Here is a 50,115-nt window from a genome sequence, read left to right as displayed (position 1 = left end):
GCGTCGCAGGCAGTACGAGTAGTACGACAAGACGCAGCAACGACGCCAGAAGAGTTTTGTTAGGCGCTCTTAGTTGCTGAAGGCGGCGATACCCGTTTGCGCGCGGCCCAGGATCAGCGCATGCACATCGTGCGTGCCTTCATAGGTGTTCACCACTTCCAGGTTCACCAGGTGGCGGGCCACGCCGAACTCGTCGCTGATGCCGTTGCCACCCATCATGTCGCGGGCCAGGCGGGCGATGTCCAGTGCCTTGCCGCAGCTGTTGCGCTTGATCAGCGAGGTGGCTTCCACCGCAGCCGTGCCTTCGTCCTTCATGCGGCCCAGGCGCAGGCAGGCCTGCAGGCCGATGGCGATCTCGGTCTGCATGTCGGCCAGCTTCTTCTGGATCAGCTGGTTGGCAGCCAGGGGGCGGCCAAACTGCTTGCGGTCCAGCGTGTACTGGCGCGAGGTGTGCCAGCAGAACTCGGCCGCGCCCAGCGCACCCCAGGCAATGCCGTAGCGCGCGCTATTCAGGCAGGTGAAGGGGCCCTTCAAGCCCTGCACTTCGGGGAAGGCGTTTTCTTCAGGCACGAACACATCGTCCATCACGATCTCGCCCGTCACGCTGGCGCGCAGGCCCACCTTGCCGTGGATGGCCGGGGCCGTCAGGCCCTTCATGCCCTTTTCCAGCACAAAGCCGCGGATGGGGCCCACGGCGCCGCCTTCGGAGACTTCCTTGGCCCAGACCACGAACACGTCGGCCACGGGGCTGTTGGTGATCCACATCTTGCTGCCCTTGAGCTTGTAGCCGCCGTCCACCTTGTAGGCGCGCGTGGCCATGCTGCCGGGGTCCGAGCCATGGTCGGGCTCGGTCAGGCCGAAGCAGCCGATCCACTCGCCACTGGCCAGCTTGGGCAAATACTTCTGGCGCTGGGCTTCGGTGCCGAATTCATAGATCGGCACCATCACCAGTGAGCTCTGCACGCTGGCCATCGAGCGGTAGCCCGAGTCCACGCGCTCCACCTCGCGGGCGATCAGGCCGTAGGCCACATAGTTCAGGCCCGGGCCGCCGTACTGCTCGGGGATGGTGGGGCCCAGCAGGCCCACTTCGCCCATCTCGCGGAAGATGGTGGTGTCCATCTTCTCGTGGCGGAAGGCGTCGAGCACGCGCGGAGCCAGCTTGTCCTGGCAGTAGGCTGCTGCGGCATCGCGCACCATGCGCTCGTCGTCGCTCAGTTGCTGGTCGAGAAGAAAGGGGTCGTCCCAATGGAAGGCGGCGTTTTTGGCCATGGTGCGTGTCTCCGTGAAGAAGCAGATGAAAGAGGGAGGCACGGTACGGGGCCGTGCTGCGAATGGGTGCCATCGTAGGCCTGTCGCTGCCTGCCAGCAAGCGAGTTCTTTTCATCCAGAAATGCGTTTTTGGAATGTATGGAATACTGGTAGCTCAATTTGAGCTGATAATTTGCAGGTTCAAAGTGTTTCCAAGTTCCTGTTCAGCATGCGCCGCAATATTCCCTCTACCCAGGCACTGGCCTGTTTTGAAGTCGCCGCCCGGCACGAGAGCTACACCCGCGCCGCGCAGGAGCTGTCGCTCACCCAAAGCGCCGTGTCGCGCCAGATCCAGGCGCTCGAAGAGTTTCTGGGCGTGGCGCTGTTCCGGCGCACACGCCATGGCGTGGTGCTCACGCCCGCTGGGGCGCACTATGGCCGCCAGGTCGCGCGCTGGCTGCAGGGGCTCGAGCGCGACACGCTCGACGTGATGGCCCACCAGGGCCAGGGCGGCACCTTGTCGCTGGCGGCCGTGCCCACCTTTGCCACCCGCTGGCTGATACCGCGCCTGCCGCTGCTGGCGCAGCAGCACCCCGACATCGTGGTGCATATCGAGACGCAGACCCGGCCCTTTCTGTTTGCCGACGCCCCGTTCGACGCCGCCCTGTACGCCGGCACGGCCGAGCAGGTGGCCAACTGGCCTGGTATCACCGCGCAGTTGCTCATGACCGAGGACGTGGTGCCCGTGTGCAGCCCGCGCCTGCTCGAAGCCGCCGCGCAGCGCGGCCTGGGCCGCGCCTACCAGCCGGTGGCCCCTGCGGTGCTGACCGAGCTGCCGCTGCTGCAGCAAAGCACGCGCCCCTATGGCTGGCGCCAATGGTTCGAGGCCATGGGGGTCGATGCGCCGCATGCGCTCGACGGCCCGCGCTACGAGCTGTTTTCCATGCTGGCCGTGGCCGCCACCTGCGGCCTGGGCGTGGCGCTGATCCCGCCCCTGCTCATCGAAGCCGAGCTGGCGCGCGGCGAACTGGTGGTGGCCTGCAACCAGCCGCTGCAGGGCGAGCGCGGCTACTACCTCGTCAGCCCCGCGCATGTGCAGTCGCCCGTGCTGGCGGCGTTTTCGCAATGGCTGCAGCAGTCCGCTCGGGGCAGTGCCTGATCAAGGAGCTCCCCCGCTTGCGCCCCGCAGCGGACAGGTCTACGCTGGTGGCGCGGGCAATGGTGGGGTGAGGGCCGCGTCCTCCCTGGTCCTACAGCCCGAGTGGAAAGATGGACGGAACGTATGCGGTGCGCGTGGGTCACACCGGGTGTATGGCCTTTGGGGCAACGCCCCGGGCCATGCAGGCACCTCATACCTTCACTATTTCATCAAGGAGCCGTCATGACATTGAACGCGAACTACAGCCCCGTCTACCATGCCCCCCATTTCGAGCCCACGGTGGACGAAATCGCCACCCTCAAGCACCTGGAGATGGAGAACATCAGCGTCACTTCGGCGCTGAAGGAGCATATGTCCGGGCGTTTGTACGAGCACGGCTTCATCACCAAGAACGCATCGGGCCAACTGGCCATCACCGACACCGGCCGCCACCTGGTGCGCAGGCAGAACAACTGACCCACACGGCGCTCGCGGCCTGCCGGTTTGGGCAGGCCCTGCGCGCTGCGCCTACACACCGGGGCTGCAGGTCATCGCACAATGGCAGGTACAAGGAGGCCATGATGCAAGACCCGCAGGAAGAGAACGTTTTCGGTGAGTACGACGGATCGACCTACTCGGCCACGCTGCGCGAGCAGGCGGGCCGGTACTACTGCAGCAACCTGGTGGTGGACGGCCACAACACGCTGGTCACCAACGATGGCTGGGCCAGCCGCGAAGAGGCCATGCAGGCGCTGGACGAGATTGCGTCGGGGGCTCGCAAGCCTTAGGGCCTGTTCACACTAATTTCGGGGTCGCGAAGGCCCTTGCCGGCCTGACAGTCTAGGCGCGTGACGCAGCGTGTGCATTTGCACACGCAAGGAGCGCAACAACGAGTGGCGCGCCGGCAAGGGCCTTCCCTTCGGGTTGGCCGGCCTGGGGGCCGTCTGCGGCGTTGCCCGCGCTTGCAAGGTGCACACCTTGCTGCACGCGGGCGCTTTGCATCCAGCCCCCAGGCCGCGCAACGCGATCCCCGAAATTAGTGTGAACAGGCCCTAGCCCATCCGCCCCTCAGGGTCGGTTGCAGGGCCCGTGGGCGCAAGGCGCCACACCCCGGTGTGGTGCCTTGGTTCGTCTCCGTTACTTGTCCATTTCTTTGAAGACCTCCGCCGCCACGCGGAAGGAGTCGATCGCTGCGGGCACGCCGCAGTAGATCGCGGTTTGCAGGAACACTTCCTTCACCTCGTCACGCGTCAGCCCGTTGTTGATCGCCCCACGCACATGCAGCTTGAGTTCGTGCGGGCGGTTCAACGCCGTGAGCATGGCCAGATTCAGGAACGAGCGCGTCTTGCGGTCCAGCCCGGGCCGGTTCCACACATCGCCCCAGCAGTACTGGGTCACCATCTCCTGCATGTCGATGTTGAAGTCCGTCGCATTCTGGATCGCGGCGTCGACGTAGGCGGCACCCAGTACCTCGCGGCGGGTGGACAAGCCCTGGTCGAACAGGGCGGGGTTCTTGGGGGCGAGGGCTCGGGTCATGAAAACTCCTGGAGGGCAAAGGAATGAAAAAACAGCGCAAACCTGCGCCGCAATTTAAAGACAATAAGATTGTCTGACAATCATATGATAAAGCTGTACCAGAAGGCAAGAATCGTATGTTGTCGGACAATCTGTTTGCAGGAAGATCCGCTAGGATGCCGCGATGACCGCCATGCTCCCTGTGCCCCGTGAAGAAACCTCGCTGCGCGAGCGCGCCACCAGCGCGCTGCGCCAGGCCATCCTCGACGGGGTCTTTTCGCCCGGCCAGAAGCTCTCGGAGCGCGAGCTGTGCGAAAGCCTGGAGGTCAGCCGCTCCTGCGTGCGCGAATCACTGCAGCACCTGCAGGCCGAAGGGCTCATCACCATCGTCCCGCACCGCGGGCCCGAAGTGAGCACCATCTCACCCAGTGAGGTGCGCGACATCTACGAAGTGCGCGCCCACCTCGAAAGCCTGGCCGCCAGGGGATTCGCGCTCAAAGCCCCGCCCGAGCAGGTGCGCGCCCTGCGCGCCAAGCTCAACGAACTGGCCAAACCCGCCCTGGCGCAGGACCGGGCCCGGCTGCTCCAGGCCAAGAACCAGTTCTACGAAATCCTCGTCGACGGCTGCGGCAACCTCGTCGCCGGCCAGATGCTGCGCCAGCTCAACAACCGCGTGACGGTGCTGCGCCGCATCTCCATGGCCCAGCCCGAGCGGCTGCCTTATACGCTGCAGGAGTTGAACGCCATCGTGTCCGCCATCGAGCGCGGCGACGGCGAGGCAGCCGCCCGGCTGTCGGCCGCGCATGTGCAGAAGGCCGGGGAGAACGTGCTCCGCAGCATGGAGCACAAGCCGTAGCGGGGCAGGGGTTGGCTTATTCCTTGATGAACCGCAGCAGCAGTGCACTGGTCGCAGGGGCGATCACCAGCTCGCCCTCGATGAAGCCGTAGAGGCGCCCTTCGGGACCCGCGGAGTAGAGTTCATTGCCGTCGATGCGGTAGAGCAGGTGTTCGCCATCGCGCACGTACTCGTCGCCATCGACCACGCCAACGTGTCGCCCAGACGCGTCGGTCACATTCCATCGGCCTGTATTGAACATTGAGAACCTCCCGGTTGCCGGTATTTGGGCGTCGCAGCAGCATTCGAGTCACAAGTGAAACTGTATTTGGCGATAGGCCTTACACCAATGCCAGCACCGACAAGGCGCCTATTGCCATCAAACCAAAGCAAGTCATGGTGTCGGGGTCGGAATTGAACCGGCACGCCTTGCGGCGGGGGTGAGTCGCTGTGTGACGTGCTCTGTCTGGGTAAACGGTACGAAGCTGAGCGAAAGTTGGAGAAGGGAACGGTAATTCCACGTCAGTAGGCTAGCGAAATTTCCTAAATCGGATTTGTGTACCTGTACTGTACTGCGGACGCTGCCACTCCTCATCATCGCACCTACCGTACTTTTACGGCGGCCATAGGAGTAGCGTCAAAAATGGGCATGGCTACTGGAAAAACCAAAATATTGAAACCAAAAGTGTCTTATGCACTTAACATGAAGCGGATCGATGCAATTAAGAATTCGTCTCCGAAATTTCAAGCATGCACGCTTCGTTTTCCCCTCGAAACCTCTCGATTCAGCGCTGCTTGTTGCACGCTTTGAATCCAAGCCGCCACTCAACTTTGATCTGTGGCCGACCGGTTGCTTTCCAGTGTTTGTCCCTGAGAGGCGTACATGGCTAACTTCCCGGTTTTGGAGCGCGTGCGCGTCACGGAATATGGCCTTTACGTCGGGACCGCCGATAAGCCAGGCCTCGACCACCATTTCGTGGACGGCGTGAACATCATCGTCGGCATCAACGGCCTCGGCAAGACGACGCTACTCAACATCCTGCTCCGCTCGCTGTCTGGAGCCTCTGACGTACCTGGCGACGACGCCCTGGGCGACAAAAAGCGCCGCCTGATTCCTGTCGAGCGGAACTGGTTTCGCAAGAGGGTTCCCGATGACGCCGTAAACGCGAAGGTGACGATCTGGTTCAAGCTCGGCGAGCGGCATTTCGAAGTTACGCGCTCGCTGGCCAATCTGGATGTGACGGAACTGTGGGTGGACCAGCAGCAAGTGCCGCACGGGCGAGCTGCCGAGTTGGAAGCCGCCTACCGCGACACGGTGCAGGTCGCCGCTGGACTGTCGTCGTTCGATGACTTCGTGTTCTTGCTGCGCTATGTTATTTTTTACTTGGAAGATCGCCGCAGCTTGGTATGGGACCCGGCCGCGCAGGGCGACATCTTGGGCATCCTCTTCGGGGCTATAGGTGAGCGCACGCACTACGTTGAACTCTTCAACGACCTTCTCAGCAAGGACAGCGAGTATCGAAACATGCACGCGGTGGTGCACGGACGCAAGCGCAAGCTTGACAAGCAGAACAGCACGATTGAGGGTGGTCAGATCGAAATGCTGGTCAAGACGCTCGACGAGCGCCGTAGTCAGCTGAAGGATCTCGCCGCTCGTAAAAACGAACTGAGTCGGACGCGCGACGATCTCCGCGAGCAGATGGAGAACCGTCGGCAGGAGATACACGAGAAGCGTGCATCGTTGGCGGCCCAGCTCAACTCCTTCTACGAGTCGTTCTTCCCGTCACTGGACGGCCCGGCTCGATACATTTTGGCGCACTTCGAGGCGGGTGTGGGATGCTTGGTATGCGGCAACAGTGGCAAGGAGGCGACGCAGCGCGTCGCCGCTAAGCTCATGATGAACATCTGCCCGGTATGTGACAGCCTGCTGGAGGACGCTCACAGCCCGGCAACAGATCCTTTTGCTGGCGAAGACATCGAAGCGCAGCGCCTGGAGATTGCAGCAGCTGAGTTCAATCTCGCCGCTATGGCGGCGCCGCTGCAGTCTGCTGAAGAGGATTACTCGACAACGTCTGCCGAGCTCGTCTCGGTAACCGGCTCCATCGTCGATCTCGAGCTTCAGCTCAAGAAACTTGGGCAGAGTATCCCGGCTGTGATGGCCCAGCGGGACGAACTCCACCAGCAAATGCTGAGCTTCGAAGCGGTTCTCAACCAACTGGACGTCGAGCGAGTCGAGTTGGCCAAGCAGTTCGGAGAGTTGGCTGAAATCATCCATCAGGAAGTTCAGGCAGTCTCTGCGGAAATCGAGCAGACCTTCGCGAGATACATCAGTGGATTCCTAGCCGAGCAATGCGAGATCAAGTATTCGCCGCGCTATCGGCAACTGGGGCAGCGGGCCAACACTGAGCAGTTTCCGTTTCCTCATTTCATCCCTGCGCTTACTTCAGGTGTTCATCGCGGCGGCGCGACCGTGCGCGAGGCAGGGCAATCGGTATCGGAGTCACAGAAGGAGTTCATCGACTTGGCCTTTAGGATGGCCTTGCTGGCATTGGCTGCGCCGGGAGCCCCGACCATGCTGATTTTGGAGACGCCGGAGGCCAGCCTCGATTCGGTCTTCGTGCCGCGTGCCGCTGACCTGCTGCGTCGATTCGCCACCAAGACTGGCCCTGCCCACGGTACGCGACTGATCGCCTCGTCCAACGTCAACCGTGAGGAAATGATCCCAGCGCTCTTCGGTGCCTATCCGGACAAGCAGTTTTACGGCCAAGTAGTTGATGAGCAAGTGAGTGAGATGCCGGAGACGATCCCGCCCGAAGCTCGGGATTCCCACGTGCTGGACTTGATCAGGATTGCCGCGCCCACCCGCGCGTTGGATAGGTTTCGCGCCGCCTACGAGGAGGAACGAGATCTGGCGATCTATCCCGAGCGCCGTGACGGCGCGAGGGCACCATGAGTCAGGGCGGCCTCAAGCCGGGCGAGTCCGACGGGAAGTCGGCGAGCCTGGAAAGCGCTGGCATGTGGAAGGCGTGGGTGGTGCTTTGCATTTCCGAATCCCAGCGCATGGGACTAACGCCTGTATCCACGGCACAATTGCACGTCATCCTGTATTTGGCCAATACGTTGGCCGATCTTTACGGCGTCACGCGAGTTCGCGGTCGGGTGCTAAAGCGCGGAGCGTATCCGTTCTTTCCTGACGTTCAGCGTGAGGTCGATCGTCTGGCCTTCGCTGGCGTGCTCACGATCGAACATGTGGAGTTTGGTGTGAAAGGGCACCTCGCCGCGCACTACGCCCTGGGCGAGCGCGGCGCGCAGATCAGCCAGGCCATCGTCGCTCATTCGATGGAAGCACAAAGAACCGCTCAGCTGCTTTGCGAACTTGTTTGCGCCTGCTTTGGTCGTTTTTTATATGAGCGCGCTGACATCGGCGCGATCGATGCAAACTACGGTGATGCCCTTGTCCTCGACGGTGAGGTGGTGGACTTTTCCGAATGGAGTTCTGACAACAAGAACATGGGCTTGGCACGCTTGCTCATCGAAAAACTTCGCGCTTTGCGCCCAGACGCCCAGCGGGACGGCGTGAGGTTGTATTGCGACTACTTGGATAAGGCGTTGGCCCCAGCATGAATGGAAGCTCCACCACTCTCCCTGGCTTGGGGGGGGCGAACCAGCAGGCTGTTGCTGCTGTTGTAAGTGACGGTGCGGCCGTCGTGTCTGTCGCTGATGTGGGAACGAAGGAATCATTTCTGGATGCCTGGACACGCAGGCTCGCAGACCATGCGAGACTGCTGCGGACCAAAGGAGAGGCACTCGCGCATCCTGTCGTGCTGGTCTATGTGCCTGATTGGGCAACGATCGGCAAGGAGCTTGGCTGGGTGCGTCGCCCTATGCTCGGATCCCGTGTCGCCGACGCGCTGTCTGGAACCTTCGGCGTCGGCGCGTTGAACGCCGGCGCTTTCACGAAGCCCCAGCAGGTCTTGGACGTCAATGACGTGGAACAGACCATAGTGCAAGCTGGCTTGGGCGACTGCCTCACGATCGCATTGATGAGCACGACGGAGTTGTGGATCTGGATGCAAGGGATGGACGCGGGCACGCAGCCATTTCAGAAGCTGCTGGACGATGCGCCGGTGGCCTTGAACCTCAACACGTTGGATGACAAGCTCAGTGAGTTTTATGAGAAGGTGGCGCGACAAACCGTAACCTGGTGGAAGGACGCGAAAGAGCGCGTCACGGTTAGCCCGCCTGAGGCGATCGTGCAACACGATCTGTGGTTGTACCTATTGGGCGCGTACGCCGACCGCGCAAAAGTGAAGCAGGAAGTCAAGATCGGCAATGGGCGCGCGGACCTCATATTTACTCCGGACCATAATTCAGATAGTAGCGCGGTGTTCGAGTTGAAGGTAACGCGCGACTGTCATACGCCTCAGCCTGGCACCACGACTCCCACCAAGATCGGACTGAACGATAACGTCAAATGGGCTGTGTCGGGCGTTCAGCAGACGCACGCCTATCGCGACCAAGAGAAGCTCGATGGGGCTTTTCTTTGCGTTTACGACTTCTGCGCCGGCAATCGCCCGGAGATAGAGAAAGCCGTGCAAAACGCCGCCATTCAACTCAACGTTATAGGGCGCAGGTACTGGATCACTGCGTCGAACGAAGAGCATCGGAAGGACCGTTTCCCGCTACTCGCGCCGGCCACAAGCGCACCTCCCGCAGTAAACGGCGATGGGACGGCCACCGCATTGCCCGGCTCAATCGTACAGCCAACTACTCCTTCAGCGCCTTCGTCAAACAAGCCTTGACGATGGCGACTAAATGCTGAGCTCGACGATACTTTCAGCAAGCTGGTAGCTGCCACCTTGCTGTGCGCTGGCGCGCATCTGGCGGACCTCCTTGGTAGCCACGCGACCGAAACCCATACTTCGAGCCAGCTCGGCTAGCACGGTGGCGACCTCGATGCGTGTATTGGCGTAGCGGGAGTCGCCTACGACCATCATGACGCGGCCGTCATTTGCAAGCAGCCGTTTGGATTGCTCAAGCACTAGTTCCAAATCTCGGAAGTACGCGCCGATCATTTCCGGGATGTTCTTGTCCCACAGTGAGTGGCGCTGTTCATCTAGGGCTTTCAGTGTGCGCTCCAGCGTGCTGGATTCGCCGACGGGGCCTTCGTAGTTACGCCTAATCTGCACATGAGACCGTAAGGTTTCGTTACGCAGGCGGGTGTTATCGGCAGCGCAACCGAAGTACCCCAGCATCCAAAGCTCCACGTTGTAGATGTCGGTGTAGTCGAAAGAATTGGGATACGGAGGAGAGAATACGATCAGGTCGGCGGGCTCTTGAACCTGCTGTAGCGCCGCTCGTGAATCGCCATTGATCACTGTGACCCGCGACCGCGGACGACCCTCGAAACGTAGTACGTCTTCGAAAGATGTGTTGAATTGACGGCCAAAGTACTCGTCAAGCTTTTCGATCGTGGGCTGGTTAAGCTTCCAGGCACGGCGGTAGCGACGGCCTTTGCCATTCACATAGACGTTACTGCAGTCCACCAGCACAGCGCCTAGCACCACGCGGAAGAAACGTTGTATGTCAGCGTCCTTTATGAATTCAATACAGGTGAGGTACTGTGCTAGGCGCCCTGCCACGTCACGCGGGAATATCCAGCGATCTTTCTCGTCTGATTCGATGAACGTCGATGGCAGGTGAGCCAGACGGCTCAGGTCTGCGGGAGTATCTTGCAACTGTGCTTGAAAGTCAGCCGCGGCCGAGCGCAACTTCTCGGCGGTCAGTGGACTCACCTTGGCTTTGATGACATCAGCAAGGAACGGATTGACCTCCACCGTGGTTGCATCAATGGAGAGCAGCTGCGATGTGATAGCGCTGGTGCCTGACCCCCCAAACGGGTCGATCAAGTGTTGAGGGCGGTACCCGAGCGATCCAATGGCCGCAGCGACGAACTCCGGTGAGAACGCCTCCTTGAAGTGAAACCAGCGCTGGAACGCCGTCTCATGCCCGTGCATATGGGTCGTGAGTGCGGCACCGGTTGCGCTGGGGCGGTCGTGCTTTTTCGAGTCGGACCTTGTGTCGAACCAATCGGGGGCCGACGTGAAATGATCGCGCAAGGTTTGAAGGTAGCGCTCGGGTGGGCTTCGCATAGTTGACTTGGATTGTGACAGACGTGTCACTTGAGGCGGCACTGGAAGCCCTAACACTGCTGGCACCTGCGCGACGGGATCGCAAGCTTTTTGTGCCCAGCAGTGCTGGAGCACTAACGCAGTACGGATCGCTTCGAAATCACCGAAGGGTGTCAAACTTGAAGTGCAACACAGCTGATTGAGATTCGGTCAGTGCCAGTGAATGGTCGAGGCTGTGTGAAAACGTCGATGCAGGACTTTCGCGGGGGTACTTCAACCGTTGCTCGCATCGAGATCGTACGTTGTAGGCCGTTTTGAGCGGTCGATTTCTGAGCGGATCGTCAGATCGAGGGAGCAATGCGCGTTTTCAAACAGCCTCAGTCGTGTCCTGACACTGCAAAATCGACTGCATGAGCTGCTGGAGCGCTTAACAAGGTGACTTCCAGCCCAGTGTCTCGGGGGGCCTGTTGTTTGTCAGATTGGCAATGGAGTCCAGGGCAACCTGATCGTGGACGCCCAGGCGCGAACCTTTGGGCAGAAACTCAACCCCTTGGTATTCTCGCCACTGCCCCTCTGTCAAGGGCTGTGCGGATCACAGAAGTACACCTGTGGCCTGTGCGAACTCCCAATGGCGGGACATCTCCTTGCCCTGGTCGTAGATGAGCGTCTGGCGCATGGACTGGGCAACTTGGTTGAGCTTGACCGCGAAGGCCGCTAACGCCGACTGGGCAGGGACGTCGGGCATTCAGCATCAGGCGCTTTGCGGAACACATTCCTGAACCATGGCCGGAAGCCATGGTGCCCGGGGCCGGAATCGAACCGGCACGCCTTGCGGCGGGGGATTTTGAGTCCCCTGCGTCTACCAATTTCACCACCCGGGCAGGGAATTCGTGAAGACTCAAATTATGGCACAGTAGGGCGCATGAAATATCCGACGATTGAAGACGCGATTGGCAAGACGCCGCTGGTGGCGCTGCAGCGCATTGGGGCGGCAGACAGCACCGCGCGGGGCAACGTGATCCTGGGCAAGCTCGAAGGCAACAACCCGGCGGGCTCGGTGAAAGACCGGCCGGCGCTGTCGATGATCCGCCGCGCCGAAGAGCGCGGCGACATCCGCCCCGGCGATACGCTGATCGAGGCGACCTCGGGCAACACCGGCATTGCGCTGGCCATGGCGGCGGCGATCAAGGGCTACCGCATGGTGCTGGTGATGCCCGAAGACCTGTCGGTGGAGCGCGCCCAGACCATGAAGGCCTTTGGCGCCGACCTGGTGCTCACGCCCAAGAGCGGCGGCATGGAGCATGCGCGCGACCTGGCCGAGGCCATGCAAAAGCGCGGCGAGGGCAAGGTGCTCGACCAGTTCGCCAATGCCGACAACCCGCGCATCCACTACGAGACCACGGGCCCCGAGCTGTGGGAGCAGACCAGTGGGCGCATCACCCACTTCGTGAGCGCCATGGGCACCACGGGCACCATCACGGGCGTGTCGCGCTTCTTGAAGGAAAAGAACGCCGGCATCCAGATCATCGGCGCGCAGCCGCAGGAGGGCTCGCGCATCCCGGGTATCCGCAAGTGGCCGCAGGAATACCTGCCCAAGATCTTCGATCCGAGTGCTGTGGACGAAACCGTGAATGTGAGCCAGGATGATGCCGAGGACATGGCCCGGCGCCTGGCGCGCGAGGAGGGCATCTTCGGCGGCATTTCGGCGGCAGGGGCCTGCTGGGCGGCGCTGCAGCTGTCGCAGCGCGTGAGCAACGCGACCATCGTCTTCGTGGTCTGCGACCGGGGTGACCGCTACCTTTCCACCGGGGTGTTCCCCGCGTGATGGCGCTGGCCGGCCACCGCTGCTACGCTGTGGTGGCGCGGCCCGCCGGCCCCGCACGATGAACCAATCCATGCAACAGCCCGCCCCCATCCGGGAAGGCTGATGCTATAAAATCAAGAGCAACATGCAGTACGAACCCCGCCATTGCACCCATTGCGGCACACCGCTGGCCCTCATCACCGTGGCAGAGGATGGTGGCGACAAGCAGCGCCTGCGCTGCCCGGCCTGCGGCTGGACGCACTGGAACAACCCCACGCCGGTGCTCGCCGCCATCGTGGAGGTCAACGGCCAGGTGCTGCTGGCGCGCAATGCGGCCTGGCCAGGCAAGATGTTCGCGCTGATCACCGGCTTCATGGAGGCGGGCGAATCACCGCAGGAAGGCATCGCGCGCGAGGTGAAGGAAGAGACGAACCTCGACGTGACCGCCACCACCCTGGTGGGGGCGTACGAATTCATGCGCATGAACCAGGTCATCATTGCCTACCATGTGGTGGCCCATGGCGAGGTGAAGCTCTCGCCCGAGCTGGTGGACTACCGGATGTACGATCTGGCTGACCTCAAGTGCTGGCCCGCCGGCACCGGCTATGCGCTGGCCGACTGGCTGCGCACGCGCGGGCACGAGCCGGTGTTCTTCACCGCCGAAGAAAATGCAGAGCGACGCCGCGGCCTGGACCTGCCGCCAAAGGACTGACGACCATGGACATCCACAAAGAAATCGACACGCGCGGACTGAACTGCCCGCTGCCCATCCTCAAGGCCAAGAAGGCGCTGGCTGACCTGGCCAGCGGCCAGTTGCTCAAGGTCGTGTCCACCGACGTGGGCTCGGTGCGCGACTTTCAGGCGTTTGCCAAGCAGACGGGCAATGAGCTGGTGGAGCAGACGACCGAAGGGGCCGACGAGGCGAAAGAGTTCATCCACGTCCTGCGCCGCAGGTAACAGCGATGGTCTGAATGGAGCGAGGAAAGTCCTCGCTCCACAGCAAAAAGTCCTCCTGCTGCAAGCAGCAGCTGGAGGACTTTTTTGTGGGCGTGCCGCAACCGGTGCGGCATGAAGGCGTACCTTACAGGCTCAACCCCTTGAGGTATTCACGGAAGTGGGCGCCCACCTGAGGGTGCTCCAGGGCCAACTCCACGGTGGCTTCAAGGAAGCCCTCCTTGCTGCCGCAGTCGTAGCGCTTGCCTTCGTACTGGAAGGCGTAGACGGCCTCGTGCTGCATCAGGCGGGCGATGCCGTCGGTCAGCTGGATCTCGCCGCCCACGCCGCGCGGCTGGTTGCGGATCTCGTCGAACACGCCGGGCGTGAGGATGTAGCGCCCGGCCACGCCCATGCGCGAGGGGGCCACGTCGGCCTTGGGCTTCTCGACGATGCGGTCGATGCGGATCAGCGGGCCCCCGGCGGATTCACCGGCCACGATGCCGTACTTGTGTACCTGGTCCTCGGGCACCTCCTGCACGGCGATGACCGAGCGGCCCTGCTGGCGAAAGGCCGCTGCCATCTGCGCCAGCACCGGCTGGCCGCCCTTGGGGCCGACCATCAGGTCATCGGCCAGCAGCACGGCGAACGGCTCCTTGCCCACCAGGGGCTCGGCGCACAGCACGGCGTGGCCCAGGCCCAGCGAGCGGGGCTGGCGCACGAAGGCGCAGTCCATGTCGTCAGGCTGCACCGAGCGCACCAGGGCCAGCAGCTCCTGCTTGCCGGCGGCCTCCAGCTCACTTTCGAGCTCGTAGGCGGTGTCGAAATGGTCCTCGATGGCACGCTTGCTGCGGCCGGTCACGAAGATCATGTGGCGGATGCCGGCGGCGTAGGCCTCTTCCACGGCGTACTGGATCAGCGGCTTGTCCACCACGGGCAGCATCTCTTTGGGCGATGCCTTGGTGGCGGGCAGAAAGCGCGTGCCCAGACCGGCAACGGGGAAAACGGCTTTGCGGATGGCGGATGCAACGGTCATGGGGCTCCTTGCAGGAAAGGGAAATAGAAAGAGGGCAGGGCCCGGCAAGGAGCCGGGCGCATCTGCCCTCAGTATCGCGGGATTTTTACCCCAGGCGTGTAAGCTGATCGCGCAATCGGCCCAGCGTGGCGGTGAAGTCGGCGATGCGCTTCTTGGCCTCGTCGATCACTGCAGGCGGCGCCTTGGCCACGAAGGCCTCGTTACCGAGCTTGGCGTTGGCCTTGGCCAATTCGCCCTCCAGGCGGGCGATTTCCTTGGAGATACGGGCCTTCTCGGCCTCGACGTCGATCTCCATGTGCAGGCACATGCGCGCCTCGCCCACCACGGCCACGGGTGCGGCCTGTGCGGCGGCGGCCCACGCGGCCTCGTCGTCGAACACCTTCACTTCGCTGAGCTTGGCCAGCGATTGCAGCACCGGTGCCACGCCGCGCATGAAGTCCGTATCGCCCACGGTGTACAGCGGCAGGCGGGTCGATGGCGAGACGTTCATCTCGCCGCGCAGGGTGCGGCAGGCGTCCACCAGGCCCTTGACGCGCTGCATGTGCGCAATGGCGGCCTCGTCGATCTTGCTCGGCTGCGCCTCGGGGTAGCGGGCGATGCTGACCGAGTCGCCTTGCAGGCCGGCCACCGGCGCCACCGTCTGCCACAGGGCTTCGGTGATGAACGGGATGATGGGGTGCGCCAGGCGCAGGATGGCTTCGAGCGTGCGGATCAGCGTGCGGCGCGTGGCGCGCTGCTCGGCCTCGGCGCCGGTCTGGATCTGCACCTTGGCGATCTCCAGGTACCAGTCGCAGAACTCGTTCCAGACGAAGTCATAGATCGTGTTGGCCACGTTGTCCAGGCGGAACTCGGCAAAGCCCTTGGCCACCTCGGCCTCGGTCTTTTGCAGCAGCGAGGAGATCCAGCGGTCGGCCTGGCTGAACTGCATGTAGCCGTGGGCGGGGCCGCCGGGCTGGCACTCTTCCTTGGTGTGCTCTTTCAGGCCGCAGTCCTGGCCCTCGCAGTTCATCAGCACGAAGCGGCTGGCGTTCCACAGCTTGTTGCAGAAGTTGCGGTAGCCCTCGCAGCGCTTGCTGTCGAAGTTGATGCTGCGGCCCAGGCTGGCCAGCGCAGCAAAGGTGAAGCGCAGAGCATCGGCACCGTAGGCGGGGATACCCTCGGGGAATTCCTTTTGCGTATTCTTGCGCACCGTGGGCGCGGTCTCGGGCTTGCGCAGGCCGGTGGTGCGCTTGTCCAGCAGCGGGTCGAGGGCGATGCCGTCGATCAGGTCCACCGGGTCGAGCACATTGCCCTCGGACTTGCTCATCTTCTTGCCCTGCGCGTCGCGCACCAGGCCGTGGATGTACACGTGCTTGAACGGCACGCGGCCCGTGAAGTGGGTGGTCATCATGATCATCCGGGCGACCCAGAAGAAGATGATGTCGTAGCCGGTCACCAGCACGCTGCTGGGCAGGTACAGGTTGTAGTCGTCGGTCGGGCCGTCGCCCTGCTCGGGCCAACCCATGGTGCTGAACGGCACCAGGGCGGAGGAGTACCACGTGTCCAGCACGTCCTCGTCGCGGCGCAGCGTCTTGCCCGGGGCCTTGGCCTGGGCTTCGGCTTCGTTGCGGGCCACGATCACGTTGCCGTCTTCGTCGTACCAGGCCGGAATCTGGTGGCCCCACCACAGCTGGCGGCTGATGCACCAGTCCTGGATGTTGTTCATCCACTGGTTGTAGGTGTTCACCCAGTTCTCGGGCACGAACTGCACCTCGCCCGTGGCCACGGCGTCGATGGCCTTCTGGGCGATGCTCTTGCCCGTGGGGTCCTGCTCGCTCACCTTGCTCATGGCCACGAACCACTGGTCGGTCAGCATGGGCTCGACCACCTGGCCGGTGCGGGTGCAGATGGGCACCATGAGCTTGTGCTTCTTGGTCTCCACCAGCGCGCCCGAGGCTTCCAGGTCGGCCACGATGGCCTTGCGCGCCACGAAGCGGTCCAGGCCGCGGTATTTTTCAGGGGCGTTGTCGTTGATGGTGGCCTGCAGCGTCAGCACCACGATCATCGGCAGTTGGTGGCGCTGGCCCACGGCATAGTCGTTCGGGTCGTGCGCAGGCGTGACCTTGACCACGCCGGTGCCGAACTCCTTGTCCACATAGTCGTCGGCAATGATGGGGATCTCGCGGCCCACCAGGGGCAGCACCACGTTCTTGCCGATCAGGTGCGTGTAGCGCGCGTCCTCGGGGTGCACCATCAGCGCCACGTCGCCCAGCATGGTCTCGGGGCGGGTGGTGGCCACGGTGAGGCTGCCCGAACCGTCGGCCAGCGGGTAGGCGATGTGCCACAGCGAGCCGTCCTTCTCCTCGCTCTCGACTTCGAGGTCGGACACGGCGGACTGGAGCTTGGGGTCCCAGTTCACCAGGCGCTTGCCACGGTAGATCAGGCCCTGCTCGTAGAGCTTCACGAAGGTGTCGGTCACCACCTTGGAGAGCTTGTCGTCCATGGTGAAGTATTCGCGGCTCCAGTCCACGCTGTCGCCCATGCGGCGCATCTGCGTGGTGATGGTGTTGCCGCTCTGTTCCTTCCACTCCCAGACCTTGGCGACGAAGTTCTTGCGTGCTTCGGGCGGGGTGGGGCCCATGTCGTGGCGGCTGATGCCCTGCTCCTGCAGCTGGCGCTCCACCACGATCTGCGTGGCGATGCCGGCGTGGTCGGTGCCGGGCACCCAGACCGTGTTGAAGCCGCGCATGCGGTGGTAGCGCGTCAGGCTGTCCATGATCGTCTGGTTGAACGCATGGCCCATGTGCAGCGTGCCGGTCACATTGGGTGGCGGCAGCTGTATGGAAAACGCCGGCTCGCCCGCCTGCGCTACGCCGGTGCCCCGAAAGCCCGCTACACCGTAGCCACGGCGTTCCCATTCGGGGCCCCAATGGGCCTCCAGGGCGGCGGGTTCAAAGGACTTGGAAAGGCTGTCGAGGCCGGTTTGTTGCAGGGGCGAGCTCATGGGGTAGGGCTGGTGGTGGGGCCGCCCGGGGGCTGCCTCCACGTTCGAGAGGGTGGAACCGGCCATTTTAAGTCAGCCAGCAAGGGCCCAACCGTCCCGGCCGGGTGGTGTGCATCGCCCAGGGCACTTCGCGGCGCGCTATCGAATTGTTACCTTGTGCGACTGGCGGAAAGCAGATGTTTGCCGATAATCCGCCGCGATGGAGTGAGGAAAGGGGGTGTTGCGTGCCAACCCCCAGGCTCCATGGCCGGAAAAACCATACCAAACAGTCCGCTTCCCGTATGAACATTGCATCTGCCCTGCGCGTGGGCCTGGCCAAGGTCTTTGCCTATTCGCTGCTCTCGCTGTTCCTGATCCCGCTGGCGGCCTACCTGTTCACCGGCTATGCGCAGCGCGATGAGGACGCCCAGTTCATCACCCGCATCAGCCAGCGCATCGACGCCGAAAAAGGCATGCCCGCGGCCGAGAAGCAGGCGCAAAAAGACTTCTACCGGGCCAACCCGCCGTCCACGATCTGCACCAACAAGAGCCCTCAGGTGGCGGATTACCGCGAGGCCATGTGCGAGACCTATGGCGAGCTGTGGCAGTTCAACCTGGTGCGCAAGGTCTCGCTGTGGAGCATGGTGGCCGGCGCGGTGCTGCTGGTGGCGGTGCTGGGCCTGGGGGCCCTGGCCTTTGTGGACCGCAAGATGCAGTACACCAGCTTCGTCACCGGTTGGCACCTGACCACCTGGGCCAGCGCCGCCTCGCTGGTGGTGCAGGGGGCGCTGGCGGTGTGGCTGTCGTTCTGGGTGACGGCCTTCTTCTTTCACAAGTATTCGCCCAAGCTCATCATCCTGGTGGGGATTCTGGTCGCTGGCGGCGTGTTCCTGGCCGTCAAGGGCATCTTCAAGCGCGTGCAGCTGAATAACCGCGTGGACGGAGAACTCGTGACCGAGGCCGATGCGCCGCTGCTGTGGAAGCGCATCCGCCACATGGCCGGCCGCCTCAAGACCGAGCCGCCCAGGCACATCGTGGCCGGCATCGACGCCAACTTCTTCGTCACCGAGGCGCCGCTCACCGTGGGCGGCCAGCAGCTCACGGGGCGTACCCTGTTCGTGAGTATCCCCTTGCTGCGCCTCTTGGACCAGTCGGAAGCCGATGCCGTCTTCGGCCACGAGCTGGCCCACCTGCGCGGTGGCGACACCAAGAGCAGCGCGCTGCTGGGCCCCAAGATCAGCCAGTACGACCACTACCGCCACGCCATGCGCACCGGCGGGCTCACGGCCGTGGTGGCACCGCTGCTCGACCTGTACCGCATGATCTTCGAGGTGGCTCTGGCGCGCGAAAGCCGTGAGCGCGAGTTCAAGGCCGACCGTATTGCCGCCAAGCTCATCTCGCCCGAGGCGATAGCGCAGTCGCTGATCAAGATTGCTGCCTATGCGCAGTACCGCTCCAAGATCGAGAGCGAGCTTTTCGGCCAGAACCGCAAGCACGATTCCGCCGCGCTGGGCATTGCCAGCTACGTGGCCCAGGGGCTGCCACCCTATGCCGCATCGGCCGACTTCCTGCAGGAGATGAAGTCCGCCAACGTGCCCCACCCGTTCGACTCGCACCCTGCCATGACCGAGCGCATGCGTGCCGTGGGTGTGAAGCTGCCCGAGAGCGCCTATGGCGCCATCGTCACGCGGGCGCCTGTTGCCACCTGGGCGCAGCAGATTCTCACGGCCGATGCCATCGAGCAGCGCATGTGGGGCGAATACGAGCAGGCCTTTGCCGCTGACCACGAACGCAGCCTGGCCTACCGCTACGAGCCCGCCACCGACGAGGAGCGCGCGCTGGTGCTGCAGTATTTTCCGCCGGTGCAGTTCGCCTTGAAAGGCAGCGAGACGGTGACGGTCAGCGTCGACGGCATCAGCACCTCGGCCGACGGCACCACTGTGTTCTGGGATGCCGTGAAGGCGCTGGAGTTCAAGGAAAGCAGCTTTGGCAATGCGCTCGTCGTCACCCACCCCGAGAAAAATGCCCTGGGCCTTGGCGCCAAGACCAGCAAGATCAAGCTCGCCGGCCTGAAGAAAGAGAAAGACGATTTCAACGCCACCGTTGGCCACTACTGGCAGCGCCACCAGATCATGCGCGCGCACCAGCAGGAAGGGTAGGCCCCTGCCCAAAGCCTGCGGGCGGCGGCCAGGGCCGACCCGCCAATACCAGCCCTGCGCCTGGTGACAGGTGCTGATCTGCAGGGTCCTCTTGCAGTGGTGATGGACGGCTGAACTTTCTGCAGTGTGCCATGCTCTACCCAAGCGTGCATGGCCCTGGAAAAAAGCACGGCATGCCTGCGCTATTACCCTGTTCAATGGCAGGCCGTGGTGCTACAAAGGACCGGAGCCGTTAGCGATTCCCACTGCAAACCGTGGCACCCATGCGCAGGGTGCTACCACAGGAGGTCGTATGGATGCCATCAGCAATTTCGCCTCGCGTTACGCCCGTAGCCGTGAAGAGGAAATGTCGATCGACGAGTACCTCGCCGAGTGCAAGCGTGATCCCATGACGTATGCCACGGCGGCCCAGCGCATGCTGGCCGCCATTGGGGATCCCGAGACGGTCGACACGCGCAACGATCCGCGCATGTCGCGCCTCTTCGCCAACAAGGTGATCAAGCGCTACCCCGCGTTCGCCGAGTTCTACGGCATGGAAGATTCCATCGAGCAGGTGGTCAGCTTCTTTCGCCACGCTGCGCAGGGGCTGGAGGAGCGCAAGCAGATCCTCTACCTGCTGGGCCCGGTGGGCGGTGGCAAGAGCTCCATTGCCGAGCGGCTCAAGTACCTGATGCAGAAGGTGCCGTTCTATGCGATCAAGGGCTCGCCGGTGAACGAGTCGCCGCTGGGCCTGTTCGACGCGGTGGAGGACGGCCCGGTGCTCGAGGAGCAGTTCGGCATTCCCCGGCGCTACCTGCAGCGCGTGCTCTCGCCCTGGGCGGTCAAGCGGCTTGAGGAGTTCGGTGGCGACATCCGCCAGTTCAAGGTGGTCAAGCGCTACCCCAGCATCCTGAAGCAGGTGGGCATCGCCAAGACCGAGCCGGGCGACGAGAACAACCAGGACATATCGAGCCTGGTGGGCAAGGTGGACATCCGCAAGCTCGAAACCTTCGCCCAGGACGACACCGACGCCTACAGCTACAGCGGCGGCCTGTGCCTGGCCAACCAGGGCCTGCTGGAATTCGTGGAGATGTTCAAGGCGCCCATCAAGGTGCTGCACCCGCTGCTCACCGCCACCCAGGAGAGCAACTACAAGGGCACGGAAGGCTTTGGTGCCATCCCGTTCGATGGCGTGGTGCTGGCCCACAGCAACGAGAGCGAGTGGAAGGCGTTTCGCAACAACAAGAACAACGAGGCCTTCCTGGACCGCATCTACATCGTCAAGGTGCCGTACTGCCTGCGCGTGAGCGAGGAGATCCGAATCTACGAAAAGCTGATCCGCGAATCGTCGCTGGGCAACGCCGTGTGCGCGCCGGGCACGCTGAAGATGATGTCGCAGTTCGCCATCCTCACGCGCCTGAAGGAGCCCGAGAATTCCAGCATTTTCAGCAAGATGCAGGTGTACGACGGCGAGAGCCTGAAGGACACCGACCCGCGCGCCAAGAGCTACCAGGAGTACCGCGATTACGCGGGCGTGGACGAGGGCATGACCGGCATCTCCACGCGCTTTGCGTTCAAGATCATGTCCAAGGTGTTCAACTTCGACAGTGCCGAGGTGGCGGCCAACCCGGTGCACCTGATGTACGTGCTGGAGCAGCAGATCGAGCGCGAGCAGTTCCCTGCCGAGCTGGAAACCAAGTACACCAGCTATATCAAGGAGTCCCTCTCGCCGCGCTATGCCGAGTTCATCGGCAAGGAGATCCAGACGGCCTACCTGGAGAGCTACAGCGAGTACGGGCAGAACATCTTTGACCGCTACGTCACCTACGCCGACTACTGGATCCAGGACAACGAGTACCGCGACACCGATACCGGCGAGGTCTTCGACCGCGGCGCGCTCAACGCTGAGCTCGAAAAGATCGAGAAGCCGGCGGGCATCGCCAACCCCAAGGATTTCCGCAACGAGATCGTCAACTTCGTGCTGCGCGCGCGCGCCAACAACCAGGGCAACAACCCGAGCTGGACCAGCTACGAGAAGCTGCGCTTGGTGATCGAGAAGAAGATGTTCTCCAACACAGAGGAGCTTCTGCCCGTGATCAGCTTCAACGCCAAGGGCAGCGCCGAGGAGGCGCGCAAGCACGAGGACTTCGTCACCCGCATGGTGGAGAAGGGCTATACGCCCAAGCAGGTGCGGCTGCTGTGCGAGTGGTACCTGCGCGTGCGCAAGAGCAGCTAGCGCAGCGGCCAACAGGCTCTTGAAGGTTTTGCCAGTGCATCCCACCGGTGCGCTGGCCCATGATGGGGGCAAGGGATGGCATTGCAAATCATCGACCGCAGGCTCGCCGGCAAGAACAAATCGGTGGGTAACCGCGAACGCTTTGTGCGACGCTTCAAGGAGCAGATCGCCGAGAGCGTGCGCCGTGCGGTTTCGCAGCGTGGCATCCGTGACATCGAGCAGGCCGAGAGCATCAGCATTCCCAAAAAGGACATCGGCGAGCCGGTGTTCCACCATGGCCAGGGCGGCATCCGCGACATGGTGCACCCGGGCAACGCGGAGCATGTGCGCGGCGACCGCATCCAGCGGCCCCAGGGCGGGGCAGGGGGCAGTGGTGGCTCGCAGGCCAGCGACAGCGGGGAGGGGGAGGACGACTTCACCTTCACCTTGACCAAGGAAGAGTTCATGCAGCTCTTCTTCGAGGACCTGGCGCTGCCCAATCTGCTGCGCACGCACATCGGCGAGACCCCGAAGTACAAGCCGCGCCGCGCCGGCTACAGCCAGAACGGCATTCCCAACAACCTGGCGGTGCTGCGCACCATGCGCGGGGCGCTGGGGCGGCGCATCGCGCTGGGCCAGTCGGCGCACCGCGAACGGGCGGCTCTGCAGGTGCAGCTCGATGCCCTGGTGCAAGAAGGCAACGGCACCACCGACGAAGCGGTTGCGCTGCGGCTGCGCATCGAGGAGCTCAAGGAGCGCACCGGTCGCATCCCTTACCTGGACCCCATCGACCTGCGCTTTCGCTCCCGCGTGCAGGTGCCGGTGCCCAACAGCCAGGCCGTGATGTTCTGCCTGATGGACGTCTCGGGCTCCATGGACCAGGCGCGCAAGGACCTGGCCAAGCGCTTCTTCATCCTGCTATACCTGTTCCTCACGCGGCACTACGAGAAGATCGACATCGTCTTCATCCGCCACCACACGCAGGCCGCCGAGGTCAGCGAGGAGCAGTTCTTTCACTCCACCGAGAGCGGCGGCACGGTGGTCAGCAGCGCGCTGGTGCTGCTCGACCAGATCATCCGCGCGCGCTACCCTGCGGGGGACTGGAACATCTATGCCGCCCAGGCCAGCGATGGCGACAACTTCACCAACGACAGCGGCAATTGCCGCAGCCTGCTGGTGGACCGGATACTGCCGCTGGTGCGCTACTTTGCCTATGTGCAGGTGGCCCAGGAAGAGCAGAACCTGTGGGAGGAGTACAGCCAGCTGCAGTCGCAGTTTTCGCACTTCGCCATGCGCAAGGTCTCCGAGCCGGGCGACATCTATCCCGTGTTCCGCGACCTCTTCAAGAAAGAGGGGGTGCAGTTATGAACCACATGGCCCAGTACCCGGTGCTGGAGCGGCGCCTGCGCGACAACCCCTGGAAGACCGCCGTCGTCGGTGAGCGCCGCCACCGCACCGTGCCCGAGCAGCCCCTGCCCGCCGGGGCGCGGCCCGCGCAGCCGCTGCCCGATCCGAGCGACTGGACCTTCGAGCTGATCGAGCGCTACCACGCTGCGATAGCCGCCACCGCCGAGCGTTTCGGCCTCGACACCTACCCCAACCAGCTCGAAGTCATCACCGCCGAGCAGATGATGGATGCCTATTCCAGCGTGGGCATGCCGGTGAACTACCGCCACTGGAGCTATGGCAAGGAATTTTTGGCCACCGAGCGGCGCTACCGGCGCGGCCACATGGGCCTGGCCTACGAGATCGTCATCAACTCCAACCCCTGCATCAGCTACCTGATGGAGGAGAACACCACGGCCATGCAGGCCCTGGTGATCGCCCATGCCGCCTACGGGCACAACAGCTTCTTCAAGGGCAACTACCTGTTTCGCATGTGGACGGACGCTTCCTCCATCATCGACTACCTGGTCTACGCCAAGGACTACGTGGCCCAGTGCGAGGAGCGCTACGGCTTCGACGAGGTGGAGCGGCTCATGGACTCGTGCCATGCGCTGGCCAACTTCGGTGTGGACCGTTACCGCCGCCCGTCCAAGAAAAACCTGGCGCGCGAGCGCCTGGAGCGCGCGCAGCGCGAGGCCTATGCCCAGCAGCAGGTGAACGATCTGTGGCGCACCCTGCCCACGCGCCCCGGCAAGGACGGCGCGGCGCTGGAGCACAACCGCTTTCCGCAGGAGCCGCAGGAAAACATCCTGTACTTCATTGAGAAGCACGCGCCGCTGCTGGAACCCTGGCAGCGCGAGATCGTGCGCATCGTGCGCAAGATCGCGCAGTATTTCTACCCCCAGCGCCAGAGCCAGGTCATGAACGAAGGCTGGGCCACCTTCTGGCACTACACCCTGCTCAATTCGCTGTACGACGAGGGCTACCTCAGCGACGGGGTGATGATGGAGTGGCTGGGCTCGCACACCAACGTCATCTTCCAGCCCCCCGTGGGGCACCGCGCATACAGTGGCATCAACCCCTACGCACTGGGTTTCGGCATGTACCGCGATATCCAGCGCATCTGCCAGAACCCGACGGCCGAAGACCGGCAATGGTTCCCCGATATCGCCGGCACCCCCTGGCTGCCCGCGCTCGACCATGCCATGCGCAACTTCAAGGACGAGAGCTTCATCGGCCAGTACCTGAGCCCGCACCTGATGCGCGAGATGCGCCTGTTCGCCCTGCACGACGACACGCGCCAGAGCGAGCTGCTGGTCAGCGAGATCCACGACGAGAACGGCTACCGCAACCTGCGCCAACTGCTGTCGCAGCAGTACGACCTGGGCACGCGCGAGCCCAACATCCAGGTGTGGAACGTGAACCTGCGGGGTGACCGCAGCCTGACCCTGCGCCACACCCAGTACCAGGGCCGCCCGCTGGCCGACGGCACACAGGAGGTGCTGCGGCATGTGGCACGGCTGTGGGGCTTTGGCGTGCAGATCGAGGGCGTGGACGCGTACGGCAACCACCCGGTGATGCTGCACTCGGTGCCCGCGCCCACGGAATGAGCTGAAGCACCCCCTGAGGCGCGAAAGCGACTCAGGGGGTGGTCACTTCCTCCTCGTACCCGAACATGGACTTGGCCTCCAGGTACTCCTCGAAGCCCATGCGCCCCCATTCGCGGCCGTTGCCCGACTGCCGGTAGCCGCCGAACGGAGCCGCGTGGTCGGCGCGTGCGCCGTTGAGGTGCACCATGCCGGCGCGCAGGCGCCGCGCGATGCGGCGGGCGTGGGCCAGGTCGGGTGCGCTTACATAGGCCGACAGGCCGTAGACCGTGTCGTTGGCGATCGCAATGGCCTCTTCCTCGGTGCCGTACGGCAGGATGCAGAGCACCGGGCCGAAGATCTCCTCGCGCGCAATGGCCATGGTGTTGCGCACATTGGCAAACACCGTGGGCAGCACGAAATAGCCCTGGTCCAGGCCCGCAGGCCGGGCAAGGCCGCCGGTGGCGAGTCGGGCCCCTTCGTGCAGGCCGTTGGCAATGCACTCGCGCACCTTGGTGTACTGCACCGCGTTGGCCACGGGCCCGAGCGTGGTGGCCGCGTCGCGCGGGTCGCCCATGCGCAGCGACTGCGCCACGTCCACCGCGATGGCCGTGGCCGCGTCGTGCAGGTGCCCCGGCACCAGCAGGCGCGTGGGCGCATTGCACGACTGCCCGCTGTTGCGAAAGCACTGCAGCGCCGCCTGGCGGATGGTGGCCGGCAGGTCCACGCCGTCCACCACAATGCAGGGCGACTTGCCGCCCAGTTCCTGCGCCACGCGTTTGACCGTGTCGGCCGCCGCCTTGGCCACGGCCACGCCGGCGCGCGTGGAGCCGGTGAAGGAAACCATGTCGATGTCCGCATGCGCCGCCATGGCTGCGCCCACGCCCGGCCCGTCGCCGTTGACCAGGTTGAACACGCCGCGTGGCACGCCCGCTTCGTGCAGCACCTGCGCGAACAGCAGGGCCGACAGCGGCGCCGTCTCGCTGGGCTTGAGCACCACGGTGCAGCCCGCGGCCAGCGCGGGCGCCACCTTGCAGGCGATCTGGTTCATGGGCCAGTTCCACGGCGTGATCAGGCCGCACACGCCGATGGGTTCGCGCGCCACGCGGGTGCGGTTCACCACCTCGTCGAAGGCATAGCCCACCAGCACTTCTGCGGTCTGGCGCAGGTGCGACAGGCCGGCCACTGCATGGGCCTGGCGGGCCAGTGTGATAGGTGCGCCCATCTCGAGTGAGATGGCCATGGCAATCTCGTCCATGCGGCGCTCGTAGGCGGCAATCACCGCGTGCAGCACGGCCAGCCGCTGCTCGCGGCTGTGCGCCGCCCATGCGGGGAAGGCGCGGCGCGCGGCGGCCACGGCGCGGTCCAGGTCGCGCGCATCGCCCAGCGCGATGCGCGCCACGGGCTGCTCGGTAAAGGGGTCCACGACGTCCTGCGTGCGGGTGCCCAGCGCGGGCGTCCAGGCGCCATCGATGTAGAAATTCAGGTGCTGCTGCATGGCGCTCGCTTCAGGCGGTGGCCCGCAGGGCGGTGCGGATGCTGTCCACCACCTCGCCGATCTGTGCCTCGCTGATCACCAGCGGGGGCGAGAGCACCAGCGTATCGCCCGAGTTGCGCACCAGCACGCCTGCCTCGAAACAGGCCAGATGCACGGCATTGCCGCGCACGCCGGCAGCGCCTGGGCGCGATGCCAGGTCCACCGCGCCGAGCAGGCCGATGTTGCGCACATCGGCCACGTGCGGCGCGTCGCGCAGGCCGTGCAACGCGGCTTCCCACACCGGGGCGATGGCCTGCACGCGCGCAGCCAGGTTGAGCTCCTCGTGCACGTCCAGCGTGGCCAGGCCAGCCGCGCAGGCCAGCGGGTGGGCCGAATAGGTGTAGCCGTGGAACAGCTCGATCACGCTTGAAGAGCCCCGCATGAAGGCGTCGTAGACCGTGTTGCCCACGACCACGCCGCCCATGGGCACGGCGCCGTTGGTCATGCCCTTGGCACAGCAGATCAGGTCGGGCGTGACGCCGAAGGCCTGGGCCCCGAACGCGGCGCCCACGCGCGCAAAGCCGGTGATCACCTCGTCGAAGATCAGCAAGATGCCGTGCTGCGTACACAGCTCGCGCAGGCGCTGCAGGTAGCCCACGGGTGGCGGGTACACACCGCCCGAGCCGGTGACGGGCTCGACGATCACGGCCGCGATGGTGGCCGGGTCGTGCACCACGAATAGCTGTTCCAGCGCATTCGCGTAGTGCGCGCCCGTGGCGGGCTGGCCGCGCGAAAAGCGCGCATCGGCGTCGTACGGCAGGGGCAGGTGGGCCGTGTCGGGCAGCAGCGGGCCGAAATCGCGCTTGTGGCGCCCGAGCCCGGCCACCGAGAGGCCGCCAAAACCCATGCCGTGGTAGCCCTTGGCACGGCCCACCAGCAGCGTACGGCGCGCATCGCCACGCGCCTGGTGGTAGGCACGGGCGATCTTGAGAGCGGTGTCCACGGCCTCGGAACCCGAGTTGGTGAAGAACACATGGTCCATGCCGCCCGGCGCCAGGTCGGCGATGCGCCGGGCCAGCGTGAAGGCGGCCGGGTGGCTCATCTTGAACGACGAGACGAAGTCCATGCGGCCTGCGGCCTCGCGGATCGCCTCGGTGATGCGCGGCTGGCCGTGGCCCGCGTTGCAGCACCACAGGCCGGCCATGGCGTCCAGCACCTGGCGGCCATCGTCGGTGGTGTAGTGCATGCCCTGGGCAGCGGTGAACAGCATGGGCTGCTGCTGGAACTGGCGCTGGGCGGTGAAGGGCAGCCAGAAGGCGTCGTCGTTGTGGGGGCTGGAGGGGGTGGCGGAAGTCATGGGGGCTTTCGGTAGGTGCTGCACAGGGAAGGGCAGGGCGCCGCGTTGCCGCCATGGCGGGCACCAGCCCCTGCATGCCCTCTATTATGTTTTTTGTTTTAACAAAAATCAATATAGCCGAGCGTTTGGCAGAGGCCGCGCGCTTCAAACTGGCACGGCCCAAACCAGCGCCCCCGCGCAAGCTTGGACGGCAACGAAGAGCGGCCGCCTCTGGCGGACGCACGGAGGCGCGAAGCGACTCAGGGGGTGGATTTAACCGGCGGGCGCAGGCGGCTGGCCACGTCGAGGTGGCGCTGCATCAGCAAGGCGGCCAGCTCCGTGTCGCCGGCCTGCAGGCGGTCGAGCATCTCCAGGTGCTCGCGGCAGTTCACCTGCATGCGCTCGGGTCCGTACTTCCAGTCGTAGTTGGACAGGCGGCGCAGGCGGTTCTGGCGCTGGATGTCCATATGGAAGAAGCGGTTGCCCGATGCGGCGGCCACGCCCTCGTGGAAGGCGGCGTTCATCTCGAAGAAGGCGATGCTCGACGAATCCTCCGACAGCGTGCGCAGAAACTCCTCGTGCTGGCGGCGCATGTCCAGCGCCCAGGCGGGCGGCAGCGCAAAGCCTGGCTCGCGGATGGCGGCCGGCTCGATCACCATGCGGTAGCGGTAGCTCTCGTGGCGCACGCTGGCATCCCATGCGCCCGTGGCAAAGCGCCAGCCATAGCCGAGCTTGGGCTCGATGGCGCCCAGGTCGGCCAGGCGCTCCAGTGCATTGCGGATGGCCGGGCGGCCCAGGTCGTAGGCCTCCATCAGCTCCTTCTCGGAGACGTATTCCCCCAGGTTGCCATGCTGGCGGTCGTAGGCAATGCGCCGCAGCAGCTCGTCACTGCCATCGGCCGCATCGCGGGCGGGTGAGGGCAGGGGCGGCACGCGCAGCAGCTCCACCCCGCGGTGCGGCTTGCGCTCGGCAAAGCCCTGCTGTGCGAGGTGGTCGAGCGCAGCACGCACCGGCGTGCGCGAGACGCCCAGGCGCTCGGCGAGCTGGTTTTCGTTGAGGCGCGCACCGGCCGCCAGGCCGTCCTCGTGGATGAGGCGGCTGATGCGGTCTGCCAGTTCCAGATGCAGGGGGGTAGAAACCATAGTCAGAAACAGTTGATGTTTTTTATTCTACAAAATACAATTCAGTCCATTGATCAATGATCGCTCACTCCACCCATCGCCATGGACCAGACTTTCCCTTGGGGCGCCGACCAGCCCATTCCTTCCTGCCCGTTGATCGAGGTCCGCGGCGCGCCGCGTGAGCGCGGCCGCCAGTATGGCGAACAGGCCAAGGCGCGCATCCTGCGCGGCATCGCACATTACTCCACCCAGCTCGAAGGCAGCCAACTCGGCTGGCCCGAGATCGGCACGCTGGTGAAGACCTTCGAGCCCACCATCGAGGCCTTCGATGCCGCCTACCTCGACGAGATGCGCGGCATCGCCGAGGGGGCCGATGTATCGTATGAGGCCATCGTGATGCTCAATGCGCGCACCGAGATCCTCAAGCTGGCAGACCGCCGCCGCAAGGGCCAGCCCGCACAGATCGACCCCGACGGCTGCACCGGCGTGGTCGCGATGCCCGAGGCCACCGCCTCTGGCCGCGTGATCCATGCGCAGAACTGGGACTGGAAGGCCGAGTGCGCCGAGACCGCCGTGGTGCTGCGCGTGCTGCGCGACGACGGCCCGGACATCCTGACCTTCACCGAGGCGGGCGGCATGGCGCGCTCGGGCATGAATTCTGCAGGCATCTCCATCACGGCCAACTACCTGGAGTCCGACCGTGACTACCGCCAGCTCGGCGTGCCCCTGGCCCTGTTGCGCCGCAAGGCGCTGGAGCAGGTGCAGCTGGCCCTGGCCATGCGCATCGTGTACTGCACGCCCAAGTCGGCATCCAACAATGTGATGGTCTCGCACGCCACGGGCGTGGCCATTGACTTCGAGTGCGCGCCGGACGAGACCTTCCAGATCCACCCCGAGCGCGGCGTCATCGTGCATGCCAACCACTTCCAGAGCCCGATTGCGCTCTCCAAGATCAAGGACATGGGCATCGTCAACACGCCCGATTCGCTGTACCGCGACCTGCGCGTGCGCGCCCTGGTGGAGCCGCACATCGGCGCGCTCACCAGCGAGCACATCAAGGCCGCGCTGTTCGACGACTTCCAGTCGCCCTGGTCGGTGTGCCGCCCGCCACGCCCCAACTCCAGCAGCAACCTCTCGGCCACGGTGGCGATGGTGGTGATGGAGCCGGCCCTCGGCGAGATGGAAGTCGCCATGCTGCCCGCGCTCAGCCGCCGCTTTGAGGCCTACCGCCTGGACCTGGAACGCCACCTGGCGCTGGCCTGAGCGCGCCCGCTTGCCCCACGAAGAAAGGACCCCGAGATGACTACTGCCCCCTCGCGCTGGCTGTCCAAAGGCCTGGCAATGCTCGCCGGTTTGTGCACGGCTGGCCTGGCCCAGGCCCAGCCGCAGGCCGACACCCTGCGCATCCGCCTGAATGCCGACATCCGCTCCACCGACCCCGGCGTCAACCGCGACAACAACACCGACGCGGTGATGATGCACGTGCTCGAAGGCCTGGTGGCCTACCGCGAAGACGCCTCCGTGGCGCCGCTGCTGGCCCAGTCGGTCACCCCCTCGGCCGACGGCAAGACCTACACCTTCAAGCTGCGCCAGGGTGTCAAGTTCCACAACGGGGCTCCGCTCACGGCCGATGACGTGCTCTTCGCCTGGAACCGCTACGTGGCCCCGGCCAACAACTGGCGCTGCCTGGCCGAGTTCGACGGGCGTGGCCTGGCCAAGGTGGTCAAGGTGGATGCGCCCGATGCGGCCACCGTGGTCTACACGCTGGACAAGCCCTCGGCCCTGTTCCTGGCGACGCTGGCGCGCGTGGACTGCGGCGGCACGGGCATCTATCACCGCAGCTCGCTCGAAGCCGACGGCAAGTGGCGCGAGCCCGTGGCCACCGGCCCCTACAAGCTGGGCGAGTGGAAGCGCGGCCAGTACATCGAGTTGCTGCGCAACGACGGCTATGCGGCGCTGCCCGGCCCGCGCGATGGCAACACCGGCGCCAAGATCGCCGAGACGCCCAAGGTGCGCTTCGTCATCATTCCCGATGCCTCGGCCGCCAAGGCCGCGCTGTTCTCGGGTGGCATCGACCTGAACTACGACATCAACGATGAGGACATGGCCGAGTACAAGGGGCGCAAGGACGTGCTGATGGAGACCCAGGCCACCATGAACGCGCAGGGCCTGCTGTTCCAGACGCGCGACCCGCTGCTCAAGGACGCGCGCATCCGCCGCGCCATCGCGCTCGCGCTGGACATGCCCGAGCTGGTGGCCGCCGTCACCTCGGGCAATGCCCCGCCCAGCCGCTCGGTCGTGCCCACGCCCAGCGCCTTCTACAAGAAGCCGCAGGCTGCGGTGCCGCCGCGCAACCTGGCGCTGGCCAAAAAGCTGCTGGCCGAGGCCGGCTACAAGGGCGAGCCCATCAAGATCCTGGCCACCAAGCGCTACAACAGCGTGTTCAACATCGCCGTGCTGACCCAGGCCATGGTGCAGGAGGCCGGCATCAAGGCCGAAGTGGAAGTGCTCGACTGGGCCACGCTGCTCGACCGCTACACCAAGGGCAACTACCAGGCCATGGCCTTCACCTTCTCGGCCCGGCTGGATCCGGCGCTGTCGTACGAGATGGTGACCGGCCCCAAGGACAAGCAGCCGCGCAAGGTGTGGGACGAACCCCTGGCCCACGAACTGCTGGCCAAGAGCATGGAGACCAGCGACGCAGCCCAGCGCCAGGCCCTGTTCGACAAGCTCGAAGCCCGCATGCGCGAGGACGTGCCCGCGATCTTCATGTACTCGGCTGTGAACACCAGCGCCGCCCGCTCGTACGCCAGGGGTTACAAGGGCTGGGCGCTGGGCACACCGCGTGCCTGGGGCGTGGCGCTGCGCGCTCCGTGAAGCCGATGGCCTGCTGACCTGGTACGCACACCATGGGTTCCTCCTTTCCCCTCTACGTCGGCCGGCGCCTGCTGTGGACGCTGCCGACCCTCTTTCTTGTGAGCCTGATGGTCTTCGTGCTCATGCGGCTGGTGCCCGGCGATCCGGCGTTGCTCATCCTGGGTGACAGTGCCACGCCCGATCAACTGGCCGACCTGCATGCCCAGTTCGGGCTCGACCGGCCCATCCCCGTGCAGTTCACGCTGTGGCTGGGCAAGATGCTGCAGGGTGACCTGGGCCACTCCATCACCAGTGGCGAGGTCGTGCTGCCACTGCTGCTCGAACGCTTCCAGGTAAGCGCCGCCATCGTGCTCGTGGCGGTAGCCCTGGCCGCGCTGCTGGCCGTGCCCGCAGGCCTGCTGGCCGCGTGGAAGCAGAACAGCGTGCTCGACACCATGGTGGTGGCTGCCGCCACGTTCTTCCTGTCCATCCCGAGCTTCTGGCTGGGCCTGCTGCTGCTGCTCTTCGTCGGGCTCAAGCTCGGCTTGGTGCCGGTGGTGGGTTACGTGCCGTTCAGCGAGGACTGGCGCTCGGCGCTGACCTTCCTCATCCTGCCGACCATCACGCTGGCGCTGATCGAGCTGGGTATCCTGACCCGCATGGCGCGCGCCAGCGCGGTGGAGGTGCTGCGCCTGGAGTACGTGACGCATGCGCGGGCCAAAGGCCTGTCGGAGCGGCGGGTGCTGCTGCGCCACGTGCTGCCCAATGCGTTTGCGCCCACCTGGACCATGATCGGCCTGGTACTCGGTAACCTCTTGGGCGGCATCGCGGTGCTGGAGACGGTGTTCACGTTGCCGGGCCTGGGCCGCCTGCTGGTGGATGCGATCTTTGCGCGCGACTACCCCGTGGTGCAGGGCTGCCTGCTGTTCACGGCCGCCATCTACGTGCTCGTCAACCTCGTGGTGGACCTGTGCTATCCCCTGTTCGATCCCCGGGTGTCCGCGTCATGATGATGAAGCGCTTTCTCCAACGTTTGCGCACGAATGCCCTGGTCGGCAGCGTGCTGGTGTCCCTGGTGGGCGCCATGGCCTTGCTGTCGGTGTTCTGGACGCCCTACAACCCCATGGGTGTGGCGCTGCGCCAGCGGCTGCAGCCGCCCTCGGGCGCCTACCTGCTGGGCACCGATGAGTTTGGCCGCGACATCCTTTCGCGCCTGATGGCCGGGGCCGGCACCAGCCTGCTGGTGGCCGGGCTGACCGTGGCGCTGGCTCTGGGGCTGGGCGTGGTGATCGGCCTGGTGGCTGGCTACTTCCGCGGCTGGCTGGACCGGGTGCTGATGGTCTTCAACGACGCCATGCTGGCCTTCCCCGGCATCCTGCTGGCCCTCGGGGTGATGGTCATCGTGGGCGCCAACCAGTGGGGCATCATCGTCGCGCTGGGCCTGGCCTATGCGCCCACCGCAGTGCGCGTGGTGCGCGGCTCGGTGCTCTCGCTGCGCGAGAAGGAGTACATCGAGGCCTCCGAGGTCATCGGCAACTCCGGCCTGCGCACGGTGTTCGCGCACATCCTGCCCAACTGCGTGGCGCCCCTGGTGGTGCTGGCCACCTCCATGTTCGGCTGGGTCATCCTGGCCGAGAGCGCGCTCAGCTTTCTGGGCCTGGGCGTGCCGCCACCGGCACCCACCTGGGGCAACATGCTGGCCTCGGGCCGACCCTACATCGAGACCGCCGCCTGGCTGGGCATTGCGCCCGGTGCCTGCATCGCGCTCACCCTGCTCGGCGTGAACCTGCTGGGCGACGCGCTGCGCGACTGGCTCGACCCGCGCATGGAGCACCGCTGATGCGGCCATCGTCCTACCCCTTGGCGGAAAGAACCGACATGACGACCGAGAAGAACCCGCTGCCGCTGCTGTCCGTGCGTGAGCTCACGGTGCATGGCCCCCACGTCCGTCCGCTGCTGGACGCCGTTTCGTTTGACGTGCCCGCCGGCGGCGTGGTGGCCCTGGTGGGCGAATCGGGCAGCGGCAAGACCATGGCCGGGCGCGCCGTGCTCGGCCTGCTGCCGCCCCAGGTGCGCCAGAGCGGCGGCAGCGTGCTGCTGCAGGGGCGTGATGTGGGCCGTCTCTCGGCGAACGAACTGCGAGCGCTGCGCGGCTGCGACGTGGGCATGGTGTTCCAGGAGCCCATGGTCTCGCTCAACCCGGCGATGACCATTGCCGAGCAGCTTTTCGAGGGTCTGCGCCTGCACGAGAAGTTGAGCGTGGCCCAGGCGCGCGAGCGCGCCATCGCCATGCTGCGCCGCGTGCAGATCGCCGACCCCGAGCGCTGCCTGGCCGCCTACCCGCACCAGTTCTCGGGCGGCATGCGCCAGCGCATCATGCTGGCCTCGGTCATGCTGCTCAAACCGCGCCTGTTGATCGCCGACGAACCCACCACGGCGCTCGACTCGCTGAGCCAGCGCGAGGTGATGGAGATCATGGCCGAGCTCACGCGCACCGAGGGCACGGCGGTGCTGCTGATCACGCACGACCTGGGACTGGTGGCGCGCTACGCGCAATCGGTGGTGGTGCTCGAAAAAGGCCGGCTCGTCGAGGCCGGCCCCGTGCGCAGCGTGCTGACCGCGCCGCGCCAGGCCTACACCAAGAGCCTCATCGATGCGCTGCCCCAGCGCAGCGCCCAGCGCCCGGCGCGACCCGTGCAGGCAGCGCTGATCGAGGCCAAGGACGTGCATGTGAGCTTTCCCGGTGCGCGCCAGGGCTGGCTGTCCAAGGCGACGCCCAAGCTGGCGGTGCGCGGCGTGTCGCTGGCCATCCAGCCCGGCGAGGTGGTGGCCGTGGTCGGGGGGTCGGGCTCGGGCAAGACCACGCTGGGCCGCGCCATGATCGGCCTGTTGCCCGTGGCGGGTGGCGATGTGTGCTTTCGCGGCACGCCGCTGGGCCAGGCCGATGCGGCGGGGCGGCGCGACTTCCGCCTGGCCTGCCAACTGGTGTTTCAGGACCCGTACTCCTCGCTCGACCCGCGCCAGCGCGTGCGCGATATCGTGGCCGAGCCGCTGCGCCACGGCCCGCCGCTCACGCGCGAGGCGCTGCAGGCCTCGGTGGACGCCATGCTCGACGAGGTGGGGCTTGCCGGCTTTGGCGAGCGCTACCCGCACGCCCTGTCGGGCGGCCAGCGCCAGCGCGTGGCGATTGCGCGCGCGCTGGTGCGCAAGCCCGCCTTCGTGGTGGCCGACGAGCCCGTCTCGGCCCTGGACATGACCATCCAGAAGCAGGTGCTGGAGCTGCTCCGGCGCCTGCAGGCCGAGCGCGGCTTCGGCTGCCTGTTCATCTCGCACAACCTGGCGGTAGTGTCCGAGATCGCCGATCGCATCATCGTGATGGAGAATGGCCGCATCGTCGAAGAGGGCAGCGTGGCCGACATCTTCGACCGGCCGCAGCAGCCCTACACGCGCGCGCTGCTGGAGGCCGCCACGACCAGCGACCTGCTGGCCGAGCTGGATGCGGTGTAGCCACTGGCCGGCACAAGAAAATGCAAAGGCGCCGCCCGCAAGGGTGGCGCCTTTTTTATTGGGGCTGGGCTCAGCCTCTCAGCCCTTGGCGAATTCAGGCCGATCGTTGGCCTGGGGCTTGAGCGGCTCGGCCGCCTTGCCTTCGGCGCGCTCCTTGCGCCACTGCTCCTTGCGGGCCGTCCACTCCTTCAGGCGCGCATGCGCCACGGTGCTGTCCTTGGCCATGGCGTTGGCGTCGGCCAGCTGGGCAGTGAGCTCCAGGCGGATGCCGTTGGGGTCGAAGAAATAGATGCTCTTGAAGATGTGGTGGTCGGTCACGCCGAGCACCTCGATGCCGAAGGCCTCCAGGCGCTCCTTGGTGTCCTGCAGTTCCTGCACCGTGTCCACGCGGAACGAGATGTGGTTGACCCACAGCGGCGTGTTGGGCGAGGGCTCGGCCTTCACGTCGTCGCCCAGGTCGAAGAAGGCGATGAACGAGCCGTCCTTCAGGCGAAAGAAGAAGTGCGTGTACGGGCAGTACTCGCCCGTGCTGGGCACGTGTTCGCTCTGGATGATGTGGTACAGCGGCAGGCCCAGGATGTCCTCGTAGAACTGGCGTGTCTCCTCCGCGTCGCGCGCCTTGTAGGCGTAGTGGTGCAGCTGCTGGAAGGCGGCAGGTGCGGGCAGGCTGGCGAGATCGGGCTTCAGAACGGCATTCATGCGGTTGTCTCCTTGGGTCCATGCGGGTGTCGATGTGGAAATTCTACTATTCGTAATCAATTTACGTAAAGGGAATTTTGAAGGCGCGGTTATTTGCGGTACATTGCCCCTCTCGCCAACCACCCGGGGTGTTTTCACCGATGCGCCTGTAAGCCACTTTCACGCTGTTCCGCTCCTGCCTTTTTTGCGCAGGTGCGGCTTGATGGTGACCGTGGAGTTCTCAGGCATGGCGACGACCAACCATCCGGGCCAGCGCGCCCGGGGCGACAGCAAGGCTGCTGTCGCTTCTGCTTCCTTTTCCTCTTCTTCTTTTTCGCTCCAGTTCCAGCGCGTTGTCTGGGCGCTGCCCGATGGGCAGCCCCTGTGGAGCCAGCCCCTCGAAGTGGCGCTGGGAGCCGGTACCACCGGCATCGTGGGCGCCAATGGCGTGGGCAAGAGCGTGTTCCTGCAACTGCTGCTGGGCCGGCTGCAGCCGACTGCGGGCACGGTGTTGCGCGACGCGCGCCTGCAGGCCGTGGCGCAGGAGGTGCAGGGAGCCCCCGGCAGCACGGTGGCCGACCTTGCGGGCCTGGCACCCGTGCTGCGCGCGCTGGAGCGCCTGGAGGCGGGCCAGGGCACGCCCGAGGACCTGCTGCGGGCCGATGGCCAGTGGGACCTTCCCGCGCGCTGGCAGCGTGCCCTGCAGGCGCTGGACCTGGGGCATCTGCCAAGCGATGGCGATGCGACCCGGCTGAGCGGCGGCGAGCGCATGCGCGTGGCGCTGGCCGGGGCCTTCGCATCCGATGCGCAGGTGCTGGTGCTCGACGAACCTACCAACCACCTGGACCGCAGTGCACGCCGTTGGCTGCTGGACCAGGTGGCGGCGCGCCAGGGCGCAGTGGTCGTGGCCAGCCATGACCGGGAACTGCTCGGCGTGGTGGACACCATCGTGGAGCTGTCGCCGACCGGGCTGCGCCGTTACGGAGGCAACTGGGCGATGTACGCCGCGCAGCGTGCGCAGGAGCGAGCGGGCGCGCAGGCGGCGCTCGACCATGCACGCACCGAGCGCGACCGGGGCAGGAAGGCGCTGCAGCGCGAGCACGAGGCGCAGCAGCGCCGCGTAGCGCAGGGGCGCCGGGTGGGGCGCACAGCCAACTTGGCGCCCATCCTGCTGGGCCGCATGAAGAACAGTGCCGAAGCCCATGCCGGGCGCGAGCACGAGCGCCAGCGACAGGCGCGCGAGAAGCTGGATGCAGCCGTGCGCGATGCCGCCCGCCAGGCGCCACAGCAGGCACCCGTGGCACTCGCCCTGCCCGAAAGCAGTGTGCCCTGCGGCAAGCAGGTGCTGGCGCTGGAGCAGGTGCACGCACCGTTTGCTCCCCAGGGGCTGCCTGCCCTCGACGGGGTCTGGAGCGGCCCCGCGCGCATTGCCATCACCGGGCCCAATGGCTGCGGCAAGAGTACCCTGCTGCGCCTGGTGGCCGGGCAGGTGGCGCCCGCTTCGGGCCGCGTGGTGCGCGGCGTGCGCGCGGCCTGGCTGGACCAGCACAACGCCCAGCTGCTGCCGCCGCACGCGAGCGTGCTGCAGCGCCTGGCCGAACTCGGCTCACCCCTGCCCGAGGCCACGCTGCGCACGCGCCTGGCGCAGTTGGGTCTGGACGCCGACCGCGTGCAGCGGCCCGTCAGGGGGCTCAGCGGTGGCGAGCGCATCAAGGCCGCGCTGGCCTGCGCCCTGTGGTGCGGCGAGCCAGCGCAGATGCTGCTGCTGGACGAGCCGACCAACCACCTGGACCTGGCCTCGGTGGAGGCCTTGCAGGTGGCGCTGCAGGGCTTCACCGGTGTGCTGCTGGTGGTGTCGCACGACCTGCATTTCCTGGCGGCGCTGGCGCCCACGCATGTCTGGGCATGGCATGCCGAAGGCTGGCGGCTCGATGCACGCCTGGCATGAAAAAAGCCACCCGTGGCCGTGCCGCGGGTGGCTTGTGCGGACCAGAAGGTCCGTTGTGGATTACTGCTTGATGGCTTCGATCTGCACCACCAGGCGCACGTTCTTGGGGAAACCCCATTCCACGCCGTAGTTCAGGCCCCACTGGGTGCGGTCGATGGTGGCTTCGAAGTCGCCACCGCAGACTTCACGCTTGAGCATGGGGCTCTGGTAGCAGTTGAACTGCGTGGCCTTGAGGGTCACGGGCAGGGTCTTGTCCAGCAGCGTCAGCTGGCCGGCCACTTCGCTGACCTTGTCGCCGTTGAAGGTGAACTTGTCGGACACGAACTTGATGGTCGGGTACTTGGCGGCGTTGAACAGGTCAGCGCTTTGCAGGTGCTTGTCGAACGGGGGCGTGCCCGAGTTGATCGAGGTGGTGTCCACGGTGATCTCCACCTTGCCGGTCTTGCCGGCGCGGTCGAACTGCACAGTGCCTTCCTTCTTGTCGAAGCGGCCGCGGTTGGTCGTTGCGCCGAAGTGGCTGATCTCGAACGTCACGAAGGTGTGCGTCGGATCGATGGCGTAGGCGGCGCTCTGGGCCTGGGCTGCGCCCGTGGACAGAACGGCGGCTGCGGCCAGTGCGAGCAGGGCGAACGAAGACTTGCGCATGTAAACAACTCCTGAAAAAGGAAGGATCAAGGGAACAGGGAAAGGGAACGCGGAAAAGGGAGGGTGCAGGGCGATCAGAGCTTGCCCACGCCCGTGAGCGCCAGCTTGAACTTGACGGTCACGTCATCGGCCACCATGGAGGTGTCGGCCCATTCGTTCTCGCCGATCTTGAAGGCCAGGCGCTTGATGGGCAGGGTGCCGGTGGCCGTGGTGGTGGCACCGCTCTGGGCCAGCGCCACGGGCACGACCACGTTCTGCGCATTGCCCTTGATGGTGAGCTTGCCGGCCACCTCGAACTTGCCGCCGCCCAGCGCCTTGATGGTGGTGGACTCGAACACTGCCTGGGGGAACTTGGGCACGTTGAACCAGGTGGGCTTTGGCAGTTCGGCATCGGTCTCGCGCGAGCCCAGCGTGGCGCTGCCGGTGTCCACGGTGAAGCTGATCTTGCTGGTATCGGGCTTGGCCGGGTCGAAGGCCACCTTGGCATCGAACTTCTTGAAATGGCCTTCGAGCGGCACGCCCATCTGGCGCGCGGTGAACTGCACCTCGCTCTGTGCGGGGACCAGTTGCTGCTGCGCGAAGGCGGACGGTGCGGCCAGCACGGCGGCGCCCAGCACGAGGCTCGAGACGAAGGAAGATGCTTGCATGAAGGCTCCTGAAAGATCGGTGCGGAAGAACAGGGAAGAGGGCGGGGGACTGGGGCGGGGGCTCAGCGCGGGCCGGGCAGCATGCGGCCGATCAGGCCGTCGCGGTCGATGAACTGGTGCTTGAGCGCGGCGGCCACGTGCAGCACCACCAGGCCCGCCATGGCAAAGGCGGTGTACTGGTGCCAGGGCTTGATGGCCTCGGCCAGCTCCTTGCTCACGGGCACGAAATCGGGCAACTGCCACATGCCGAGGAAGACGATGGGGAAACCCGCCGCCGAGCTGTAGGCCCAGCCGATCAGCGGCACGGCCAGGAACAGCGCGTACAGCAGGCCGTGCGTGGCATGGTGCGCCAGCGTCTGCCAGCGCGGCATGGCCTGCACCATGGCGGCGGGCAGGGCCGGGGGGCGGTGCGTCAGGCGCCAGAGGATGCGCAGCACCGACAGCGTGAGGATGGTGACCCCGGCCCACTTGTGCCAGTTGTAGAGCTTCAGCCGTGCTGGTGAGAACGGCAGGCTGGTCATGTACAGGCCGACGCAGAAGGCACCGATCAGGGCCAGGCCCAGCACCCAGTGCATCAGCATGGCGGTGTGGGTGTAGCGGGCCGGTCGGCTGGTGGGAGTCGGCGTGGAGGATGGCATCTTGGGGAAATCGGCGGTGGGGTGGCAGGGCAGGGGTGGGCAGCAGGTGCTGGGAGCAGGTTTTCCGGGCTGGCGCATCCGTCGCTGCCTCGCATGCCGCGCCCCGTGCTGCATGCACAAGGCCCCGCAGTGAGCGCAGTGTAGGAAGCTGCCAGCGCGTTCGGCTTCAGCAGGATTGATGCTTCAATTCAAAAAAACTGAATTGACAGGGGGTGTGCGCTCAAAGTTCCCTCTTGTTTTGCAAAAGGTGGGCGCAGATGGATGGCCGGTAGATGGCCAGGGGATGGGCGGGCCCCCCGCCTGCTTGGTCAGCGGGCGAGTGCGGCTTTTTTCCAGGCCTCGGCGGCGGCGGCTTCGTCGCCGCGCTGTTCGGCCAGCTCTGCCAGGTGGCGCCAGGCGCTGGCGCGCAGGCCGGCATCGGCGAGCTGGTGGGCGGCCTGGGTCAGCAACTGCTGGGCCTTGCCCCACAGCTGGCGCTTGAGGCAGGCCATGCCGGCCATGTACTGCAGGCGCGCATCGCGCGGGTTGGCCTGCTGGGCGGCTTCGATGCGCGCCAGCCAGGGGGCGTCAAGGGCATCGAGGCCCGATTCCAGTGCGCGCACCAGCTTCAGGGCATGGTGTTCGGCCAGCGCATCGGGCAGGTCCACCATGCGCTCCCACACCGGCAGCAGCCAGGCGCGCACCTGCGTGGCGTCACCACCCAGGGTGGCCATGCGCTGCGCGGCCTGGATGGCCAGCTCGGGCATGTTGCGCTCGGAGGTTTCCAGGTCGTCCCACACGCGGCGCAGCTGTGCCGTGTCGTGCGCGCTCTGGATGAGTTCGGTGGCCAGGCCGCGCACGATGCTCTGTGCGGCGGTGGGCGAGAAGGCGCGGTGCTTGGCCAGCAGGCGGGCCGTGTCCAGCGCCTCCTGCGTGCGGCGGGCCAGCCGCGTGGCCTTGAGCTTGATGCGCAGCGCCAGGGTGCGGCGCGCGGCGCCCTGGGGCAGGGCGGCGAGCCATTCGAGGGCGGCATCGGCGTCGCGGTCGTCCAGCGTCCAGCGAGCGGCGCGCATCTGGGCGCCTTCGCGCAGTTCCAGCTCCAGGGCCGTGCCGCGGGCGGGTGCATCGTCGAGCGCGCGCTGCAGATGGCTGTCGCGCGTGGCGGTGTCCTGCAGGGCGTGCGAGCCCTCGGCCGCCACCAGGTGGGCCAGCGAGCGCAACTGGTTGCCATGCGGCACCGACTCGCCGGCGGCAGCCAGGGCGTTCTCCTGCGCCAGCGCGGCCACGGCGGCCTTGCGCGAACGGATGAAGCGCCCGCCCAGCAGGTGCGTCATGGCGTCGAGCAGCGCGCTGTGCATGGCGCGTTCCTTTTGCTGCACGCGCCAGCGGCGCGCCTGGTGCGGCAGCTCCAGAAGGGCCGCCAGGGCCCGCAGGGCGGCATGCACGGTGACGAAGCCGCCTACGAGCAGCAGCACCACCATGTTCAGCGACAGGTCGACGCGGTACGGGGGCCAGTAAAGGGTGATGGTGCCCTGGTTGTTGCCCGCAAACAGCGCGGCCGCAACGGCCACGCCAAACAACGCCAGAAGCCAGAGTGCTGCGCGCATGCGTGCTGCCCTCTCTCTCAGCGCCCCGCAGCGGCCGTGGCCAGCGCGGAGAGGGTATCGTCCAGGCGCGGCAGCTCGGCAGCCTTCATCCCGGTCTGGGCCTGTTGCAGCACCGTGGCTGCCGCCTGCGTGCGGCGCGAGGCCGGGTCGAAATACTTGTTGAGCGCCGTGGTGGCTGCGGCCAGGTCGGCGCGCGCCGAGTCGAACTGGCGCGCCAGCACGCCCAGGCGCGCATTGAGCAGCTTGAGTTTCAGGTTCTCGCGCAGGAAGAAGGTCTGCTCGGGCGCGAGCAGGATGGCCTCGGGTTGGTCCACCCGGCTCACGCGCACCAGGCTGCGGGCCTCGTCCCGCACCACCTCCCAGCTGCGCTGCAGGGTGGCTTGCCACCAGGGCAACTCGGCCCCGGCTGCGGTGCCACCGGCAGAGCCCGGCGCAGCGGGAGACAGGCCCAGGCGCTTCGTGGACGCGGCCTGGGCCACGGCATTGAGCACGGGCAGTTCGTCCACCTGGCGCACCAGATCATCCAGGCGGGCCAGCAGGCCGGCCGTGTCGGTCACCACGGCGCGGGTCAGGCGATCGAGGTCGCGGTTGATGGCGCGCTGCACGGGGGTCAGGCGTGGCTGTGCGGCGCGCTCGATGCGCTGGTCGGCGCTTTTGAGGGCGGCCACCAGAGGGTCCAGGCTGCCGGTGAGCTGGGACTGTTGCTGCGCCAGGCGCACGGCCGATTCGATGTCCACCACCAGGTTTTCGTCGCGCGAGCGCGACAGGCTCTGCATCAATTCTTCGAGCTGGCTGCGCTGCAGCGCCACTTCACTCACACGGGCCTCGGCCACCGAGAGGCGGGCGGCGGTCTCGCGCACCAGTTCCTCGGCCTGGCGGGCCATGGTGCGTGCCTCGATGGCCAGCGCTCCGGAATCGGCCGACTGGCGCGCCAACTGCTCCTGGATCACGCTCAGTTTCTGCCACAGCAGGCCACTGCTGGCCACGGCGGCCACGGCCAGCACGCCCACCAGCAGGGTGGGCAGGCTGCTCCCACGAGGGGCGACGGGGGTAGCGGGGGCTGCGGCGGGCAGGTCGTTGGGGGGCGCGGAACTCATGGGGCCGATTCTATCGAGGCCACCACGTCTTCCAGCGCCGGCCGACACTCCCTTACATGGCCAAAGCCCATGGCGCGGGCGGTCTGGGCGATGCGCGGGTGCGTGGCCAGGGCCCGTGCAGCCGTCCAGGACCGGCCGGGCAGGGCCTCGGCCAGGTTTGCCACCGCCTCGGAGCTGCTCAGCAGCCACAGCGAGCCGTCCTGGGTGGTAGCCTCTGCCAGCGCGGTCTGCTCGGGGGTGAAGCTGGGCGCGCCGCGTTCGTAGGCCACAGCCCAGTCCACCTGGCCGCCTGCGGCCTGCACCTGGCGCGCCAGCCAGTCGCGGCCCGAACCCTCGGAGGATTCATGCACCCCGGCCGAGCGACCGCGCACGATGAGCACGCGGTCCCCGGCCCGGATCTGGGGCGCCACCTGCTGCCACAGCGATTCGGAGTCGAACTGCGCGGCATCGGCGGCGGGGCCATCGATGGCGGCAGGCGGTACGCCCAGCTGTTCCAGCGCGCGCGCCGTGCCTGGCCCGGGGGCCCATGCACGGGTGCCGGCCGGCAGGGGCAAGGCCCCCCCGTGCAGAAAATACAGCACCGCATTGCTGCTCACGAACATCAGCGCACGGTAGCCAGGGGCCTGGGCCAGTCGTGCGCGGGCTTCGGCCAGGGCCTGTACGGCCTGTGGGTCGGTACAGGGGCCGATGGCGATCAGCGGCAATGCCGTGGCGGCCAGGCCGCGCGCGAGGAGCTGTTCCACCCACTGGGCCGCCTCGCGCTCGGGGCGCGTGACGATCACCCGGGGCGCCGTGGCGGCCATGTCAGCCGGCGGCAGATGCCGGGTCCAAGCCCCGGGCACCGCCCGCGCGCAGGCGGCGGGCGATTTCGTCACCCAACGCCTCGGCCTGGGCCAGGGTGGCCACGGGGGCGCTGGCATGGGCGCGCACCAGCGGCGCATGGGCATCTTCGGGGTCGCCCCAGGCCGCATCGAGCTGCAGCGTGCCGTCGGCGCCCAGGGTGCCGTGCGCTGCCAGGGGCATGGAGCAGCTGCCGCCCATGGCGCGGCTCACGGCGCGCTCGGCGGCCACGGTGAGCCAGGTGGCCTGGTGTGCCAGGGGCTCCAATGCGGCGATGAGGTCCAGGCGGTCGCTGCGCACCTCGATGCCCAGGGCACCCTGGCCGGCGGCGGGCAGCATGGTGGCGGGCTCGAAAGCCAGGCGGATGCGTGATTCGAGCCCCAGGCGCTTGAGGCCTGCGGCCGCGAGCACGATGGCGTCGTACTGGCCTTCGTCGAGCTTGCGCAGGCGCGTATCAAGGTTGCCGCGCAGGGGTTCGATGCGCAGGTCGGGCCGCAGGGCCTGCAGCAGCACCTGGCGGCGCAGGCTGGAGGTGCCCACCACCGCGCCCTGGGGCAGTTCGTCGAGCGAGGCGTAGCGGGGGGAGACGAAGGCATCGCGCGGGTCCTCGCGCTCCATCACGCAGGCCAGGGCAAAGCCCTCGGGCAGCTCCATGGGCACGTCCTTGAGCGAATGCACGGCGATGTGGGCACGGCCTTCTTCGAGCGCGACTTCCAGCTCCTTGACGAACAGGCCCTTGCCGCCCACCTTGGACAGCGATTTGTCCAGGATCTGGTCGCCCTTGGTGGTCATGCCCAGCAGCTCCACGGTGTGGCCGCGGGCCTGCAGCAGGGCCTGCACATGCTCGGCCTGCCAGAGGGCCAGGCGGCTTTCGCGCGTGGCGATCACGATGGGGTGGGGCAAAGGGCGGCTCAAGTTCGTAACCTGTTTGTAATTATTCAGGGGCGGGCGATGCTAGCATGCGCCCGCACCACCCGTGCAGGACGCCGCCCCCATTCCCGGAGACTACCGCATGAGACGATCCGACAAGGACCAGCCCCTGATTGACGACATCCGCCTGCTCGGCCGCATTCTGGGGGACGTGATCCGGGACCAGGAGGGCGTGGCCGCCTACGAGCTGGTGGAGCAGGTGCGCAAGCTCTCGGTCGCCTTCCGCCGCGACGCGGACCAGGAGGCCGATCGGGCGCTCAAGAAGCTGCTCAAGACCCTCTCGGGCGACCAGACGGTGAGCGTGATCCGCGCCTTCACCTACTTCAGCCACCTGGCCAACCTGGCCGAAGACCGCCACCACATCCGCCGCCGCGCCGTGCACGAGCGCGCGGGCGACACGCAGGAGGGCAGCATCGAGGTCGCCCTGTCGCGCCTGCGCTGGGCTGGCATCGCGCCCAAGACCATCTCGCAGACCCTGGCCGGCAGCTATGTGGCGCCGGTGCTCACGGCCCACCCGACCGAGGTGCAGCGCAAGAGCATCCTGGATGCCGAACGCGACATCGCCCAGTTGCTGGCCGCGCGCGACGACATCCAGGTGCGCGCCCAGTTGTACAACACCGCCAAGGACGCGCTCACCCCGCGCGAACTCGCCGCCAACGAAGCACAACTGCGCGCCCGCGTGGCCCAGCTGTGGCAGACGCGCCTGCTGCGCTACAGCAAGCTCACCGTGGCCGATGAGATCGAGAACGCGCTGTCGTATTACGAGGCCACCTTCCTGCGCGAGATCCCCAAGATCTATGCCGACCTCGAGACCGAGCTCGGCCAGTACCCGGTGCACAGCTTTTTGCGCATGGGCCAGTGGATCGGCGGCGACCGCGACGGCAACCCCAACGTCACCGCGCAGACCCTGCAGTACGCCCTGGGGCGCCAGGCCGAGGTGGCCCTGCGCCACTACCTGACCGAGGTGCACTACCTGGGCGGCGAGCTGTCGCTGTCGGCCCGTCTGGTGCAGGTATCGGCCGAGATGGAGGCCCTGGCCGCGCGCTCGCCCGACACCAACGAGCACCGCCAGGACGAGCCCTACCGCCGCGCCCTGACCGGCGTCTATGCGCGCCTGGCCGCATCGCTCAAGGAACTGACGGGCGGCGAGGCGGCGCGCCATGCCGTGGCCCCGCAGAACCCGTACGTGAGCGCCGAGGCCTTCCTGGCCGACCTGCGCGTGATCGAGGCATCGCTCAAGTCGCACCATGGCGAGGCCCTGGCCGCCGAGCGCCTGCACCCGCTGATCCGCGCCGTGCAGGTCTTCGGCTTCCACCTGGCCACGGTGGACCTGCGCCAGAGCTCCGACAAACACGAGGAGGTGGTGGCCGAGCTGCTGGCCACGGCGCGCGTCGAGACGGCGTACTCCGCGCTGTCCGAGACCGACAAGCGCGCGCTGCTGCTGCGCCTGCTCAACGACGCGCGCCCGCTGCGCGTGGTGGGTGCCAGCTACTCGGACCACGCCCGGGGCGAGCTGGCCATCTTCGAGGCGGCGCTGGCCATGCGCTACCGCTACGGGCACGAGGCCATCCGCCACTACATCATCAGCCACACCGAAACGGTGAGCGACCTGCTCGAAGTGCTGCTGCTGCAAAAGGAAGTGGGCCTGATGCGCGGCACGCTGGACGGCGATGCGCGCAATGACCTCATCGTGGTGCCGCTGTTCGAGACCATCGAAGACCTGCGCAATGCCGCGCCCATCATGCGCGAGTTCTATGCCCTGCCCGGCGTGGCGGGGCTGGTGCACCGCAGCGGCAGCGAGCAGGACATCATGCTCGGCTACTCCGACAGCAACAAGGACGGAGGCATCTTCACCAGCAACTGGGAGCTGTACCGCGCCGAGATCGCGCTGGTGGAGCTGTTCGACGAGCTGGCCACCAACCACGGCATCCAGCTGCGCATGTTCCACGGCCGCGGCGGCACCGTGGGCCGCGGCGGCGGCCCGAGCTACCAGGCCATCCTGGCGCAGCCGCCCGGCACCGTGCGCGGCCAGATCCGCCTGACGGAGCAGGGCGAAGTCATCGCCTCCAAGTACGCCAACCCCGAGATCGGCCGGCGCAACCTCGAAACCCTGGTCGCCGCCACGCTCGAGGCCACGCTGCTGCAGCCCACCAAGCCGGCCACCAAGGCCTTCCTGGAGGCGGCCTCGCAGCTCTCGCTGGCCAGCATGGGGGCCTACCGCGCGCTGGTGTACGAGACTCCGGGCTTCACCGAGTATTTCTTCAACTCCACGCCGATCCGCGAGATCGCCGAACTGAACATCGGCTCGCGCCCCGCATCGCGCAAGGCCAGCCAGAAGATCGAGGACCTGCGCGCCATCCCCTGGGGCTTCAGCTGGGGCCAGTGCCGCCTCACGCTGCCGGGCTGGTTCGGCTTCGGCGCGGCGGTCGATGCCTTCGTGAACGCCGAGGGCAAGGACCCCAAGGCACAGCTTGCGCTGCTGCAGAAGATGTACCGCCAGTGGCCGTTCTTTCGCACCCTGCTGTCCAACATGGACATGGTGCTGGCCAAGAGCGACCTGGCCCTGGCCTCGCGCTACAGCGAACTCGTCACAGACGCGCGCCTGCGCAAGAAGGTCTTCAGCGCCATCGAGACCGAATGGCACCGCACCGCCGAGGCGCTCACGCGCATCACCGGCGACAAGCAGCGCCTGACGCACAACGCGGCCCTGGCACGCTCCATCAAGCACCGCTTCCCGTACATCGACCCGCTGCACCATTTGCAGGTCGAGCTGGTGCGCCGCTGGCGTGCAGGGCAGGGCGACGAGCGCGTGCAGACCGGTATCCACATCTCCATCAACGGGATCGCGGCGGGGCTGCGCAATACGGGCTGAGCTGGTCGGGCCGAGCTGGTCCGGCCACTTTGCCATCCCGGTGCCTGCCTGCTAGCATGGGGCTGACCGCAGTGCGCGGCAGGGAGGGCATGGTGTGGGCATTGGTATCGCGGCCCTGAAGGTGCGGCTGTCGCTGCGGCTGCAGGCGGTCGCGCGCGCCGACTCCATGCGCGCCATCCGCGAGGGACTGCTGTGGGTGCTGCCCTGCCTCATGGTGTCGGCGGTGTTCCTGGTGTCGTCGGTGCTCACGCGGATGCTGGGCCTGCCCACGCAGACCACGGACCTGCTGGCTGGCCTGCATGCCGAGATCAGCCGCATCCTGCCGCTGCTGATCGCGGCCTCCATCGGCTACATGCTGGCCATCCGCCACAGCCTGCCGCGCCTGCCCGTGGCCTTCCTGTGCTTTGTGTACGTGGCGCTGGCCGCCTACCTGCTGCGCGGGCACCCGCGTGCCGCCGCCACGCTGGTGCTGTTCATCGCCATCGCCTCGCCCATCGTCAACGTGCCCCTCATGGCCCGGCTGATGCGGGTGCGCTGGCTGCAGCTGTCGCGCGGCTCGCTGGTCAGCGACAACGTGGAAGATGCCATGAACATGGTGTTGCCCGGTGTGCTCACGGCCGGATTGCTTGTCGTGGTGCTGACGCTGCTGCAGCAATGGTCGGGCCTGGCGCACTGGAGCCTGCCCCTGGATGTGGTGGACCCGGACCGGCCTTACCTGAATGCCGTGGCGATCACGGGCATGAATTCGCTGCTGTGGTTCTTCGGCATCCATGGCTACCATGCCTTGCAGCCGCTGTTCCAGGTGCTGGAGCTGGCCGTGGGGTGGAATGCCATCGAGGTGCTGGCAGACCAGCCACCGCCCTACCTGCTCAACGCCGGCCTGCTGGGGGCTTTCGCCTTCATCGGCGGGGCGGGGGCCACCCTGTCGCTGGTGGTGGCCGTGCTGTGGCGTGCGCGCAGTCCCGGCCTGCGCCTGCTGGCCCTGGCCAGCTTGCCCATGGCCCTGCTGAACGTGAATGAGCTGCTGCTGTTCGGCATTCCCCTGATACTGAATCCGCGTCTGCTGCTGCCGTTCATCCTCGTGCCGGCCGTCAACGCCTGCCTGGCGCTGGGCGCCGTGCAGGCGGGCTGGGTGCCGGTGGCCACGATGGCAATGCCGCTGAATGCCCCCGTCCTCTTCAACGCCTACGCCAGCACCCAGGGCTCCTGGCCAGCGGTGGTGCTGCAGCTGGCACTGGTGCTGCTGGGGGCCTGCATCTACGCGCCGGCGGTGCGGGCGCTGGAGCGCCACAACGCCACCACGGTGCACCTGCCGGGGCTGGACACCACGTTCTCGCGCCTGCAGGAGCAGGGCCGCCTGTATGCCAGCGACCCGGTGGTCCTGGCGCAGCAGCGGCAGGCCGGCCGCGAGGAGCTGCTGGCCCAGGTGCGCCGCATGGGCGAGTACGAGTTCTTCCTGGAGTACCAGCCCCAGGTGTCGCCACGCACGGGCGAATGCGTGGGTTGCGAGGCGCTGCTCAGGGCCCGCGATGGCCGGGGGCGCACGCAGTCACCGGGGGCTTTTCTGGCGTGGCTGACCGAGGCCGGGCTCATGAAGGATGTCGACCTGTGGGTGGCCGACGCGGCCCTGCAGCAGTACCGGCGCTGGCGCAGCGCGGGCTTCGAGTTGCCCATCTCCATCAATGTCACCGGGCCCACGCTCATGTCGGCAGCGCACTGCCAGCGGCTGGTGGCGTTGATAGCGCCTGCCGGCGGCTGCATCAGCGTCGAACTCACCGAGGATGCGCTGGCCGCCGACATGGGCCAGATGCGCGACGCCATCGCCCGCATCCACGCCGTGGGTGCCCAGGTGGCCATCGACGACTTCGGCACCGGCTATTCCTCGCTCAGCTACCTGCACGCCTTTGCGGTGGACACCATCAAGATCGACCGCAGTTTCGTGGTGGCCAGCGCCGACCCCCGGGGGGCTCGCCTGCTGCAGGGCCTGCTGCATTTCTGCCAGAGCCTGGGGGTCGCCATTGTGGTGGAGGGGGTGGAGACGCTGGAACAATTGCAGGTGCTGCCCGCAGACATGGACCTGCAGGTGCAGGGCTGGTACTACGGCCGCGCGATGGGGGCCGACGACCTGCCGGCGTTCGTGCAGCGCTGTACGCTGGCCACCGCCGAACAGGACGCCAGCTCTGCCTCAGTCTCCTAAAAGTTCTCCCACCGCCTTGAGGTCCTCCACCCGGTCGCAGACCGCCTTCACGGCCATCATGACCGGGATGCCCAGGAGCAGCCCCCACAGCCCCCAGAGCCAGCCCCAGGCGAGCACGCTGACGAACACGGCCACGGGGCTCATGCTGCTGGTGCGGCTGGTGAGCCAGGGGGTGAGCAGGTTGCCGATGAGGGTGTGGATGACCAGCGATGCGCCGCCAATGGCCAGGGCCATGTCGATGGTGCCGAACTGCAGAAAGGCCACCAGCGCCGACGCGCCGGCCGTCAAGGCCGAACCGATGTAGGGCGCGAGGTTGAGCACGCCGGCCACCACGCCCCACACCGCCGCATTCTCCAGCCCCAGCGCCCAGTAGGCGCAGCCCGTGGCCACGCCCACCAGGATGCTGGTGAACACCTGCACCAGCAGGTAGCGCTGGATCTGGCCGGTGATGTCGTCGAGCACCTGCATGGTGATGTTGCGCCGCTCCAGGCTGCTGCCCGCAATGCGCACCAGCTTCTGGCGGAACAGGTTGCCCGAGGCCAGCGCGAAGTAGGTCAGGAACACCACCACGGTGAGCTGGCCCACGGCCGATACCAGGCCCATGGTGCCGCTCCACAGGTAGTCGCGGATGTTGAAGGGCGGGCGCTCCACCACCACGCGCTGCACGCCGCGCCGCGCGGGGGTGGCGGCGCTGTTCTCGGCAGCAGCCTGTTCGATCTGGGCAGCGGCCTTCTGCATCGTGTCCAGCGTGCTGGGCATGCCCGCGCGCGCGCGCAGGTTGTCGCGCACCTTCTTGGTCGCGACGGGCAGCGA

General features: G+C 66.3%; 41 protein-coding genes and 1 tRNA gene (1 of these 42 only partly in view). 22 read left to right on the top strand and 20 right to left on the bottom strand.

Going from position 1 to position 50,115, the window contains the following annotated elements; all coding sequences use genetic code 11:
* Window positions 1–69: 69 nt before the first annotated feature.
* The gene (locus ASE31_RS09005; RefSeq protein ID WP_057201388.1) at window positions 70–1,269 is read right to left on the bottom strand and encodes an acyl-CoA dehydrogenase; all 1,200 of its coding nucleotides are present in this window, start codon (window positions 1,267–1,269) and stop codon (window positions 70–72) included.
* Between the two features lie 208 nt (window positions 1,270–1,477).
* Between ASE31_RS09005 and ASE31_RS09000 the strand changes: the two genes are divergently transcribed.
* The 3 genes from ASE31_RS09000 to ASE31_RS08990 all read left to right on the top strand — a co-directional run bounded on the left by ASE31_RS09000 (window position 1,478) and on the right by ASE31_RS08990 (window position 3,174).
* Window positions 1,478–2,407, top strand: a complete 930-nt coding sequence (locus ASE31_RS09000) for a LysR family transcriptional regulator (RefSeq protein WP_057201387.1) — start codon at window positions 1,478–1,480, stop codon at window positions 2,405–2,407.
* 222 nt (window positions 2,408–2,629) lie between these two features.
* Window positions 2,630–2,863, top strand: coding sequence for a hypothetical protein (locus ASE31_RS08995; RefSeq protein ID WP_057201304.1), 234 nt, complete (start codon window positions 2,630–2,632; stop codon window positions 2,861–2,863).
* Window positions 2,864–2,967: 104 nt separating this feature from the next.
* A complete protein-coding gene (locus ASE31_RS08990) occupies window positions 2,968–3,174 on the top strand; it encodes a hypothetical protein (protein WP_157412419.1) in 207 nt (68 codons plus the stop codon).
* Window positions 3,175–3,523: 349 nt separating this feature from the next.
* Here ASE31_RS08990 and pcaC read toward each other — a convergent pair whose 3' ends face one another.
* Window positions 3,524–3,922, bottom strand: coding sequence for a 4-carboxymuconolactone decarboxylase (gene pcaC, locus ASE31_RS08985; protein ID WP_057201302.1), 399 nt, complete (start codon window positions 3,920–3,922; stop codon window positions 3,524–3,526).
* A gap of 163 nt (window positions 3,923–4,085) precedes the next feature.
* Between pcaC and ASE31_RS08980 the strand changes: the two genes are divergently transcribed.
* Complete coding sequence (locus ASE31_RS08980) at window positions 4,086–4,757, top strand: GntR family transcriptional regulator (protein ID WP_057201301.1); 672 nt, start codon at window positions 4,086–4,088, stop codon at window positions 4,755–4,757.
* Between the two features lie 16 nt (window positions 4,758–4,773).
* On the opposite strand, the gene ASE31_RS08975 is transcribed toward ASE31_RS08980, so the two are convergent.
* Window positions 4,774–4,974, bottom strand: a complete 201-nt coding sequence (locus tag ASE31_RS08975; RefSeq protein WP_235514370.1) for a hypothetical protein — start codon at window positions 4,972–4,974, stop codon at window positions 4,774–4,776.
* A gap of 645 nt (window positions 4,975–5,619) precedes the next feature.
* Between ASE31_RS08975 and ASE31_RS08970 the strand changes: the two genes are divergently transcribed.
* From ASE31_RS08970 to ASE31_RS08960, 3 genes are read left to right on the top strand one after another with little or no spacing between them, the layout of a single operon-like run.
* Complete coding sequence (locus tag ASE31_RS08970) at window positions 5,620–7,689, top strand: hypothetical protein (protein WP_057201299.1); 2,070 nt, start codon at window positions 5,620–5,622, stop codon at window positions 7,687–7,689.
* Entirely contained in the window at window positions 7,686–8,360 is a 675-nt protein-coding gene (locus ASE31_RS08965) for a hypothetical protein (RefSeq protein ID WP_057201298.1), read from the top strand. The genes ASE31_RS08970 and ASE31_RS08965 overlap by 4 nt, the downstream gene beginning before the upstream one ends.
* The gene (locus ASE31_RS08960; protein WP_157412418.1) at window positions 8,357–9,538 is read left to right on the top strand and encodes a hypothetical protein; all 1,182 of its coding nucleotides are present in this window, start codon (window positions 8,357–8,359) and stop codon (window positions 9,536–9,538) included. The genes ASE31_RS08965 and ASE31_RS08960 overlap by 4 nt, the downstream gene beginning before the upstream one ends.
* A gap of 9 nt (window positions 9,539–9,547) precedes the next feature.
* Here ASE31_RS08960 and ASE31_RS08955 read toward each other — a convergent pair whose 3' ends face one another.
* From ASE31_RS08955 to ASE31_RS08950, 3 genes are all read right to left on the bottom strand, one after another.
* Complete coding sequence (locus tag ASE31_RS08955; RefSeq protein ID WP_235514369.1) at window positions 9,548–10,855, bottom strand: SAM-dependent methyltransferase; 1,308 nt, start codon at window positions 10,853–10,855, stop codon at window positions 9,548–9,550.
* A gap of 604 nt (window positions 10,856–11,459) precedes the next feature.
* A complete protein-coding gene (locus ASE31_RS31510; RefSeq protein ID WP_157412417.1) occupies window positions 11,460–11,612 on the bottom strand; it encodes a hypothetical protein in 153 nt (50 codons plus the stop codon).
* 51 nt (window positions 11,613–11,663) lie between these two features.
* Window positions 11,664–11,748: transfer RNA gene (locus ASE31_RS08950), tRNA-Leu, on the bottom strand.
* 41 nt (window positions 11,749–11,789) lie between these two features.
* Here ASE31_RS08950 and cysM point away from each other — a divergent pair.
* The 3 genes from cysM (at window position 11,790) to ASE31_RS08935 (ending at window position 13,628) form a co-directional block, all read left to right on the top strand.
* The gene (gene cysM, locus ASE31_RS08945; protein WP_057201295.1) at window positions 11,790–12,692 is read left to right on the top strand and encodes a cysteine synthase CysM; all 903 of its coding nucleotides are present in this window, start codon (window positions 11,790–11,792) and stop codon (window positions 12,690–12,692) included.
* A gap of 124 nt (window positions 12,693–12,816) precedes the next feature.
* Window positions 12,817–13,383 (top strand): NUDIX domain-containing protein, encoded by a 567-nt coding sequence (locus ASE31_RS08940; RefSeq protein WP_057201294.1) that lies wholly within the window; start codon window positions 12,817–12,819, stop codon window positions 13,381–13,383.
* A gap of 5 nt (window positions 13,384–13,388) precedes the next feature.
* Window positions 13,389–13,628, top strand: coding sequence for a sulfurtransferase TusA family protein (locus ASE31_RS08935; RefSeq protein ID WP_057201293.1), 240 nt, complete (start codon window positions 13,389–13,391; stop codon window positions 13,626–13,628).
* A gap of 124 nt (window positions 13,629–13,752) precedes the next feature.
* Here the strand turns inward: ASE31_RS08935 and galU are convergent, their stop codons facing one another.
* Window positions 13,753–14,640, bottom strand: coding sequence for a UTP--glucose-1-phosphate uridylyltransferase GalU (gene galU / locus ASE31_RS08930; protein WP_057201292.1), 888 nt, complete (start codon window positions 14,638–14,640; stop codon window positions 13,753–13,755).
* An 85-nt stretch (window positions 14,641–14,725) separates the two neighbouring features.
* The gene (locus ASE31_RS08925; protein WP_057201386.1) at window positions 14,726–17,623 is read right to left on the bottom strand and encodes a valine--tRNA ligase; all 2,898 of its coding nucleotides are present in this window, start codon (window positions 17,621–17,623) and stop codon (window positions 14,726–14,728) included.
* Window positions 17,624–17,904: 281 nt separating this feature from the next.
* Between ASE31_RS08925 and ASE31_RS08920 the strand changes: the two genes are divergently transcribed.
* The 4 genes from ASE31_RS08920 to ASE31_RS08905 all read left to right on the top strand — a co-directional run bounded on the left by ASE31_RS08920 (window position 17,905) and on the right by ASE31_RS08905 (window position 24,951).
* On the top strand, window positions 17,905–19,761 hold the full coding sequence (locus ASE31_RS08920; RefSeq protein WP_057201291.1) for a M48 family metallopeptidase: 1,857 nt from the start codon (window positions 17,905–17,907) through the stop codon (window positions 19,759–19,761).
* A 292-nt stretch (window positions 19,762–20,053) separates the two neighbouring features.
* Entirely contained in the window at window positions 20,054–21,976 is a 1,923-nt protein-coding gene (locus ASE31_RS08915; RefSeq protein WP_057201290.1) for a PrkA family serine protein kinase, read from the top strand.
* A 75-nt stretch (window positions 21,977–22,051) separates the two neighbouring features.
* Window positions 22,052–23,323, top strand: a complete 1,272-nt coding sequence (locus tag ASE31_RS08910; RefSeq protein WP_057201289.1) for a YeaH/YhbH family protein — start codon at window positions 22,052–22,054, stop codon at window positions 23,321–23,323.
* Window positions 23,324–23,328: 5 nt separating this feature from the next.
* Window positions 23,329–24,951 (top strand): SpoVR family protein, encoded by a 1,623-nt coding sequence (locus ASE31_RS08905; RefSeq protein WP_369819446.1) that lies wholly within the window; start codon window positions 23,329–23,331, stop codon window positions 24,949–24,951.
* A 31-nt stretch (window positions 24,952–24,982) separates the two neighbouring features.
* On the opposite strand, the gene ASE31_RS08900 is transcribed toward ASE31_RS08905, so the two are convergent.
* From ASE31_RS08900 to ASE31_RS08890, 3 genes are all read right to left on the bottom strand, one after another.
* A complete protein-coding gene (locus tag ASE31_RS08900; RefSeq protein ID WP_057201287.1) occupies window positions 24,983–26,425 on the bottom strand; it encodes an aldehyde dehydrogenase family protein in 1,443 nt (480 codons plus the stop codon).
* A gap of 10 nt (window positions 26,426–26,435) precedes the next feature.
* Complete coding sequence (locus ASE31_RS08895) at window positions 26,436–27,761, bottom strand: aspartate aminotransferase family protein (protein WP_057201286.1); 1,326 nt, start codon at window positions 27,759–27,761, stop codon at window positions 26,436–26,438.
* Between the two features lie 239 nt (window positions 27,762–28,000).
* A complete protein-coding gene (locus tag ASE31_RS08890) occupies window positions 28,001–28,882 on the bottom strand; it encodes a GntR family transcriptional regulator (protein ID WP_057201285.1) in 882 nt (293 codons plus the stop codon).
* An 81-nt stretch (window positions 28,883–28,963) separates the two neighbouring features.
* Here ASE31_RS08890 and ASE31_RS08885 point away from each other — a divergent pair, with 81 nt between their 5' ends.
* Genes ASE31_RS08885 through ASE31_RS08865 form a run of 5 tightly spaced genes read left to right on the top strand, consistent with a single transcriptional unit; the run spans window position 28,964 to window position 35,224 of the window.
* Window positions 28,964–30,124 carry a C45 family peptidase gene (locus ASE31_RS08885; protein ID WP_057201284.1) on the top strand — a complete coding sequence of 387 codons (1,161 nt, stop codon included), beginning with the start codon at window positions 28,964–28,966 and terminating at the stop codon, window positions 30,122–30,124.
* 36 nt (window positions 30,125–30,160) lie between these two features.
* Window positions 30,161–31,738, top strand: a complete 1,578-nt coding sequence (locus ASE31_RS08880; protein ID WP_082604084.1) for an ABC transporter substrate-binding protein — start codon at window positions 30,161–30,163, stop codon at window positions 31,736–31,738.
* 32 nt (window positions 31,739–31,770) lie between these two features.
* Window positions 31,771–32,727, top strand: a complete 957-nt coding sequence (locus tag ASE31_RS08875) for an ABC transporter permease (RefSeq protein ID WP_057201283.1) — start codon at window positions 31,771–31,773, stop codon at window positions 32,725–32,727.
* 2 nt (window positions 32,728–32,729) lie between these two features.
* Window positions 32,730–33,557 carry an ABC transporter permease gene (locus ASE31_RS08870; RefSeq protein ID WP_369819444.1) on the top strand — a complete coding sequence of 276 codons (828 nt, stop codon included), beginning with the start codon at window positions 32,730–32,732 and terminating at the stop codon, window positions 33,555–33,557.
* 38 nt (window positions 33,558–33,595) lie between these two features.
* Complete coding sequence (locus ASE31_RS08865; RefSeq protein ID WP_057201281.1) at window positions 33,596–35,224, top strand: ABC transporter ATP-binding protein; 1,629 nt, start codon at window positions 33,596–33,598, stop codon at window positions 35,222–35,224.
* A gap of 78 nt (window positions 35,225–35,302) precedes the next feature.
* Here the strand turns inward: ASE31_RS08865 and ASE31_RS08860 are convergent, their stop codons facing one another.
* Window positions 35,303–35,923: a VOC family protein gene (locus ASE31_RS08860; RefSeq protein ID WP_057201280.1), complete on the bottom strand. Its 621-nt coding sequence runs from the start codon at window positions 35,921–35,923 to the stop codon at window positions 35,303–35,305.
* 226 nt (window positions 35,924–36,149) lie between these two features.
* On the opposite strand from ASE31_RS08860, the gene ASE31_RS08855 reads away from it, so the two are divergent.
* Complete coding sequence (locus ASE31_RS08855; RefSeq protein WP_057201384.1) at window positions 36,150–37,850, top strand: ABC-F family ATP-binding cassette domain-containing protein; 1,701 nt, start codon at window positions 36,150–36,152, stop codon at window positions 37,848–37,850.
* Between the two features lie 60 nt (window positions 37,851–37,910).
* Here the strand turns inward: ASE31_RS08855 and ASE31_RS08850 are convergent, their stop codons facing one another.
* The 7 genes from ASE31_RS08850 to hemC form a co-directional block, all read right to left on the bottom strand.
* On the bottom strand, window positions 37,911–38,495 hold the full coding sequence (locus ASE31_RS08850) for a YceI family protein (protein WP_057201279.1): 585 nt from the start codon (window positions 38,493–38,495) through the stop codon (window positions 37,911–37,913).
* 74 nt (window positions 38,496–38,569) lie between these two features.
* Window positions 38,570–39,142, bottom strand: a complete 573-nt coding sequence (locus ASE31_RS08845) for a YceI family protein (RefSeq protein WP_057201278.1) — start codon at window positions 39,140–39,142, stop codon at window positions 38,570–38,572.
* A gap of 62 nt (window positions 39,143–39,204) precedes the next feature.
* Window positions 39,205–39,780 (bottom strand): cytochrome b, encoded by a 576-nt coding sequence (locus ASE31_RS08840; RefSeq protein ID WP_057201383.1) that lies wholly within the window; start codon window positions 39,778–39,780, stop codon window positions 39,205–39,207.
* Between the two features lie 308 nt (window positions 39,781–40,088).
* Complete coding sequence (locus ASE31_RS08835; RefSeq protein ID WP_057201277.1) at window positions 40,089–41,366, bottom strand: heme biosynthesis HemY N-terminal domain-containing protein; 1,278 nt, start codon at window positions 41,364–41,366, stop codon at window positions 40,089–40,091.
* A 17-nt stretch (window positions 41,367–41,383) separates the two neighbouring features.
* Window positions 41,384–42,463, bottom strand: coding sequence for a uroporphyrinogen-III C-methyltransferase (locus tag ASE31_RS08830; protein WP_057201276.1), 1,080 nt, complete (start codon window positions 42,461–42,463; stop codon window positions 41,384–41,386).
* A complete protein-coding gene (locus ASE31_RS08825; protein WP_057201275.1) occupies window positions 42,460–43,266 on the bottom strand; it encodes a uroporphyrinogen-III synthase in 807 nt (268 codons plus the stop codon). Before ASE31_RS08825 ends, ASE31_RS08830 begins: the two co-directional genes overlap by 4 nt.
* 1 nt (window position 43,267) lies before the next feature.
* Complete coding sequence (gene hemC / locus ASE31_RS08820; RefSeq protein WP_057201274.1) at window positions 43,268–44,218, bottom strand: hydroxymethylbilane synthase; 951 nt, start codon at window positions 44,216–44,218, stop codon at window positions 43,268–43,270.
* A 97-nt stretch (window positions 44,219–44,315) separates the two neighbouring features.
* Between hemC and ppc the strand changes: the two genes are divergently transcribed.
* On the top strand, window positions 44,316–47,105 hold the full coding sequence (ppc, locus tag ASE31_RS08815; protein WP_057201273.1) for a phosphoenolpyruvate carboxylase: 2,790 nt from the start codon (window positions 44,316–44,318) through the stop codon (window positions 47,103–47,105).
* Window positions 47,106–47,271: 166 nt separating this feature from the next.
* Window positions 47,272–49,302, top strand: coding sequence for an EAL domain-containing protein (locus ASE31_RS33010; protein WP_369819445.1), 2,031 nt, complete (start codon window positions 47,272–47,274; stop codon window positions 49,300–49,302).
* On the opposite strand, the gene ASE31_RS08805 is transcribed toward ASE31_RS33010, so the two are convergent.
* Window positions 49,291–50,115: the 3' portion of an AI-2E family transporter gene (locus tag ASE31_RS08805; RefSeq protein ID WP_082604082.1), read on the bottom strand. Its footprint extends 501 nt past the window's final position; the window shows 825 of its 1,326 coding nt (coding positions 502–1,326); the start codon falls outside the window, past its right edge — the gene reads right to left on this strand; its stop codon occupies window positions 49,291–49,293. The two genes, ASE31_RS33010 and ASE31_RS08805, sit on opposite strands and share 12 nt — an antisense overlap.

The organism is Acidovorax sp. Root217 (genome assembly GCF_001428645.1).
Taxonomy (GTDB): Bacteria; Pseudomonadota; Gammaproteobacteria; order Burkholderiales; family Burkholderiaceae_C; genus Acidovorax.
Note: the sequence above shows the minus strand (reverse complement) of the source record. Positions and strands in the feature narration are given on the sequence as shown.

What these genes read in the sequence shown, in the direction of transcription:
- ASE31_RS08840 (WP_057201383.1), bottom strand. Translation starts at nt 39,780, where the DNA reads ATGCCATCCTCCACGCCGACTCCCACCAGCCGACCGGCCCGCTACACC.
- ASE31_RS08925 (WP_057201386.1), bottom strand. Translation starts at nt 17,623, where the DNA reads ATGAGCTCGCCCCTGCAACAAACCGGCCTCGACAGCCTTTCCAAGTCC.
- ASE31_RS08880 (WP_082604084.1), top strand. Translation starts at nt 30,161, where the DNA reads ATGACTACTGCCCCCTCGCGCTGGCTGTCCAAAGGCCTGGCAATGCTC.
- ASE31_RS08995 (WP_057201304.1), top strand. Translation starts at nt 2,630, where the DNA reads ATGACATTGAACGCGAACTACAGCCCCGTCTACCATGCCCCCCATTTC.
- ASE31_RS08915 (WP_057201290.1), top strand. Translation starts at nt 20,054, where the DNA reads ATGGATGCCATCAGCAATTTCGCCTCGCGTTACGCCCGTAGCCGTGAA.
- ASE31_RS08920 (WP_057201291.1), top strand. Translation starts at nt 17,905, where the DNA reads ATGAACATTGCATCTGCCCTGCGCGTGGGCCTGGCCAAGGTCTTTGCC.
- ASE31_RS08965 (WP_057201298.1), top strand. Translation starts at nt 7,686, where the DNA reads ATGAGTCAGGGCGGCCTCAAGCCGGGCGAGTCCGACGGGAAGTCGGCG.
- ASE31_RS31510 (WP_157412417.1), bottom strand. Translation starts at nt 11,612, where the DNA reads ATGCCCGACGTCCCTGCCCAGTCGGCGTTAGCGGCCTTCGCGGTCAAG.
- cysM (WP_057201295.1), top strand. Translation starts at nt 11,790, where the DNA reads ATGAAATATCCGACGATTGAAGACGCGATTGGCAAGACGCCGCTGGTG.
- ASE31_RS09005 (WP_057201388.1), bottom strand. Translation starts at nt 1,269, where the DNA reads ATGGCCAAAAACGCCGCCTTCCATTGGGACGACCCCTTTCTTCTCGAC.
- pcaC (WP_057201302.1), bottom strand. Translation starts at nt 3,922, where the DNA reads ATGACCCGAGCCCTCGCCCCCAAGAACCCCGCCCTGTTCGACCAGGGC.
- ASE31_RS08875 (WP_057201283.1), top strand. Translation starts at nt 31,771, where the DNA reads ATGGGTTCCTCCTTTCCCCTCTACGTCGGCCGGCGCCTGCTGTGGACG.
- ASE31_RS08960 (WP_157412418.1), top strand. Translation starts at nt 8,357, where the DNA reads ATGAATGGAAGCTCCACCACTCTCCCTGGCTTGGGGGGGGCGAACCAG.
- ASE31_RS08835 (WP_057201277.1), bottom strand. Translation starts at nt 41,366, where the DNA reads ATGCGCGCAGCACTCTGGCTTCTGGCGTTGTTTGGCGTGGCCGTTGCG.
- ASE31_RS08825 (WP_057201275.1), bottom strand. Translation starts at nt 43,266, where the DNA reads ATGGCCGCCACGGCGCCCCGGGTGATCGTCACGCGCCCCGAGCGCGAG.
- ASE31_RS09000 (WP_057201387.1), top strand. Translation starts at nt 1,478, where the DNA reads ATGCGCCGCAATATTCCCTCTACCCAGGCACTGGCCTGTTTTGAAGTC.
- ASE31_RS08830 (WP_057201276.1), bottom strand. Translation starts at nt 42,463, where the DNA reads ATGAGTTCCGCGCCCCCCAACGACCTGCCCGCCGCAGCCCCCGCTACC.
- galU (WP_057201292.1), bottom strand. Translation starts at nt 14,640, where the DNA reads ATGACCGTTGCATCCGCCATCCGCAAAGCCGTTTTCCCCGTTGCCGGT.
- ASE31_RS08845 (WP_057201278.1), bottom strand. Translation starts at nt 39,142, where the DNA reads ATGCAAGCATCTTCCTTCGTCTCGAGCCTCGTGCTGGGCGCCGCCGTG.
- ASE31_RS08860 (WP_057201280.1), bottom strand. Translation starts at nt 35,923, where the DNA reads ATGAATGCCGTTCTGAAGCCCGATCTCGCCAGCCTGCCCGCACCTGCC.
- ASE31_RS08855 (WP_057201384.1), top strand. Translation starts at nt 36,150, where the DNA reads ATGGCGACGACCAACCATCCGGGCCAGCGCGCCCGGGGCGACAGCAAG.
- ASE31_RS08940 (WP_057201294.1), top strand. Translation starts at nt 12,817, where the DNA reads ATGCAGTACGAACCCCGCCATTGCACCCATTGCGGCACACCGCTGGCC.
- ASE31_RS08905 (WP_369819446.1), top strand. Translation starts at nt 23,329, where the DNA reads ATGGCCCAGTACCCGGTGCTGGAGCGGCGCCTGCGCGACAACCCCTGG.
- ASE31_RS08865 (WP_057201281.1), top strand. Translation starts at nt 33,596, where the DNA reads ATGACGACCGAGAAGAACCCGCTGCCGCTGCTGTCCGTGCGTGAGCTC.
- ppc (WP_057201273.1), top strand. Translation starts at nt 44,316, where the DNA reads ATGAGACGATCCGACAAGGACCAGCCCCTGATTGACGACATCCGCCTG.
- ASE31_RS08890 (WP_057201285.1), bottom strand. Translation starts at nt 28,882, where the DNA reads ATGGTTTCTACCCCCCTGCATCTGGAACTGGCAGACCGCATCAGCCGC.
- ASE31_RS33010 (WP_369819445.1), top strand. Translation starts at nt 47,272, where the DNA reads ATGCGCGCCATCCGCGAGGGACTGCTGTGGGTGCTGCCCTGCCTCATG.
- ASE31_RS08910 (WP_057201289.1), top strand. Translation starts at nt 22,052, where the DNA reads ATGGCATTGCAAATCATCGACCGCAGGCTCGCCGGCAAGAACAAATCG.
- ASE31_RS08895 (WP_057201286.1), bottom strand. Translation starts at nt 27,761, where the DNA reads ATGACTTCCGCCACCCCCTCCAGCCCCCACAACGACGACGCCTTCTGG.
- ASE31_RS08885 (WP_057201284.1), top strand. Translation starts at nt 28,964, where the DNA reads ATGGACCAGACTTTCCCTTGGGGCGCCGACCAGCCCATTCCTTCCTGC.
- ASE31_RS08980 (WP_057201301.1), top strand. Translation starts at nt 4,086, where the DNA reads ATGACCGCCATGCTCCCTGTGCCCCGTGAAGAAACCTCGCTGCGCGAG.
- ASE31_RS08935 (WP_057201293.1), top strand. Translation starts at nt 13,389, where the DNA reads ATGGACATCCACAAAGAAATCGACACGCGCGGACTGAACTGCCCGCTG.
- ASE31_RS08900 (WP_057201287.1), bottom strand. Translation starts at nt 26,425, where the DNA reads ATGCAGCAGCACCTGAATTTCTACATCGATGGCGCCTGGACGCCCGCG.
- ASE31_RS08850 (WP_057201279.1), bottom strand. Translation starts at nt 38,495, where the DNA reads ATGCGCAAGTCTTCGTTCGCCCTGCTCGCACTGGCCGCAGCCGCCGTT.
- ASE31_RS08870 (WP_369819444.1), top strand. Translation starts at nt 32,730, where the DNA reads ATGAAGCGCTTTCTCCAACGTTTGCGCACGAATGCCCTGGTCGGCAGC.
- ASE31_RS08970 (WP_057201299.1), top strand. Translation starts at nt 5,620, where the DNA reads ATGGCTAACTTCCCGGTTTTGGAGCGCGTGCGCGTCACGGAATATGGC.
- ASE31_RS08990 (WP_157412419.1), top strand. Translation starts at nt 2,968, where the DNA reads ATGCAAGACCCGCAGGAAGAGAACGTTTTCGGTGAGTACGACGGATCG.